This window comes from Pseudomonas sp. xss_4 (genome assembly GCF_043104125.1).
Lineage (GTDB): Bacteria > Pseudomonadota > Gammaproteobacteria > Pseudomonadales > Pseudomonadaceae > Aquipseudomonas > Aquipseudomonas parafulva_B.
This window is the reverse complement of sequence record NZ_JBICKJ010000089.1, coordinates 1-55,915: the sequence shown is the minus strand read 5'-3', so window position 1 is coordinate 55,915 and position 55,915 is coordinate 1. Positions and strand designations below refer to the sequence as shown.

Here is a 55,915-nt window from a genome sequence, read left to right as displayed (position 1 = left end):
CATTCGCCGAGGCGGTGGACATCACCGCGGCCACCCGTCACCTGCCTCTGGGCAAGGTCATGCAGGTCTACGAAGACCCGGACGGCAGCGCCAGCATCACGGAGGTCAGTGCGCCCGACTTCGCACAGCATTTTCTTTCCCACCCTGAAGACGTGCTCAATGCCGGGTTTTCCAAGTCGGTGTTCTGGCTCAAGCTCGAGCTGCACCCTGACGCGGAGCCGGGCATGCCCCGGCACTGGTTGCTGGAACTGGCCTACCCACCCCTCGACCACCTCGAGCTTTACCTGAAGGGCCCGGACGGGCGCTTTCACCTGGCCCAGCGCACCGGTGACGCACTGCCTTACTCAAGTCGGGAGGTTCGGCAGGACAATTACCTGTTCAACCTGCAATTGCCGCCTGGGCAGGTCACCACCGTCTTCCTGCGGCTGCATAGCCAGGGCTCGGTGCAGGCGCCGCTGGCCCTCTGGTCGCCCCAGGCCTACCTGGAAGCCCAGGCCACGCGCCTGTATGTGCTGGGGATGATCTACGGGGTGCTGTTGGTGATGCTGGTGTACAACCTGTTCCTGTACCTGAGCGTGCGGGACGTCAGCTACCTGTACTACATCCTCTACATCGCCTCCTTCGGCCTTTACCAGGTCTCGGTCAATGGCGCCGGCATCGCTTACCTGTGGCCCGACAGCCCATGGTGGGCCAACGCCTGCACACCGTTGTTCGTCGGCGCAGCTGCGCTGTTCGGCTCTCAGTTCGCCCGGCACTTTCTGCAGCTTCGCCATCAAAGCCGCGGCTTCGACCGGTTGCTGCAGGCGCTGATGCTGGGCGGTGCCGTGGTGATGGTGCTGGCCGTGAGCGTACCCTATGGCGTGGCCATGCGCCTTGCCACCGCCTTGGCGCTCGTGTTCAGCCTGGGCGTTTTGTGCGCAGGGCTCAACGCCTGGCAGCGCGGCCTGCGCGTGGCGCGCTGGTTCATCATCGCCTGGACCGCGTTCCTGCTCGGGGGGCTGGTCAACACGCTGATGGTGCTGGGCTACCTGCCGAACATGTTCCTGACCATGTATGCCAGTCAATTGGGTGCTGCGCTGGAAGTGGCGTTGCTATCGCTGGCCCTGGCCGACCGCATCAAGACGCTGCGCGATGAGCAGGCCCGTACCCTGCGTGAAACGGGGCAGCAACTGGAGCTACTCAACCAGCAACTGGCCAACAGCAACCGGCTCAAAGACGAGTTTCTGGCCTGCGCCACCCATGAACTGCGCACCCCAATGAATGGCGTGATCGGTTCCCTGGAGTTGATGCATACCCTGCCGATGGACGCGGAAATGGCCCGCTTTCATCAGACAGCGGTGGGTTCGGCCCAGGGCATGATGAACATGGTCGACGCCATCCTGACCTTGTCCGAACTCCAGGCAGGGCGGCTGCGTGCGCAGCCAGCACCTTTCGACCTGCGGGCACTGCTGCACGGCGTGCGCGCTGGCTATGCCGGCCAGGCACTGGGCAAGGGCCTGTATTTGAGTGTGGACATCCCGGCGGACCTGCCCGACCGACTGGTGGGCGATGGGCCGAAGCTGGCCCGCTGTCTGGGATGCCTGGTGGACAATGGCCTGAAATTCACCCATCAGGGTGGCGTGATGATCCAGGTTCGCGGACAGCACAGGGGGCCTAATCAACTGGTCTTGACGTTTACCGTGAGCGACACCGGTATCGGTTTTGAAGACCTTGACCAGTCGATTCTTTACCAGCGGTTTTTCCAGGTGGATGGGTCCATGACCCGGCGCTACGGCGGGTTGGGCATTGGCCTTGCCATCTGCCGGCAGATGAGCGAATTGCTGGGGGCACGGCTGTCACATCAATCGGCGCCTGGGGTGGGCAGTCGGTTCGAGATGAGTGTGGAGTTGGCAATTTCGCAGGGGCAGGTGGCTGTGCAGGGGAGTGAGGGGCGGCGTTGGCGGTAAGCATCGGTAGGTTAGGACGATTTGCTGTTAGCTAAATGGGCAGTGCGATAACGTGGGCGTGCGACTCGGGGTATCAAAGAAAGTAAGAACCTATGATTAACCAGCCGAAGGCGACTGTGTTCAGCCATGAGGCGGCCACAATCCGCTTTCTCACGGATGGTGGAAATTGCTCATAGTCTTGTGCGTCAAGCATGCCTTGTCGAATACTTGATTTTGGATACTTTATGACCCCGGCGACCATGAATGTCACAAACATTCTCGCACGCAAAGTCTTTTCACCACAAAGGGTGACAATAAAGGGTAGGCACGCACTGCGCTGCAGGGCCCCGATCATGACGTTGTATTCTTTGGAGCCTGCGATACGCAGATCCATGACGAGGCCAGTCAGTCCGAGGGCAAAGGGAGTGGCAAGAAAAAGTAATTGAAACGTAATGTCAAAATTCTTGATCATTCTCAAGGCCTCGAAAGTTTTCGCTTAATTGCATGCACGAAGGCTTCCCGTCAGAGGCGCTGTTGCAGGGGTCAAGATGTCATATGCAGCACCGTCAAGGCAGTTCTTCTGGAAGAAATAAGTATCACTTCATTAGCTGCTTTGGCCCCGACCATTTTGGGCAAGCCAAAATCGTCAGGCTCAGTAAATAGTGTTCTTCAACATGGCTTTGTATTCCCGTCCGCCGTGCGAGCTTCGAGTACCTGGCCTACTTGCCAGCTCGCCCAGATGCGTCGAATACCCAATCATCAGCGTGGATCCATGGTGCGTGTAATGAGTAAACAGTTTCACCTTGGTAGTAGGAAAAAGTAACCGACTGTTAGCCAAGTGAACGCTACTGTGTTCAGCCAGGATGCGGTGTTGATCTTCTTTTTAAGGGAGGCTGGAAAATTCTGATAATCGAGTGGATCAAGCGCACCTTTGCGAATGTGGTAGGTTGGAAATGCTATGAGCCCACCCACCATTGAGATCACCAATAATCGTGCGCGTATGCTTTGTTCTCCCCAGAGTGTTGTAATAAACTCTAAGCAAGCACTGCGCTGGAGCGCTGCGATCATGACGTCGTATTCTTTTGAACATGCAATGCGCAGGTCCATGGCCAGTGAGATAAAGCCTATAATGAAAGGGGAAGTGAGCAGAAACAACTTCAGTTTTATGTCAAGGTGGTCAATCATTCTGCAAAGCCTCGAAGATTACCTCTCCTACGTATTCGCCGAATTCCATTCCTTCTAGGCTTCCAGCCAATGCTCCAGCCCCTGTAACCACTATCCCACAGGCCCATGCCTTTGGGCCGGCCCACCAGCAAATCCCGGGGGCTAACCTGCTAGCTAGGTTCGCTCCCCCCCACCCACCACTCAAACCACCCGAAAAATTACCAGCCTCAGTAAAACGCATTCTTCTACACGCTTTCGTATTCCCCACCCGGCACGCATCGGCAATATTAATCGCTGATCCAATACCCCCGAGCGCAATACCCACTGCCCCTCCAGCCTTCAAATACTTGGCCATCCTTGTCAGCTTGTCCAAGTGAGTGGAATACCCCGGTATGTCCGTGGGCCCGCCTGCTTTGCTCCAGTGGTGCACCAGGCTTTTGGAAGAGATACCCAAGTCTCGGCGCAGTGTTGAGTAATCCCCAAGATTAAGCCGCTTATTGAGAAGGGTGGCCTTCAAACCGGCACTCAACTGATTGAACAGCTGCTGGCGCTGGGCGAAGAATTCCGGGTGGCGAAGGTGCCCGTGCTTGGCAAATTGCGCTTTGTGCAGGTCTTCGATTTTGCGCAAAAGGCTGGTGATCTCATCCAGTGACTTACCCGCCACTGTCTCGGCTACGCCCATGGCCAGACTGGTATCACCAAACAGCGCGGCTATCTCGGCCTGATGCTGCATCATGAAGCCGGCTTCCTCCTCTGTGAGGCCGGCCAATGCAGCGCGCGCCTGCTCCGCTGCACTCATAACCGACATCTCCTGCCGGGTACACATCGGGTACCTCGATTCTTCACCCACGACGAATATCTCGCCCGGTTTGAATCCGTTCCGGAAGGTTGGATTAAGCCGTTCCAATGCTGACCGAGACAGGTGCGCGTGGGGCGAACCGAGTTCTACCAGCACCTCTTCATACGACATGCTGCGCGGCACGATGTAGAAACCAGGTTCATTGCTGTGCTGAGCCGCTGAAGGCGCGGCGTCCCGGAACCGCTCCGGACTGATCGCCCTATTGCGTGCTTGAGGATGTCGCAGTGCGTCACTGACCGGTTCAGATGCAGGTGCCCTGAACGTTGCAGGTACTGCAGATCCGCCTGCAATTACGCGGTTGCTGCCTGTAGGGCACCCACACTCCACCAATGCGCCGTCAAGGACCGTAGGTATGCCGTCCTGCTTCCATCGGGGCTCGCCCTCCACCAGCGTGCCAGGTTGCCCGCAGCGGGGGCAGGGCGTGGTCTTGTCGCCTTCCAGCAGCCAGTTGCGGCCATGGACGCGACCTCTGGATTGCCCGGCAATGCAAATGGCGCCGGTGGTGGTTTCATCGCTGTCCAGGCCTTGGTACCGACCCAGGATGCTGATGCGCATACTCATGGCTTGCCTGCTGTTCATGAAAGAACCCGCAACCTAGCAGGCGGTATCCACTTATGTGCGCTTGATTCAGCTTCTAGGAAGACTCCCACGGACTATTGGGAACCGGATTACAAGTTCTTGACGGCCTCACCTGTTCGGGCGTCGCACGAACACGCCGCTGGCAGCCCCGACAATGCAGGTCTCAAAAGCGCCGCTCATCACGCACCCCTGCCTTTAGTCAGGAATGCCCCTTTGTCCACCGACCAGACAGTGCTTCACTGGGTATCTCACGCCTGCCCGGATTCAGGAGCGCCTCCATGAACCTGCACCAGTTCGCTGAAACCCACGAGGTCACCAACCAGCCGCCACCGCTGGACGGGGCCAACCTGTACCGCCTGGACCTGCCGCTACAGGAGTGGTCCAGGCGCTTTGGCGCCGACTGGGCGCAGTCGCGGATCGATGCGTACGGCGCGCTGGCCGGTGGGCCGTTGATGCAGGCAGGCTTTCTGGCCAATGCGCACAAGCCGGTGTTCAGCAGCCATGATCGATACGGCCATCGCATCGACCTGGTCGAATTTCACCCCGCTTATCACCAATTAATGCGCACCGCCGTCGAGCATGGGCTGCCGTCGCTGCCCTGGGCCGAGCCGCGCCCGGGCGCCCATGTGGCCCGCGCGGCGATGACCTACCTGCACAGCCAGGCCGAGGCCGGGACGGGCTGCCCATTGACCATGACCTTCGCTGCGGTGCCGGCCCTGCGCGTGCAACCGGAGATCGCCCACTACTGGCTGCCCAAGGCGCTGTCGCGTGAATATGACCCGCGCAACGTCGGCGACCGGCACAAGGCCGGCGTCACGTTGGGCATGGCGATGACAGAGAAGCAAGGCGGCACGGACGTGCGCGCCAATACCACCCGTGCTTACCCCGTGGGCGCGCCGGGGCCCGGCCAGGCCTACGAGCTGGTGGGTCACAAGTGGTTCTGCTCGGCGCCCATGTGCGATGCCTTCCTGGTCCTGGCCCAGACCGAGCGCGGCCTGAGCTGCTTCCTGCTGCCCCGCCACCGCCCGGACGACAGCCGCAACCAGTTCTACATCCAGCGCCTGAAGGACAAGTTGGGCAATGTCTCCAACGCTTCCAGCGAAGTGGAGTTTCGCGGTGCGCTGGCCTGGATGATCGGTGAGGAGGGCCGGGGCGTGCCGACCATCATCGAAATGGTGGCCATGACCCGTTTCGACTGCATGGTCGGCTCCAGTGCCCTGATGCGCCAGGCGCTGACCCAGGCCCTGCACCACTGTGCGCATCGGCAGGTGGCGGGCCGGCTGTTGTCCGAGCAGCCGCTGATGCAGAACGTGCTCGCCGATCTGGCGCTGGAAAGCGAAGCGGCATTGGCCCTGAGCCTGCGCATGGGCCACGCCCTCGAACAGCTCGACGACCCCCAGCAGGCGCATTTCGCGCGCTTGGTCACGGCGGTGGGCAAGTACTGGATCTGCAAGCGTGCCCCGGCCATGATCAACGAAGCGGCCGAGTGCCTGGGCGGGGCAGGGTATGTGGAGGACAGCATCCTGCCGCGGCTTTACCGCGAGGCGCCCGTCAACTCGACCTGGGAGGGTTCGGGCAATGTGCAGTGCCTGGATGTGCTGCGCGCCTTGTCCAAGGAGCCGGGTGTGCTGGAGGCGTTGTTCGCCGAACTGGGTGACGGGCACGGCGACAAGCGCCTGGCCACCTGCATCGTCAACCTGAAGGATGCGTTTCTCGACACGGGCGATATCCAGTACCGGGCGCGACAACTGACCGAGGCCATCGCCTTGGCCTTGCAGGCCAAGTTGCTGCTGGAGGCTGGTCATTCTGCGGTCAGCGATGCGTTCATCGCCAGTCGCCTCACAGGGACGGGGCGCACTTATGGCACGTTACCGCGCGGTGTGGACGTACAGGCCGTGATGGCGCGGGCCATGGCCATCTGACAGGCCGGCCCTGTACGCCCCAGCTGCGCCTCCCTGCATCATCAAGGGGATGAATTTACCCAAGAAGGCAGGCAAGATGGTTCGCATGCATGTCCAGACAGGAAGCACAGTGTGAGCCACGCGTTTGAAGTCGTTGATACTCCCGAACAGGCCGTCGATCGTCTGGCGGCCTTGCATGAGCAGGCCACCGGTGCCCTGAGCCAGGCCCTCAAGCGTTACCTCAAGGACCGCACCGAGCCCGACGCCCAGGAGCGTGACCTGTTCCGCTACCCGGCGCTGCGCCTGACCTACCACAGCAATGGCGAGGTCGCTGCCACCACGCGGGCCTATGCCAAGGTCCAGGTGGCTGGCACCTACAGCGTCACCATCACCCAGCCGGCTGCTTTTCGCGGCTACCTGCTGGAGCAACTGCGCCCGCTGATGCACGACTACACCGTCACGGTTGAAGTGGGGGTCAGCGAGCAGCCCATCCCGTATCCATACGTGGTGGACCAGGGCGACGAGCTGGCCGGCAGCGGCATCACCGCCGCGCAGCTGGCGCGGGTGTTCCCCAGCACCGACCTGTCCTCGGCCACCGACAACATCGCCGATGGGCTCTACGACTGGGACAGCACCGATACCTTGCCCCTGGCCCTGTTCGATGCCGCGCGTGTGGACTTCTCGCTGCGGCGCCTGGTGCACTACACCGGCAGCGACTGGCGCCACGTGCAGCCCTGGATCCTGCTGACCAACTATCACCGTTACGTGGACCAGTTCATCAGCCATGGCCTTGAGCAGTTGCGCGATGATCCGCGTTTCGTGCGCATGGTGCTGCCGGGCAACGTCGTGATCGAAAAGAGCATGGACCACGGCGAGGCCCAGGCGCTGGTCGCCGGTGTGGTCTGGCACCGCTACCAGATGCCGGCCTACCACCTGATTGCAGGGGACGGCGACGGCATCACGCTGGTCAACATCGGCGTCGGCCCGTCCAACGCCAAGAACATCACCGATCACCTTGCAGTGCTGCGCCCGCATTGCTGGCTGATGATCGGGCACTGCGGCGGGCTGCGCCAGTCGCAGACCATTGGCGACTACGTGCTGGCCCACGCCTACATGCGCCGCGACGGCATCCTCGACCGCGTGGTGCCGCCGAACATTCCAATCCCGGCGCTGGCGGAGGTGCAACTGGCCCTGCAGGAAGCCGCCGCCCAGGTGACCGGCGAGCGGGGCGAGCAGCTCAAGAAGCGCCTGCGCACCGGTACCGTGCTGACCTACGACGACCGCAACTGGGAGCTGCGCTGGGCTCAGGAACGGCCCTTGATCAACTTGTCCCGCGCCGTTGCCGTGGACATGGAAAGCGGCACCATCGCAGCCCAAGGCTATCGCCTGCGGGTGCCGTACGGCACCTTGCTGTGCGTGTCCGACAAACCGCTGCACAGCGAGATCAAGCTGCCGGGCTCGGCCAACGCGTTCTACAACCGCGCGGTCAGCCAGCACCTGAAGATCGGTATTGCGGCGCTGGATCTGTTGCGTACCGAGCTCAATTCGCTGCACTCGCGTAAACTGCGCAGCTTCGACGAGCCGCCGTTCCGCTGAGGATCCATGTCACTGCCACCCCGTTCCAAGCCGCGCCGCCCCCAGGGGCGGCCTGCGCCTGGCGCTCATCGCCAGCCCAAGGCGCCACCCGCCGAGCCGCGGTTGATCCTGTTCAACAAACCCTTTGACGTGCTGACGCAGTTCAGCGACGGCGAGGGGCGGGCCACGCTCAAGGATTTCATCGACATCCCGGGCGTCTACCCCGCCGGCCGGCTGGACCGGGACAGTGAAGGCCTGCTGCTGTTGACCAATGACGGCGCCCTGCAGGCGCGTATTGCCGACCCCAAACACAAACTACCCAAGACCTACTGGGTGCAGGTCGAGGGCGAGCCCACCGAGGAGCAGCTGCGCCAGCTGCGCGAAGGCGTGCAGCTCAATGACGGGCCAACGCTGCCCGCCGAGGCCCGCAGCCTGGAAGAGCCCACGCTGTGGCCGCGCAACCCGCCGGTACGCTTTCGTAAAAGCGTCCCGACCCGTTGGCTTGAATTGGTGATTCGCGAGGGCCGCAATCGCCAGGTACGGCGCATGACCGCCGCTGTGGGCCTGCCCACCTTGCGCCTGGTGCGCGTGCGCATTGGCGATTGGGCACTCGATGGGCTGGAGCAGGGCTGCTGGCGCGAGGTGGCGCCGACCCTGCGGCGCTAGGCGTCATGGCCGGCGCGGACGTGAAGACCGCGCCGGCTACACCCCCTCGATGAACCCCACCACCACGCTCTTGATGATGAACGCCAGCACACCCAGGCCGAGCACGAAGAACAGGATCAGGGTGCCGAAACGCCCCGCCTGGGATTTTTTCGCCAGGTCCCAGACGATGAAGCCCATGAAGCCGATCAAGGCGGTCACCAGGATGATCATCATCCACTCTTCGAATACGGCAGGATCCATTGCAGTGCTCCAGGCGGGTTGAGGGGGGCAAGTATACGCGTGAGGTGGCAACCGATCAGCGAAGGTGGGTCAATGGAAGCTCGGTGCTGGCCAATACCTGGTTGAGCACGAAGCTTGAACGCACGCTGGTGACGCCCTCGATGCGCGTGAGGCTACCGAGCAGCAGCTTCTGGTAATGGTCCATGTCGGGCACGACGACCTTGAGCTGATAGTCGGCGTCCATCCCGGTCACCAGACTGCACTCCAGCACCTGGGGCAGATTGCGAATGGTGGCCTCGAAGGTTTCGAAGCGCTCGGGGGTGTGCCGGTCCATGCCGATGAGCACGTAGGCGGTCAGGCTCAAACCCAGCTTCTTGCGATCGAGCAAGGCCACCTGGCGGGAAATGTAGCCGTCGTCTTCGAGTTGCTTGACGCGGCGCGAGCAGGGTGAGGGTGAAAGGCCGATGCGTTCGGCCAGCTCCTGGTTGGAGATGCGCGCGTCGCGCTGCAATTCAGCCAGAATGCTCAGGTCGTATCGGTCCAGCTTGCTCATGAATCATGCCTTTTCTGTTCGGATTGCGGCGAATTATCAATCCAGGGTTAAAAATTGCGCAAGTGCTATTTATCTGAGCAATCTTCGCAATCCCGTGCCGGTGCGCGCCCGGTATCTTTATCACCAGAATCACTGCCCGGACATCAGTCCACGGCGATGCGCCCCAGACGGGCGCTCGCGGCCAAGCCATCCAACAGGATGGGCCAGGCCCCCGGGCTACGCACCTTCCAGAAGACGGTGTGAGGTGAGCCGGGGCCACAAGCGCCGAGCACGGACGACAATTGCTGAAGGGAGGCCCACATGGCCTCCCTTTTTTCATGGCTGAAATTTAATGGGCGGCGCGGTGGGGCGCGGTAGACTGGCGCAGTCAGCCGTTTTCCCGTCGAGAGGACTACCATGAAGTCGCACATCTGGCAGTGGGCAGGTGTTGGTTTGCTGGGCATGGGCATCAGCGTGGCAGCCCTGGCGGCCGGGCCCAACGACGGCCCAGGCGCGCTGCCCCCCGCCGCTACAGGGCCAGGTATCGAGGCAGGGCCTGCGCCTGGGCGTGCGCTCAATTCACGGGACGAAGTCGGGCAGACGCAGCCCCCACGGCCAGGGTTCTACCAGGATATTCCCCGCCGCCCCGGTGATGGCCCGCGGTGGCAGGGCCGCCCTGGTGGCCACGGTGAAGGCTGGGGCCCCGGCCCGCACTACCGGCCTGGCCAGACCGTGGACCGGTTCCCTGACCGCTTCTGGAAGGTGCCCTACCAAGGGCAGGACTATTTCTACTCGGGCGGGTACTGGTATCGCCCCTGGGAACGGGGTTACCAGGTCGTGGTGCCGCCCCCAGGTGCGCGAGTCAGCTACCTGCCGCCCTATGCGCACAAGTTCCGCGTGGACGGTGCGATGATGTACCTGGTCGCCGACACCTACTATCGGTACCTGGAAAACAGTCGCGAGTACGTGGTGGTCAATCCCCCAGAACCTGCGCCAGCAGCGGCGCCGGGGTATGACGTGGTGGCTTATCCGCGTTATGGGCAAGGGCAGGAACAGCAGGATCAGGATCGCTACCAGTGCCACCGCTGGGCGGTCAGCCAGTCGGGGTTCGATCCTGCCATGGCTGCCTATGCGCCGGCGCCTGCGGTTGCAAGTACCTACCAACGGGCGCTTGGCGCGTGCTTGTCCGGGCGGGGCTACAGCATCAACTGAAGGGCTACACCGGGTCGGCGTGCACCATTACATCGGCTTTGGGGTACTGATCGCGGATCACCTCCGAGGCCTGCACGCACAGGCCATGGGCGTGATGCAGCGGCAGTTGCCCAGGCAGCTCGATGTGCAACTGCACGAACCACTGGTTGCCCGATACCCGGGTGCGCAGGTCGTGCACGCCCAGCACGCCATCGATAGCCAGCACGCGGTTGGCCATGTCTTCACTGACATCCACGGGCAGCTCCTTGTCCATGAGAATCGCCGTGCTTTCGCGTGCGATCTGCAGGGCGCTCCACAGGATGTACAACGCGATGCCCAACCCGAACAGCGCATCGAGTTGCGGCCAGCCGAAGCGCGCCAGCAGCAATGCCAGCAAGATGCTGCCGTTGAGCAACAGGTCGGAGCGGTAGTGCAGGGAATCGGCGCGTACCGCCGTGGAGCCTGTGGCGCGGATGACCTTGCGTTGCAGGGCCAGCAGCGCGACGGTCAGCACCAACGACAACAGCATTACCCCGATACCGATGGCGGTATCGCCCAACGGCTGCGGGTTGCGCAGACGCTCCAATGCCTGCAAGGCGATCAGCACGGCACTGCCGCCGATGAACAGCGCCTGGGCGATACCGGCCAGGGCTTCTGCCTTGCCGTGCCCGAAGCGGTGGTCGTCATCGGCCGGGCGCAGGGCGTAGTGCACGGCCAGCAGGTTGAGGAAGGACGCCACGGCGTCCAGTGCCGAATCGGTCAACCCGGCCAGCAGGCTCACCGAGCCGCTCAACCACCAGGCCAGCGCCTTGCTGACCACCAGGATGCTGGCCACCGCCAGGGAGGCGCGCGTGGCCAGGCGGAGCAACCGTTTGTGTTCGGCCGAGGTAGTCATGTCAGGCGGTTGTCCTTGGCATCAGGCGGCAGGCACCAGCCCTAGGCTGGCCAGTTGTTCAGCACTGCCGCGGTGCTGGATCAGGCGTGGGTCGTCCAGCGGCAGGCGTTGCCCCAGTTCGCTCTCCAGAATGGCCTGCAGCTTGAGGTTGTCCACGGTGCCATCGGCATTGACGGCGTCTTTCAGCTTGGCAGGGTCCACCTGCGCGGTTTGCCCTGGCGGGTAGTAGATGGCGCCGGTGGCGAAGTCGATGCCGAAGGCGATCAGCCCTGGGATGACGTAGAACAACAGGCCAACAGCGTCCAGCACGGCGATCGCCGGGTCGACCTTGCCGTCGATCTGGCCGCGACGGTCTGGATAGAAGATAGAGCCGCAAGCCGTCAGTTGCGTCAGCAAGGTGCCCACGAGGGCAGCACCGATCAGGCGGGAAGCAATGCGCATGTAAATCTCCGGGCGTGGCGTTCGGCAGGCCAGGCAAGGCGCCTGAGCCCGCAGTTAAGACCATGATAGGACAACGTCGGTTCGCCGTTATACTCGCCTGCTTGTTCGAGGGCCACCATGATTTCATTACCTATAGACCTTGTACTGGCAGATCTGCGACAGGCCCTGGCCCGTCGCAATGAAGTGATCCTCGAAGCGCCCCCGGGTGCTGGCAAGACCACTCGGGTGCCCCTGGCGTTGTTGCATGAACCCTGGCTGGCCGGGCAAAAGATCCTGATGCTCGAACCTCGCCGACTGGCTGCACGGGCGGCGGCAGAGCGTTTGGCCAGTGAGCTGGGTGAGCAGGTGGGTGAGACGGTCGGCTACCGCATTCGCCTTGAAAGCAAGGCAGGGCCGCGTACGCAGATCGAAGTGGTCACCGAAGGCATCCTGGCTCGCCGGCTTCAGGATGATCCGGCGCTGGAGGGTGTGGGGGTGGTCATCTTCGATGAGTACCACCTGCGCAACCTCGATTCTGACCTGGCGCTGGCGCTGTGCCTGAGCGCCCGTGAGCTGCTGCGCGATGAACCCCCGCTCAAGCTGCTGCTGATGTCTGCAACACTGGAGGGTGCTCGGCTCTCGAAGGTGCTGAACGATGCACCCGTGGTCACCAGTGAAGGGCGGATGTATCCCGTCTCGACGGTATGGGGCAGCCCCTATCAGCCGGGCGAGCGAATCGATGCGCGCATCACGGACACGTGCCTGGCTGCCATCGATGAACAACCTGGCAGCCTTCTGGTTTTCCTGCCGGGGCAGGCAGAGATTCGGCGGGTGGCAGAGGACCTCAAGGCGCTGCTCGGCAGCCGTCCAGAGGTGATCGTGTGCCCACTGTACGGTGACCTCGACCTGCAGGCGCAGCGTGCGGCGATAGACCCCGCACCCAAGGGGTCGCGCAAGATCGTATTGGCCACGAACATCGCCGAGACCAGCCTGACCATCGAAGGGGTGAGGGTGGTGGTGGACAGCGGCCTTGAACGAGTGCCCAGGTTCGACCCCCGCAGCGGCATGACCCGACTCGACACACAGCGCATTTCCAAAGCCAGCGCTACCCAGCGTGCGGGGCGGGCTGGGCGCCTGGAGCCCGGCATCTGCTATCGGCTGTGGTCGCAGTCCCAACACGAACAGATGGCCGGCTACAGCACCCCTGAAATCCTGCAGGCAGACTTGGCAGCCTTGGCGCTCCAGTTGGCCCGATGGGGTATGAAGCCGCAAGAGATGACCTGGCTCGACCAACCGCCAGCAGCGCCATTCGCTCAAGCCAGAGACTTGCTCAAGCGCCTGGGCGCCCTCGACGATGCTGGGCAGCTCACCCCACACGGTGCGGCCATGAGCGCGCTGCCAGCCCACCCCCGGATCGCCCACATGCTCATCAAGGGCAATGCGATGGGCCTGGATGACCTCGCGTGCAACATCGCGGCACTGCTGGGCGAAAAGGACATTCTGCGTGGGGCCGGTGCTGACCTTCACACCCGGCTGAGTGCCCTGTCAGGGGAGCAACATTCACGTCGTAGCGGCGGTTCTCTCCAGCGGGTGAAGCAGTCGGCTCGGCAGTACCGATCCCTACTGCGTGGGAAGGCCTTCAGCCCTGTCAGCGAGCCCGATCACCCACGGTGGGTAGGGTGCCTTCTGGCGTTTGCCTACCCTGACCGAATCGGCCAGCAGAGGCATGCAAGTGCATCCGAATACCGTCTCTCCAACGGTCGTGCTGCGGTGTTCTCAGAGCCCGATGCGCTAACCAAGCATGAGTGGCTGGTGGTTGCCGACCTGGGTAGCCGGCAAGGGCAGCGTGAGGAGCGGATCTACCTGGCGAGTGACCTCGAGCCTGCTCTGTTCGATGACGAGCTGGCTGACCTTGTGAAGTCTGTCGATGAGGTTGACTGGGACGAAAGGGAAGGGGTGCTGAAGGCTGAGCGGCAGTTGAAGGTGGGGCAGCTGATCTTGTCGACGAAAGCGCTGCCGAGTCTTGATGAGCACACCCGTTCGCTTGCCCTGGTCAACCTGGTAAGGCGCAAGGGCATCGAGCTTCTGCCCTGGAACCCTGAACTGCGGCAGTGGCAGGCCCGAGTGGGTCTGTTGCGCCAGCTGGATATCGAGGGTGGGCAGGCACACAGCAAGTGGCCTGACCTGAGCGATGCCAACCTGCTGGACACGCTGGACCAGTGGCTCACGCCCTACCTGGGTAAAGTCACGAGGCTCAGCCACTTCAGCCAGCTGGACCTGCCCTCGATCATCAGAAACCTTCTGCCCTGGCCACTTCCACAGGAGCTGGACACCCAGGCACCCCAGGCGATCCAGGTGCCGTCCGGCTCGAATATCCGTATCGACTACTCGCAGCATCCGCCCATCTTGGCCGTGCGGCTTCAGGAGCTGTTTGGCCTGGCAGAAACCCCTCGTATTGCTCAGGGCAGGCAGCCGCTGGTGCTGCACTTGCTGTCGCCGGCTCGCAGGCCTGTGCAGGTCACCCAGGATCTGGCGAACTTCTGGCGCAGCACTTACGTGGAGGTGAAGAAGGATCTGAAGGGGCGATACCCGAAGCACTACTGGCCTGAAGACCCATTGGTGGCCGAAGCCACGGCTCGTGCCAAGCCAAGAGGGACGTAGGGGCGTGGGCGATTCAACCACGCTCCCAGCCTTTTACGTTCACCTCTTTTGCAAGTCTGGCTTTGCGTCGGAATTAACCGGCCATATTTGAAGTGCGTAGGCTTTGCCCTCTGCGTTAGAGAGACGACTTCTAGCAGACAGCCTTTTGAGGTTAACTGCCCCACTCAAGCACGCCGAGGCCATCTCCCTATGTCAATTATTGACAACCTGATTGCGTTCACTTTCGCAGCAACACTGTTAACCCTGACCCCCGGCCTCGACACAACTCTGATATTGAGAACGGCTACTGTAGAAGGAAAGCAGCAGGCCTTTCGCGCCGCGCTAGGCATCAACACAGGTTGCTTGCTGTGGGGCGCCGCTGTGGCGTTTGGGCTAGGCGCACTGATTGCTGTATCAGCGTTGGCGTTCAACGTTTTGAAATACTGTGGCGCCGCCTATCTAGCCTGGCTTGGGCTGAATATGCTTCTACGTCCGCGTCAATCATTGTCGCCTGTCGAGGCGGCAGTAAAGCCAAGCCATAACTGGTTCTTGAAGGGAATGACGGGAAATATCCTGAATCCCAAGATTGGTATTTTCTACGTATCCTTCTTGCCCCAATTCATCCCCCAAGGTCAGCCATTGGTTGCTTGGACGTTCGGTTTGGTCAGCATTCACGTGGCCATTGGGCTGCTATGGTCGATTATTCTGATCGCCGCCACCCAGCCATTGGCCGGGCTACTGCGTCGTGTGAAGGTCGTTGCCTGGATGGATCGTGCAACAGGTATGATCTTCGTTCTTTTTGCGGCGCGTCTCGCCTTTAGCAAACGTTGATGCCCTTGAGTAAGGCGCGGTCTATTGCCCGCAGGCTTACCATAAGACCCTAGTCATCCAATCCCAACATACCCAAGCCCGCGGGGCATACCTCCAAGCCCCGCCAGCCACACTGCCCGCCCATCCTCAAGCTTCCTCGAAATGCATCTCTGGCGGCTGTTGGCGCAACCCACGAGTGATGACCAGCAGGTACAGACACCCCATGGCCAGCCAGGCCAAACCAAGGTAGATGGCCATGTGGTCCAGGCTTGCCATCAGCCATAGGTCAGCCACCAGCCCAATCAAGGGGAAGGCCAGGTACACCGTTGCAGCCTTGAGCCCGCGCTCGCCCTGGGCGATCCAGTAGTGAAAGACCACCGACAGGTTGACCAGGCTGAACGCCAGGAAAGCGCCGAAGTTGATGAACGAGGTGGAGGTCGTCACGTCCATGCGCAAGGCCAGCAGCGCGACTACGCCACACAGGACGATGCTGATGACCGGTGTGCCGAACCGTGCACTCAGTCGCCCGAACCAACGCTTGGGCAATACACCGTCGCGGCCCATGGCGAACAGCAGGCGCGAGGCGCTGGCTTGTGCCGAAAGCCCCGAGGTGAATTGCCCCACGATCAGGCCGATCAGGAAGAAACTCACGAAAATATCCCCGCCAATGGCCTTCGCGATTTCGTAGGCGGCCGAGTCCGGGTTGCTGAAGGTCGCACCAGGGTGGGCGAGTTGGACGAAGTAGCTGGCCACGATGAAGATGAAGCCGCCCAGCAGGGTGATCAGCAGGATGGCGCGAGGGATGGTCTTGCGCGGTTCATGGGTTTCTTCGGTCAAGGTGCTGACCGCATCGAAGCCCAGGAACGAATAACAGGCGATGGCGGCGCCACTCATGATCAAAGGCAGTTGGAAACCGTCCTGATGAAAGGGTGCCAGCGACCACAACGGCTGGTTCAGCTCGCCGGTGGCGTAGTGCACGGCCAGGCCCACGAAGGCTGCCAGTACCAGGAACTGAAGCAGCATCAGTACGCCATTGACGGTCTTGGCCAGTTGCAGGCCGACGATGTTGATGGCCGTGGTGACGGCAATGAAGGCCAGCACCCACACTGGGTGCGGCACCGCCGGGAAGGCCGAATGCAGGTAGGCCGCGCCGATCAGCCAGATCGCCATGGGCAGGAACAGGTAGTCCAGCAGCACCGCCCAACCGGCCAGAAAACCCAGCTTGGGGCTGATGGACTTGCGCACGTAGGTGTAGGCCGAGCCGGCGACGGGGAAAGCCCTGGCCATCTTGCCGTAGCTCAGGGCGGTGAACAGCATGGCGATGGAGGCGGCCAAGTAAGCCGAGGGCACAGCGCCTTGGGTGGTGTCGGCAAGGATGCCGAAGGTGCCTAGCACAATGATGGGGGTCATGTAGGCGATGCCGAACAGCGTCACCGCACCCAGCGACAGGGTACGTTTCAAGTGGGCCATGGTGTTACTCCGGATTGTGTTTTTTATGGAGTTCAGTTTCAGGGCCCGGCCTGGGCCCTGGGCGCCAGCCGTGGCGCAAGGGTTCAGACGGTGGTCAGGATCAGTTCTCGCAAGCCGCCTGGGTGCTCGACCTGCTGGCCTGGCAGCTCGAAGCGGCGCTCGGCCAGGTAGCTGTAGTCATGGCGCGCTTGCCCGATCAGCGCCATGTCGAGGTTCAACTGCAGCCGGCAGGCGCTGCGCCCTGCCTCGCACAACAGTTGGCCGTAAGGGTCGACCACCGCGCTGCCGCCTGCAAACACCAGGTTGCCATCGCCCTGGCCGACGCGATTGACCATCACCGCATAGGCCTGGTTTTCCATGGCGCGAGCGCTGATAGCGGTGCGGTGCGTGGGGCCGTACGGGTCCATGTTGCCGTTGGTCACCAGGATCAGCTCGGCCCCCAGCTGGCCCAGGGCGCGGGCGCTTTCGGGGAATTCGATGTCGAAGCAGATCAACAGCCCTACGCGCACCCCTTTGTACAGCGCCGTGGCGTAGCGATCGCCCGCCGTGAAGATGCCCTTGTCGGAGGCCCACAGGTGGGTCTTGCGGTACTTCAACGCGACACCGTCCGGGGTGATCAGCACGGTGGTGTTGTAGAAGTGCCCGTCTTCGCCCGCTTCGGCAAGGCCGACCACGGCTGCCACGCCCTTGTCGGTCACCGCTTGGGCGACGGCGGCCAGCGTCGGGCCGGTCAGGGGCTCGGCGATAGCCGCGATGTTGTCCTGCGTCGGAAAGCCCATCAGTTGGGTTTCCGGGAACACGATCAGGTCCACATCCGCTGCGGCGCGGTGGATCGCCTCGAGGGTGCGTTCCAGGTTGTAGGCGGTGTCGCCGTCGCGACCGGCCAGCTGGACGAGTTCTACTTTCATTGCAACTCCTGACTGCGCAGCCAAACGGCTGCCAGGTGATCGACGCGGCGTAAAACCAGCGCACTGCACCGGCTGAGATAACGTGCCTGCCACTTGCTGTGGCGGACGGTGATTGCCCGAGTATGCCGCTGCCATTGGCGGCGGGGTAATTACGCCCTTGAGGTAACCCATAGGGGTTAGCCCCGTACACATTCCTTCGGTACTGGCCAGCGCTGCGCCGAAAACAGCGCCGCAATGCCCATGCACTCCAGTACACTTTGCCTGCTCGGTTGTATTCACCCTGACCTGCATCTCACCTTTTGGTACAGAGCCCGGACATGAACCTTACACTTCAGGACATTGCCTGGCATCGGTCGGTCGGCCAGGTGATCGATGCGCTGGACCACCCCGGTTTCTGGCTGCGCCTGGTGCGGTTGCTGGAGCAATACGTGGCGTTCGACAGTTGGGTCGCGTTTCTTTTCAGCGAGCATCGCCCGCTGGTGTATGCCGAATCCCCCGGCAGTGATGGTGGGCTGGACCCGTTATTTCAGGATTACCTCAAGGGCCTTTACCTGCTGGACCCCTTCTACATCGCCAGCCGGGAGACGCCGGCAAGCGGCCTGGTGCAGCTGGCCGACGTGGCCCCTGAATGCTTCGAGCGCACCGACTATTACCAGCGTTATTTCCGCCTTAACGTTGTGGCCGATGAGGTGCAGTACAACGTGGCCCTGGATGCAGGGCGCACACTTTGCTTGTCGCTCGGTAGCCGCTCTCGCTTTGCGGGCGAGCAGATTGCGCTGCTGCACCTTCTGCAACCCTGGGTGCTGGCCACCATGCGCCAGCGCTTTCGGTTCGAGCACGATGTCGACGAAGTCACCCCGGCGCCTGCGTGGCAGAACCACCTGGCCGAGGGCTTTGGCCACCTTGAAACGCCGCTCACCGCCCGCGAACTGGAGGTGGGCCGCATGCTGCTCAGCGGCTGTTCCAGCAAGGAGATTGGCCGCAAACTCGCCATCTCCTCGGAAACTGTGCGGGTCCATCGCAAGCACATCTACCGCAAGCTGGGCATCAAGTCCCAGTCAGAGCTGTTCGCCTTGTTCCTCAAGGCCCAGCGCTAGCAGCCGGTAGCTGGGTTCACGTGCGCTGCTCAACCTCTAGCAGCATGAACAGCCGATACATGACCACCGTGCCGAACAATTGCAGGAAGCCTGCCAGGCTGTCCACGAGCAGTTGCACGCCAGGGGAAGGGTCGGGGATGGCCATCAGGATCAGGCCTTCGATCAGCCAGATCGACGCCAGCACGGCCAGCAGGCACACCAGAATGCGCAGGAAATGGCCAGTGGTCATGCGGGCGCTTTCGCGCATCGCCTGCACCACGGGCAAGCCGCGCAGCACCAGCAGGTATTCGCCGAACACCAGGTTGACCATGATCCACACCCCAGGGAACACGAACAAAGCCATGCCGGCCATGATCAGCAACGAGCTGATCAGCACCAGCAGCGTCAGCGCCGGCCAGAGCTGCACCGCACGGGCAAACAGGTCGCGCTTGGCGATCGCCTGGCCATTGCTGCGGGTATCGAGGTACAGGATCAGTGCTGCGCTGTACAGCGGGTAGCACAGCACGTAGATCAGCATGCCGTAGGCCGGGGAGGCCTGCTCGCCCAGCTGGCGATACAGCACCTGGGTCAGCACGGCTTCGAGCACCACCAGCGGCAGGCACAGTTGGGCAATACCGGCCAGGTGGCGGGTGAAGAAGTGGAGGGAGTCGCGCAAAACGCTCAGCGGATTCATGGGGTCAACATCGCATGGCAGTTGAAACAGGGGGTCTAACTCTAGCCCAAAGCGACCCTTGATCCGTTACTTGCTGAAAAAAGTTTCACCCCGCCGGTGATTGAATCAGCCGCGTCGACGCCCCATCTTTGAGCCTGTCCGTAGTCCCGCTACCCACGAGGTCGCCCCATGAATACCGAAGAACAATCCCTGATCGATGGCCTGTTCAGCCGCATCAAGCAGGCCGAAGACCCAAGCCAGCCCCGTGATGCGCAGGCCCAGGCCTGCATCGAGGCGCATGTGCGCCAGCAGCCGGCGGCCCCTTACTACATGGCCCAGGCGATCCTGGTGCAGGAAGCGGCCATCAAGCGCCTGGACGAACAAAACAAACAGCTCGAAGCGGAACTCAAGCAGGCACGCGCCCAGGCCGAAGCTGCGCAGGCCGGCGCCTCGCAGAACACAGGCGGCGGCGGTTTTCTGTCCAGCCTCTTCGGCGCTGGCGGGCGTAGCTCGGCGCCGGCACCTGCCTCTCAGCCCCAGCGTTCGGTCGCACCGTCCGCACCCGCCGGTGGCGGCTGGCGCGAACCCGCGGCACCTGGCTTCTCGCAGCCGCCGGCCCAGCAGTCGGGCTTTGGCGCAGCGCCCGCGCGCGGCGGCGCCAGCAGCTTCCTGGGCGGCGCCATGCAGACGGCTGCCGGTGTAGCCGGTGGTGTCTTGCTGGCCCAGGGCATCAGCAGCCTGTTCAACCACAACTCCCAGCCCGAAGAGGTGGTCGAGGTGATCAAGGAAGCGCCTGCGCAGGCCAGTGACAGCGGCGGCTGGAACGACCAGAGCGAGCAGCAGCACGTGGCCGACAACAGCGGCTGGGGCAGCGACCAGGGCGGTTACAGTGACGCCGATTACGGCGGTGATGACGGGGGATTATTCTCCGACGACGATTCCTACGTCTGACGGCTCTGGCATACTGCTGGCCTTCGCGGGGCGCTGAACCCGCCCCCGATCCGGCCAGACGAGGTGCCAAGGTGAAAAAGATCGCGCTGTTCGCCGACGTGCAGAACCTCTATTACACCGTGCGCCAAGCCCACGGTTGCCATTTCAACTACACCGCCTTGTGGAACCAGGTCAGCCGCGAAGGCCAGATCGTCGAGGCGGTGGCCTATGCCATCGATCGGGGCGACAGCAAGCAGCAACAGTTTCAGCAGATACTGCGCAACCTGGGTTTCGATGTGCGCCTCAAGCCCTTCATCCAGCGCAGCGATGGCTCGGCCAAGGGCGATTGGGATGTCGGCATCACCCTGGATGTGATCGATGCGGCCAGCCGCGTGGACCAGGTGGTATTGGCATCGGGTGATGGGGATTTCGACCTGCTGCTAGACCGCGTGATCCAGCGTCACGGCACCGAAGCGGTGGTCTATGGCGTGCCTGGGCTGACGGCGATGTCGCTGATCCGCGCCGCCACCCGCTATGTGCCCATCGAGGGCCCGTTGTTGCTCAAACACTAAGGTTTTTATGGAACGTATCGCTGTCATCGACTTTGAAACCACCGGCATTTCCCCAGGCACCGGTTGCCGCGCCACCGAGGTGGCCGTGGTGATGCTCGAGCGCGGGCAAATCGTCGAGCGCTATCAGAGCCTGATGAACGCGGGTGTGTCGGTGCCTGCTTTCGTGTCGGGCTTGACCGGCATCACCACCGCCATGGTGCGCAAGGCACCCCCGGTGGAGCAGGTGATGAACGAGGTGGCCGAGTTCGTGGGGGCAACGCCGCTGCTGGCCCACAATGCCGCCTTCGACCAGAAGTTCTGGGACTTCGAGCTGGGCCGCATCGGCCGCAGCCGCAGCCAGCCCTTCGCCTGCTCGCTGTTGCTGTCCCGGCGCCTGCTGCCGGCAGCCCCCAACCACAAGCTGGGCACACTGACCCACTGGGCCGGGCTGCCCAACACTGGCACGGCCCACCGGGCCATGGCCGACGCGGAAATGGCCGCCAACCTGGTCCAGCACCTGGCCGGCGTACTGCGCCAGGACCATGGGGTGCAGCAGCCTTCCCACGAATTGTTCTGCCGTCTGCAGAAGACCCCCGCCGCCAAAGTCCGCGACGCACTGGCAACCTACCGCTGACGCTGGCAGCGCCTGTCATCGCACGCCCGCGGCTGCAAGTGTGCTGCTTATCCAGCGCCCCACTGTAGGGTTGCCGCTGCGCTTCACGCCGTTAGACTGCGTCACCCGCAAAAGGATTTTCGACTCGACCATGTCCAGCACCCGCCGCTTCCCGCTTCTGCTAATCGGGGCCTTCGTGGCCCTGTATTTCGTATGGGGTTCAACCTACCTGTTCATCCGCATCGGTGTGGAAAGCTGGCCGCCCATGCTCATGGCCGGGGTGCGCTTTCTGATTGCCGGGGGGCTGTTGTACGGCTTCATGCGCTGGCGAGGGGCGCCATCGCCGTCCTGGCCGCAGTGGCGGGCAGCGGGGCTGGTGGGCTTTTTGCTGCTCAGCTGTGGCAACGGGGGCGTGACCATCGCCGAACATGCGGGCGTGGCGTCCGGCGTGGCAGCGCTGGCGGTGGCGACCGTGCCCTTGTTCACCCTGGTGTTTGGGCTGATGTTCGGTTACCGCAACTCGGCGCTCGAATGGGCGGGCATCGTCTTGGGCCTGACTGGCATCGGTCTGCTCAACCTGGGCTCCAACCTGCAGGCGAGCCCGCTTGGCGCGGCGCTGCTGATCTTCGCCGCCGCCTCGTGGGCGTTCGGGTCGGTGTGGAGCAAGCGCCTGCCCATGCCACCGGGCCCCATGGCCAGCGCTGCACAGATGCTGGTCGGCGGCACGGCATTGCTGCTGGGCAGCCTGCTGTCGGGCGAACGCATGACGCAGATGCCCACCGTTGCCGGCTGGGGCGCGCTGGCCTACCTCGTGTTCTTCGGCTCGATCCTGGCGTTCAGCGCCTACATGTACCTGCTCAAGCACGTTCGCCCGGCGGCCGCCACCAGCTATGCCTACGTCAACCCGGCCGTGGCGGTGCTGTTGGGCATCGTGTTCGCCGGCGAGCAGATCGGTGCCGAGGAGTGCGTTGCCATGGCCGTGATCATCGGCGCGGTGGTCCTGATCGGCCTGCCGCAGTGGCGCAAGGCGCGACCCGTCGCGTAGCCGCTCGACCGGGAAACCTGCAAGTGCACAGGGGGGATGCGGTAGACTTGCCGGCTTCGCTGAACCCCTGATGGTATTGCCATGAATTTCGCCAAACTCGGCCTGATCGAACCCTTGCTGCGCACCCTTGAGCAGCGCGATTACACCACCCCGACCCCGGTACAGGCCCAGGCCATCCCCGCCGTGCTGGCCGGCCGCGACCTGATGGCCGCCGCCCAGACCGGCACCGGCAAGACCGCAGGTTTTGCCCTGCCCGTGTTGCAACGCCTGGCGCTCGAAGGCGAGAAGGTCGCGGCCAACTCGATTCGTGCCCTGGTCCTGGTGCCCACCCGTGAACTGGCCGAGCAGGTACATACCAACGTGCGCGAATACGCCGAGCACCTGCCGCTGAGTACCTATGCAGTGTATGGCGGGGTGAGCATCAACCCGCAGATGATGCGCCTGCGCCGCGGTGTGGACCTGCTGGTGGCGACCCCGGGCCGGCTGCTGGACCTGTATCGCCAGAACGCGATCAAGTTCAACCAGGTGCAGATTCTGGTGCTCGATGAAGCCGACCGCATGCTCGACCTGGGGTTTGCCGAGGAGCTGCAATCGGTCTATGCCGCGCTGCCCCGCAAACGCCAGACGCTGTTGTTCTCGGCGACGTTCTCGGACCAGATCCGCATGCTCGCAGGGCTCGCGCTCAACGACCCGCTCAGCATCGAAGTCAGCCCGCGCAATGCCACGGCCGCGAGCGTCAAGCAATGGCTGGTGACGGTGGACAAGAAGCGCAAGGTCGACCTGTTCTGCCACCTGTTGCGCAAGCAGCGCTGGAAACAGGTGCTGGTCTTCGCCAAGACCCGCAACGGTGTCGATCAGCTGGTCGAGCGTTTGCTGGCCGAAGGGGTCAAGGCCGACGGCATCCATGGCGACCGCCCGCAAGCGACCCGGCAACGGGCGCTGGACAGCTTCAAGGCACGCGAAGTGCAGGTGCTGGTGGCCACCGACGTGGCTGCGCGCGGGCTGGATATTGACGACCTGCCGCTGGTGGTCAACCTGGACCTGCCGATCGTGGCCGAAGACTACGTGCACCGTATCGGTCGCACCGGCCGTGCGGGCAACACGGGCGAGGCGATTTCGCTGGTGTGCGCCGACGAGGTGCAATTGTTGGCGGCCATCGAGGTACTGACCCGCCAGACGCTGGCGCGTCATGAAGAGCCTGATTTCATTCCTGATCACCGGGTACCGCTGACCGATGCCAGTGGTCAAGTGATGAAAAAGCCCAAGAAACCGAAGAAGCCCAAGGAAAACAGTGCCAAGCGCGGGCTGGGGCGGTGGATGGACAGTGACGAGGCAGGTACCGCGCCACCTGCGGTGAAGGCGGTGCGCAAGGTGCCTAGCTTCAATGGGGGGCCGCGCAAGCGCAAGCCTTGAGCGAGTTTGGACAGGTCTAGGGCAGGGCCCTGGTTGTTTGCGGGTGTCGTGCAGGGTTGCACAGCCGGCCCGGCGATTTGTCATACGGGGCTGAAACTCTGGGGCCACGCAGCGGCCCCCAACGGGCTTGAATACAGAACAGAAGACCTTCAGACCACAACGCAACCCCTCACCCCACCCAACCCCGCGATCAGCCCGGCGTCTTCCCCCGCCGCCCCACCCAAGCCGCCGCCGCCCGCCCGGCGCGCAGCCCGCTGGCGAAGCAGGCAGTCAGCAGGTACCCGCCTGTTGGCGCTTCCCAGTCCAGCATTTCGCCTGCACAGAACACCCCTGGCATGTGCTTTATCATCAGCCCCTCATCCAGGCTTTCGAAGCGGACCCCGCCGGCACTGCTGATCGCTTCGTCCAGGGGGCGAGTGCGCACCAGCGTGATCGGCAGGGCCTTGATCGCCCGAGCAAGGGAGGACGGGTCGGCGAAGGTTGCCGGGTCGGTCAGTTCACGCAGCAGCGCTGCCTTGACTCCGTCCAGGCCCAATTGCCCTTGCAAGTGCTTGGCCATGGACCGCGAGCCCCTCGGCCGTGCCAGCGCCTGGGCAATTTTGTCCACAGGCTTGTCCGGTAGCAGGTCCAGTACCAGCACACCGCTGCCACGCTGCTCGATGGCCGTGCGCACCTGCGCCGACCAGGCGTAGACCAGGCTGCCTTCCACACCCTGGGCGGTCAGGATGAATTCGCCTTTGCGCGGTGTGCTGCCGGGTACGCTCAACGCAATGTTCTTGACCGGCGCCCCTGCGAACTTGTCGGTGAGCACTGCGCTCCAGCCCGCCACCTCGAACCCGCAATTGCTCGGTCGTAGGGGTGAGATATCCACAGCCCGGTCAGCCAGGGTTGCTTGCCAGCGCCCATCAGACCCCAACCGCGCCCAACTGCCGCCACCCAGCGCCAGTACTACCACCGCAGGCCGGACCAGCCGCTCGCCCTGTGGATAAGCAATCCGCAGCGCGCCGTCCTCGCTCCAGCCCAGCCAGCGATGACGGTTGTGGATAACCACGCCGCTTTCACGCAGGCGCTTGAGCCACGCGCGTAAAAGCGGGGCGGCTTTCATGTCGGTGGGGAACACGCGGCCCGAGCTGCCTACGAACGTGGCAATGCCCAGCGCGTGAATCCACTGGCGCAAGGCGTTGGCATCAAAATCGCGCAGCAGCCCGTCAACCTCGCCCTGGCGCTCGGCATACCGCCCCGCAAAGGCAGGGTAGGGCTCGGAATGGGTGATGTTCATGCCACCCACGCCCGCCAGCAGAAACTTGCGACCTACTGAAGGCATGGCGTCGAACACTTCCACCGCAAGCCCGGCCTGTGCCAGGGCTTCAGCCGCCATCAGGCCGGCAGGGCCGCCCCCGATGACAGCGGCGACAGGAAGGGCGGGGTGACTTACTTCGGACATGATCGGCTGCAGGCTGTGGAAAAGACGCGCATTCTAACGCAGCACGCCTCCCACAAGCACTGATCAAAAAATGATCAAGATCGCGCAAACAGCGCCATCAAAGGGCTACAGCCTGTTTCGCTCAGGTTATCCACAAGCGGTTCCACAGTCATTGTGCACAACGCAAGACTTTGGCTGCCGTGTGATGAAGCACACCGTGACGCTTGGCCAGTGCTTTGCGGTCCTTGCTGTAGCCGCCCCCGATCACACCCATGACCGGAATATCGCGCCCCAGGCACTGGCCGAGCACGCGCTCGTCACGTGCGGCCAGCCCTGCATCGGTGATTTGCAGATAACCCAGGGCATCGTCCTTGTGAACATCGACTCCGGCGTCGTACAGCACCAGGTCAGGCTGATAGAGCGGCAGCAGGTAATTGAGCGCCTCATCCACCACTTGCAGGTAAGCGTCGTCCCCCATGCCGCGTGGCAGGGGAATGTCCCAATCGCTTTGTGCCTTGCGGGCCGGGAAGTTCTGCTCGCAATGCAGGGAGACGGTAATAGCGTCGGGTGTGTCCTCAAGCATGCGCGCAGTCCCGTCCCCTTGATGGACATCGCAATCGAAAATCAGCACCCGATGCACGCGACCGGCTTCAAGCAGGTACCGGCTGATCACGGCCAGGTCATTGAAGATGCAGAAGCCGGCCGGGTGGTCGTAGTGGGCATGGTGAGTGCCCCCGGCCAGGTGGCAGGCCACCCCGTGTTGCAGGGCCATCTCGGCCGTCAACAGCGACCCCCCGACCGCGCGCACGGTGCGCCGCGCCAGCGCTTCGCTCCACGGCAGGCCCAGGCGCCGCTGGTCCTCGCGCGACAGCTCGCCGTGCATGTAGCGCTCGATGTAATGGCGATCGTGGGCCAGCGCGAGAATGTCATTGGGGCAGATGTCGGGCCGCAGCAACGCCTGGTCAGTGGTCAACCCGCTGTCGATCAGGTGATCGTGCAGCAGACGAAACTTGTCCATCGGAAAACGATGGTCCGGCGGAAACTCAGGGCTGTAGTCTTCGTGGTAGATCAGCGGCAGCGACATGGGTTATCCACAGCAGGGAACAGCCTCGATCTTGCCATGAGTGGCCTACGGCTGTGGAAAACTTTGCTGGCGCCAACTCGAAGCCGGTGGCGGCCCATGCAGTGGGCACTTTCAACGTGCGGCACTGGCCAGCACGCGCTGCCATGCAGGCTCGTTCAAGCGCCCCAGAATGCGTGCCTTGCCGCTGTCGTCCACGGAAACGAACAGGGCGCTGGCATAACCGCTGTCCCGTTCGCCGCCGGCAACGTTCTGCTGACGAGCGAACTGATCGACGCAGCCGCTATGGGTTACCAGCACCAAGTTGTGTTCGGGGCGTTTGGCGGCCTGCGCCTGGGCCGGGAAGCTGCCGTCGCACTGCCCGATCCATTCCCGCGTGGCGACCGGCTGCCCCAGAATGAAATGCGCCGTCTGCTGGGTGCGTACCTTCGGGCTGCTCAACAGGTCGGCATCGGCCAGCCCCAGATGCTTGAGACCTTCGCCCACGCGCCCGGCAGCCTGGCTGCCGGCCACCGTGATGCCCGCTGGGTCGTCCAGGCAAGGGCCTGGTGCGCTGTCGCAGCGCTCGGCATGGCGGATCATGACGATCACCGCACCGTTGGCCCAGGCCTGGAGCAGGCCGCTTTTGCTGAGTTGTTGCTCGCTACCAAGGTCCACGATGGAGGTTCTCGTCATAAACCAGGAGGTCGATGCCGCCACGGCCAGGCTCAGGCTCAAGGCGACGGTCACGGCGCGGCGCGGCAGCCATCGCTTGCGCGGTGAATGCAAGGCGTAGGGCGGCAGGGTGTTGCTCGACAGCATGGGTGGCTCCGACAAGAAAACCGCGCGCTGGGCGCGGCAGGGATGGCGGCATTTTGCTAACCGACGTGTTGCCAGCCGGTGAAGCGCATGTGAAAAATGCATTCGGCTACCCGTCACCCGGTGCCCTGCCGTGGCTGCGCCTACGCTGTACACTGCATCACGCCAAAACGGAGCGAACCCCATGACCCCCATTCTGGAACTGGAAAGCGCGCGGCTGATCCTGCGCCAATGGCAGGACGAGGATCTGCGCGAGTTCGCTGCCCTGTGCGCCGACCCCCAGGTCATGCGGTATTTCCCCGCGCCGCTCACACGTCTGGAAGCGGCTGCCTTGATCGGCCGCATCCGCGGGCATTTTCATGAGTACGGGTTTGGCCTGTGGGCGCTTGAGCGCAAGGACAGTGGCGCGTTCATCGGCATGACGGGCCTGCTCAACGTCAATTTCGACGCGCCCTTCGCCCCGGCGGTCGAGATCGGCTGGCGCCTGGCACGCCGGCACTGGGGCCTGGGGTTTGCCAGCGAGGCGGCCTGGACGTGCTTGCGCTGTGCGTTCGCCCAGTTGCAGGTCGAAGAGGTGGTGTCCTTCACCAGTACCCTCAACCTGCCCTCGCAGAAGGTCATGCAAGCTATCGGCATGGAGCAGGACCTGGCAGGCAGCTTCGACCACCCGCGTGTCGCCCTCGGCCATCCACTGCGCCCGCATGTGCTGTACCGGATCGATCGCTCGCGGTGGGAGCAGACCTTGCGGGCCGAGTGAACCGCCAGGGGGGCCAGCGGTGTCAAACCCTGTATCATTTGCGCTATTGGACGGTGGGGCTCATGCAGGGGCCGCGCCGGTTGAATCGAGCGCCGGCCCACGGCGCCTTGTGAGCACGCCTTGCGTCTACGGAGAACCCCGATGAGTCATGTGTTGGACGACCTGGTCGACCTGTTGAGCCTCGAAGCCATTGAAGAAAACCTGTTCCGCGGCCGCAGCCAGGACCTGGGTTTTCGCCAGCTGTATGGCGGCCAGGTGCTGGGCCAGTCCTTGTCGGCCGCCAGCCAGACGGTAGAGGATGCCCGCCATGTGCACTCGCTGCACGGCTACTTCCTGCGCCCGGGCGATGCCAGCCTGCCGGTGGTGTATTCGGTGGACCGCGTGCGCGACGGTGGCAGTTTCAGTACCCGCCGTGTCACGGCGATTCAGAAGGGCAAGACGATCTTTACCTGCAGCGCGTCGTTCCAATACGACGAGGAAGGGTTCACCCACCAGGCGCAGATGCCCGATGTAGTCGGCCCTGAAAACCTGCCCACCGAAGTGGAACTGGCCAGCGCCATGGCCGATCAGCTGCCTGAGCGCATCCGCGACAAGGTGCTGTGCGCCAAGCCCATCGAGATTCGCCCGGTGACCGAACGCGACCCGTTCAACCCCAAGCCCGGCGACCCGGTGAAATACGCCTGGTTCCGCGCCGATGGCAACCTGCCGGCCGTCCCTGCGCTGCACAAGTACATCCTGGCCTACGCCTCTGATTTCGGGCTGTTGACCACCTCGATGCTGCCCCATGGCAAGTCGGTCTGGCAGCGCGACATGCAGATCGCAAGCCTGGACCACTCCTTGTGGTTCCACGGCAACCTGCGCGCCGATCAATGGCTGCTGTATGCCACCGACAGCCCTTGGGCAGGCAATGCCCGTGGCTTCTGCCGGGGCAGTATCTTCAACCAGGCCGGCCAGCTGGTGGCCTCGTCCAGCCAGGAAGGCCTGATTCGTCATCGCAAGGACTGGGTATGAACCTCGGCCAGGTGCGCCACTGGGTGTTCGACATGGACGGCACCCTGACCGTGGCCGCGCACGATTTTGCCGCTATCCGCGTGAAGCTGGGCATCCCGCCCAAGGACGACATCCTGGCGCACCTGGCGGCCTTGCCCGCCGACGAAGCCGCCGCCAAGCATGCCTGGCTGCTGGAGCACGAGCGTCATCTGGCGTTTGCCTCCAGAGCCGCCCAAGGGGCGGTGGAGTTGGTCCGTGAGCTGGCCAGCCGTGGTTGCCAGCTGGGCATCCTTACCCGCAATGCCCGCGAGCTGGCGCACATCACGCTCGAGGCCATTGGCCTTGCCGACTGTTTTCCGGTGGCGCACATTCTTGGGCGTGATGAAGCGCAGCCCAAGCCCAGCCCCGATGGGCTGCTCAAGATCGCCGGTGCCTGGGGCGTCGCGCCGCAGGCGATGGTGATGGTGGGCGACCACCGCTTCGACCTGGACTGCGGGCGAGCCGCCGGTGCGGGCACGGTACTCGTGAACCAGCCGCACGACGCCTGGCCGGGCCTTGCCGATCGACATGCGCCCGACTGCCATGCCTTGAAGCGTATGCTGGGCTGAACCTACGCTCGCCGGCCACTTTCCTTTTTACAGATGGAGCACCCGACCATGAGCAGCAAGGCGATTTACGTTCAACCCGGCGGCGGCTACGACAAGGTCGAGGTCGGCACCTGTGAAGCCACTGCCCCAGGCGTGGGTGAAATTACCGTGCGCTTGCATGCCAGCTCCCTCAATTACCATGACTTTGCCGTGGTCAGCGGCATGTGGGGCCCGGCCGAACGGCGCATCCCGATGGCCGACGGTGCTGGCGAGGTGGTAGCCGTGGGCAGCGGTGTCAGCGACTTTAAGGTCGGTGACAGCGTGGTCAGCACCTTCTTCCCTGACTGGCTGGATGGGCAGGCCAATGTCGAGGGCTTTGCCCGGGTGCCGGGCGATGGCCTGGACGGTTATGCCCGTGGCCATGTGACCGCGCTGGCCACGGCGTTCACTCTCGCGCCCAAGGGCTTCAGCCACGCCGAGGCGGCGACCTTGACCACTGCCGGGCTGACGGCCTGGCGCGCGCTGATGAGCGACGATCACCTCAAGCCCGGTGATACGGTGCTGGTGCAGGGCACCGGCGGGGTTTCGATCTTCGCCCTGCAGTTCGCCAAGCTGGCCGGCGCGTCGGTGATCGCCACTTCTTCCAGCGATGCCAAGCTCGAGCGGCTCAAAGCCTTGGGCGCCGACCACGTGATCAACTACACGCGCACGCCGGCCTGGGGCGAAAAGGTGCGTGAACTGACCGACAACCGTGGGGTGGACCATGTGATCGAAGTGGGCGGGCCTGCCACTTTGGAGCAGTCGATGATTGCCGCGCGCATCGGGGGCCATGTGTCGCTGATCGGTATTCTGACCGGTGTGGCGGGGCAACTGCCGCTGGTGCAGGCACTGGTGCGGCAGATCCGCTTGCAGGGTGTCCTGGTGGGCAGCCGTGCTCAGCAGCAAGCCATGGTCCGGGCCATCGAGGCTAACGGCCTGCGCCCGGTGGTGGACAAGCACTTCGAACTCGAACAGATCGTCGAGGCGTTTCGCTATCAGGAAAGCAACCGCCATTTCGGCAAGATCTGCCTGACCTGGTAACGCCTTGGGGTAACGGGATGTAATGGCTGGCGAGCAGGCCAATACATTCGCGCACATCGTGCGCACAGGTGGCTGGCTAGAATGCCCGGCTCCGTTGCGACTGATTCTCTCTTCAAGAGGACGCCCCGATGTGCCTGTTCCCCCGTTTGCGGCAGCGCCTGCTGCCTGCCTTGTTGCTGTTGGCGTCCTGCCTCGGCTTTACCCATACCGCCCACGCCCTGCAAGTCACCGATGTGCTGGGGCGTACCGTCGAGCTTGACCACGCCCCGCAGAGGATCGTGCTGGGCGAGGGGCGTTTGTTCTTCGCCCTGGCGCTGCTCGACCGGGACAACCCGTTCCAGCGCGTGGTGGGCTGGCAGAACGACATGCGCTTGCTGGACCCGCACACCTACGAGGTCTACGCCCAGCACTACCCGCAGATCGCCAAGCTGCCCTTGATCGGGCAGGCCTCCGAGCAGAGCGTGAGCGCCGAGCAGATCCTGTCGCTCAAGCCGGACCTGGCCATTTTCAGCATCGCCGGTGAAGGCCCGACCCAGCACAGCCCGGTGGCCGACTTGCTGGCCAAGGCCGGCGTGCCGGTGTTGTTCATCGATTTTCGCGTGCACCCCATGCGCAACACCCACGTCAGCATGCAGGCGCTGGGCACGCTGCTGGGGCGTGAACCGCAGGCGCAGCAGTACCTTGACCTGTACGACCGTCACCTGGAGCGGGTGAAAGCGGGCGTGGCCGGCATCAAGGACAGCGAGCGGCCCAAGGTGTTTCTGGAACTGCTGGCCGGGGTATGGCAAGCGCCCGGCCATACCACTGGCAAAAGCGGTTTGGGCAGTGTGGTCCAGGCGGTGGGTGGCCATAACATTGGCGCCGACGTGGTGCCCGGTGCGCTGGGCGATGTCAGCGTCGAGTACGTGCTGCAAGCCGACCCCGACGTCTACATCGCCACCGGCAACCGCGCCCCTGGGGTGCTGCTGGGTGCCGGGGTGTCCGAAGAAACGGCCCGGGACAGTTTGGCGAAGATCACGGCCCGCCCGGAATTCGCCCCCTTGCGCCCCATCCAGGCCGGCCAGGCCCATGGCTTGTGGCATGACTTCTACAACTCGCCGTTCAACATCCTGGCAATTGAAGCGATGGCGCGCTGGGTGCATCCAGAGCGGTTCAAGGCCATTGACCCGCAAGCGACCATGGCCGAGATCAACCGCATGCTCAAGGTAGGGCTGGACGGTCAGTACTGGGTCGACGCCCAGTGACCGCACAGGCGCTGCCAGGCGTGCAGCAGGCCGCCTGGCATTACCGTCGGCTGCTGTGGCGGCGTACCGGGCTGGTGGCCGGGCTGGCCGTGCTGTTGCTGGTTTCGGTCTTGAGCGACCTGGCCAGCGGTGCATCGGGCATGAGCTTGGGGCGACTGGTGCAAGGCCTGTTCGACCCGACCACCCTCAGCGCCACGGAGCGGGTGATTATCTGGAACGTTCGCCTGCCGTACGCGCTGATGGCCGTGCTGGTGGGCACGGCACTGTCGCTGGCAGGGGCCGAGATGCAGGCGATCCTCGACAACCCGCTGGCCAGCCCCTTCACTTTGGGAGTGTCCTCGTCAGCGGCACTGGGGGCTTCGCTTGCCATCGCCTACCCGCTCAGCGTCGCCTGGATGACGGCGGGTGTGCAGGTGACGGTGATGGCCTTCGTCTTCGCCTGCCTGTCGGTGGTGCTGTTGCAGGCCATGTCGCGGCTTCGCGGGGCGGGCGTGGAGAGCCTGGTGCTGTTCGGCATCGCCCTAGTGTTCAGCTGCAATGCCCTGGTGTCGCTGTTGCAACTGCTGGCCACCGAGGACGTGCTGCAGCAACTGGTGTTCTGGACCATGGGCAGCCTGGCCCGGGCCGATTGGAACAAGCTCGGCATGCTGGCGCTGGTCGTGGCGCTGGTGTTGCCGTTTTCGCTGCGCGCAGCACCTGCGATGACGCTGCTGCGCATGGGCGAGGACCGGGCGCGCAGCTTCGGCGTGGACACCCGGCGGCTGCGCTTTGCCTCGCTGCTGCGCATCAGCCTGTTGTCGGCAACCGCCGTGGCATTCGTCGGCACCATCGGCTTCGTCGGCCTGGTCGGGCCGCACATTGCGCGCCTGCTGGTCGGTGAAGACCAGCGGTTCCTGCTGCCGGCCAGCGCGCTGGTGGGCGCACTGATGCTGTCGCTGTCCTCCATTGCCAGCAAGCTGATCATGCCAGGCGTGATTGTGCCGGTCGGCATCGTCACCGCCCTGGTGGGGGTGCCGATTTTCGTGACGCTGGTGTTCCGGCGGGGGAGAAAGCTGTGAGCCTGGTGATCGACAAGGTTTCGGTCGCCTACGGTGCGCGGCAGATCCTGCACGAGGTCAGCCTGCCGGCCTTGCCCGAAGGCAGCCTGGTGGCGCTGGTGGGGCCCAATGGAGCAGGCAAGTCCACGCTGCTCAGGGCCCTGGCAGGGCTCGAGCGCATGCGCGGCGGCCTGCGCCTGGATGGCCAGGACGTGACCCGGCTGGCCTTTGCCGACCGTTCGCGACGACTGGCCTACATGCCCCAGCAGTTGCCCCCCGGCATTGCCCTCAGTGTGCTGGAAAGCATCATGGCGGCACTTCGCGTAGGCAGTGCGGACGATCTGCTGGGCCAGGCCTTTGCGGCCCTGCGCCAGCTGGGTATCGAGCATCTGGCCCAGTGCTCGCTGGACAGCTTGTCCGGCGGGCAGCGGCAATTGGTGGCGCTGGCCCAGTTGCTGGCGCGCAACCCGCAAGTGCTGCTGCTCGACGAGCCCACCAGCGCGCTGGACCTGCATTATCAATTGCGGGTCATGGACGCCGTGCGTGAGCGGGTGCAGGTGCATCGCCTGTTGGCGGTGGCGGTGCTGCACGACATCAACCTGGCCGCCAGCCATGCCGACTGGCTGGTGGTGCTGCGCGAGGGCAGGGTGGTGGCCAGTGGTACGCCGCAGGATGTATTGGTGCCTGACCTGCTAGCGCAGGTGTATGGCGTCCAGGCGCGGGTCGAGCGCTGCTCCCAGGGGCGGCTGCAGGTGCTGGTCGACCACGCACTGGCCTGATGCCCGCGCTGCCTGCTGGACAGGCAGCGGGTGCAACACACTCGAATGAAAAACCCAAGCGCCATTGGCGTGCATGGCGCGTTCGGATATGCCAATCGCGACATTTGTCGCTTGCACAAAAGCGCTGTCGTGATCGAACAGTTCCGGGGCGTTCTCGTGTAATTTCCCTCCCCCCTGCGGGGCTTAAATGAAGCCCGACCCCCACCGGCACGTTGCCTTGTGATGCGCTGCAAAGATCAACAACAGAGCGCAAGCAACCTGTCGACCTGAACCCTTCAAGGAGCTATTTTCGCCTACGCCTGCCCGTCCATCCTTGTGTCAGCAAAAAGAGAACAACATCCATGAACACCGTGGGATCTGATGGCAACCTTGCACAAGGTTTCAAGCCACGTCATGTAACGATGCTGTCCATCGCCGGCATCATCGGCGCCGGACTTTTCGTCGGCTCGGGCCACGCCATTGCGGCAGCCGGCCCGGCTACCATAATCTCCTATTTCGTGGCCGGGACCTTGGTCGTCCTGGTCATGCGCATGCTCGGCGAAATGGCCGTCGCGCACCCCGATACCGGTTCCTTCTCCACCTACGCCGACCAGGCCATCGGTCGCTGGGCCGGCTACACCATCGGCTGGTTGTACTGGTGGTTCTGGGTGCTGGTCATCCCCATCGAAGCCCTCGCGGCAGGGCATGTGCTCAATGCCTGGTTCCCGCAGATAGACAGCTGGATATTCGCCCTGGCGTCGGTGTTGCTGCTGGCAGGTACCAACCTGTTCAGCGTGGCCAAGTACGGTGAGTTCGAGTTCTGGTTCGCCATCCTCAAAGTGACCGCGATCCTTGCCTTCATCAGCCTCGGGTTCGCGGCGCTAATGGGGTGGCTGCCCAACCGCGAAGTCAGCGGCCTGAGTGGGTTGATGGCCGACCACGGTGGTTTCGCGCCCAAGGGCTGGGCCGCGGTGGTGGGGGCGTTCATCACTGTGATGTTCAGCTTCATCGGCACTGAGGCGGTGACCATCGCAGCGTCGGAGTCCAGCGACCCGTCGCGCAACATCGCCAAGGCCACCCGCTCGGTGATCTGGCGCATCAGCACCTTCTACATCCTCTCCATCTTCGTGATCATTTCCGTGGTGCCGTGGAATGACCCGCAGCTGGCTGTGGTGGGCTCGTACCAGCGTGCACTGGAAATCATGAACATCCCCAACGCGGCCTTGCTGGTCGACCTGGTGGTGCTGGTGGCGGTCACCAGCTGCATGAACTCCTCGATCTACATCGCCTCGCGCATGATGTACTCGCTGGCCAAGCGCGGCGATGCGCCGGCAATGCTCAAGCACACGTCCAAAGTCGGCGTACCACGCGCTGCGGTGTTCGGCAGCACCCTGATCGGTGCGTTCATCGCCGTGCTCAACTACTTTGCACCCAAGGGCGTGTTCGAGTTCCTGCTGGCAAGCTCAGGCGCCATCGCGCTGCTGGTGTACATGGTCATCGCCATCTCCCAGCTGCGCATGCGCCGCCGTCTTGAGCGGGAGAATACCGAGCTCAAGTTCCGCATGTGGCTGTTCCCCTGGTTGACCTGGGCGGTGATCATCTTCATTGCCCTGGCCTTGGCGGTGATGATGTACACGCCCGAGCACCGGGCGGAGGTGAGCGCCACGCTGGGGCTTGCGATCATGATTTCCTTCCTGGGCATTGTGACGACACGCGGTCATGCGCAGCCGATGGGGGCGCGGTCGTTGGGTTGAGATGAGCTTTGCTGGAACCTTCGGGCTGCGAAGCGGCTCTAGGGTTTCAGCTTCGCAACTCATGGTGCTGGGGCCGCTTTGCGGCCCATCGCGGCACGAGGGCCGCTCCCACAAATACCGTGCAACCTTTCGCTACGCAGCAACCGGCTCGCGCCAGCCCGAAGGCAGACACCCATCCAAGTAGGAGCGGTCCTTGTGCCGCGATGGGCTGCAAAGCAGCCCCGGCAATATGCGCCGCGACGCCAATATCCTCGGCCGAGCGTGTGCACTCACCGAGCGTATACCTGGCCAGTGGAGTCTTGTTGCTGGCGGTGGGTCGTAGCGCACCCACCCCCGCGCATTCAATGGCCCGGCCAAGCTGGCCGAGCACACACCCGCTGGCCTACCCCTCCACCGAATGATGGAAATTCCCCAGGTCATCCTTGCCGATGCCGCCCACTTGCCCTTGATCCAACCTGTCAAATTTCTTTGCGCAATGGGCTACCATCCGATGGCCTAATGCAATTAAATGCGCCACCCGGACAACTATTCCGGCCAGTAACTGTCACTCAAAAAAAACCGGTCATAGTGTGAAAGTGCCCGCTTTCACCACAGGAGCTCAGATACATGGCAGCACTGCAGAGCAGTACGTTGGACGCGGTCGAAAACAACCAGGAACAGCTGTTGACCCAATGGATAGCAGGCCTGGAAGCCAACGGTGCCACGCGCAATGTCAAGGAGCAGGTGCTGGCCCAGGAAACCCGCGAGTTTCTGCAACTGCTGGTGCAAGGCTTCAAGGGCCCAGGCGGCGCCAACCTGGCAGCCGCCGATTGGGAGGCCGTGCGCCGGTTCCTCGAAAAGCTGTCGTTATCGCGCGCGCAGATGGGCCATGACTCCCACCAGACCGTGTACTTCATCTACGCCCTGAAGCGTCCGCTGTTCGCTTTGCTGCAATCGCACTACGGCGACGACCCGGCCACGCTTGCCGAGGAACTCTGGCGCGTGTCCGAGCTGCTCGACAGCATGGGCATGCACACCATGCGCACGTACCAGGCGAGCCGTGAAAACGTCATCCGCCGCCAGCAGGAAGAACTGCTGGAGCTGTCCACGCCCGTGGTCAAGCTGTGGGACGGTGTGCTGGCATTGCCACTGATCGGCACCCTGGACTCCCAGCGCAGCCAGACTGTCATGGAGTCGCTGCTGCAGCGCATCGTCGACACTGGTTCGGAAATCGCCATCATCGACATTACGGGCGTGCCCACCGTGGACACCCTGGTGGCGCAGCACCTGCTCAAGACCGTGACGGCCATTCGCCTGATGGGCGCCGATTGCATCATCAGCGGCATTCGTCCGCAGATCGCTCAGACCATCGTGCACCTGGGCCTGGACCTTGGCACCCTGACCACCAAGGCCAACCTGGCCGACGCCCTGAAGCTGGCCCTGACCCGTGTGGGCAGCGACCTCGGCCAGCGAGCCTGAGCCATGGAGCGTATCCCGATCCTGCAGATGGGGGAATTTCTGCTGGTGACCATCCAGGTGGACATGCATGACCAACTGGCCCTCACCCTGCAGGAAGACCTGACCGACCGCATCAGCAGCACCTCCGCCCGTGGCGTACTCATCGACATCTCGGCGCTGGACATGGTCGACTCGTTCATCGGACGGATGATCGCCAGCATCTCGGGCCTGTCGCGCATCATGGACGCCGAAACCATGGTGGTCGGCATGCAGCCGGCCGTGGCCATCACCCTGGTGGAGCTGGGGTTGACGTTGCCTGGCGTGAGTACGGCCTTGAATGTGGAGCGCGGTATGCACGTGCTGCGTCAGCGTGTGGCCCGCAAATGAACGTGCGCGACAGCGGTAGCCTGCCGGTGCGCATCGAGCAGGATGTGGTGCTTGCCCGCCAACTGGCCCGCAAGCTGGCGGGCGAGTGCGGTATGCGCCTGGTTGACCTGACCAAGCTGGTCACCGCCGTCAGCGAGCTGGCCCGCAACACCGTGGTCTATGGCCGTGGCGGCGATATGGACTGGCAGGTTCTGGAGGACTTCGGTCGGGTGGGCCTGCGCCTGCATTTCCGTGACGAAGGCCCTGGCATTCCCGATATCGGCCTGGCGTTGACCGACGGCTGGACCTCGGGCGGTGGCATGGGCCTGGGCTTGACCGGGGCACGGCGCCTGGTGGATGAGTTCGAGTTGGACACCGCGCCTGGCCAGGGTACTCGCGTGACGATCACTCGATGGGCGTGAGCATCGCCGCGAGCCAGACCTGCGTCGTACCGTTGGCTGATGCCAGTGACGTTGGCCACGCTCGACGGATCGCGCAAAAGCTCGCACAGGCCCACGGGCATGACGAAACGGACGCCGGACGTGTCGCGCTGGTGGTGACCGAACTGTGCACCAACGTGCTCAAGCATGCCGGGCACGGCGAGCTGCATCTGCGTGCGCTGCCGCGCGGTGACGGCAGGTTTGGCATCGAGGTGCTCACCCTCGATCGCGCCCATGGGTTCGATGCCCAAGCCTGCCTGGCCGACGGCTATTCGTCAGCAGGCACCCAAGGCATTGGCATGGGCGCCATCGCCCGCCAGGCTCAAGTCTTCGACGTTTATGCCGATACTCGGGGAGCTGTGGTCCTGGCGCGGTTGTATGCCCAGGGTGACCCAGGCACTGACCTGCGCTTCGGCGTCAGCCAGCATGCCCTCAATGGCGACCCGGCCTGCGGCGACACCTGGCACCTGGCCTTCGACGGGCAGCACGTGAGCGCCCTGGTGATCGACGGGCTGGGGCATGGCAGCGAAGCCGAAGCGGCAGCCCAGGCGGGTGCGGCCGTGTTTGCACAGGCACCGTTCGCCCACCCGCAACAACAACTTTTGGCCATGCACCAGGCGATGGCGGGCACGCGCGGTGGCGCCGTGGCCCTGGCGTACTACGATGGCTGCAATGCACGGCTGAGCTTCACCGGCATTGGTAACATCGGCGCGAGCCTGGTCAATGGCAGCCAATCGCGAGGCCTGGCGTCGATGCCCGGCATTGTTGGCGGGCAATTCAGAAAAACCCAAGTGTTCGACTACGCTGATCTGAACGGAAATGTGTTGATCATGTACAGCGATGGCCTGCAGTCCCGGTGGAACCTCAAGGATTACCCTGGCCTGGTGCACCGCCATCCGGCCGTGATCGCTGCCGTGCTGCATCGCGACTTTTGCCGCGGCCGTGACGATGTCACCGTACTTGTCATCGACCTGGAGTTGCTCAATGTCTGATGCTGCCATGATTGCCCGCCTGCAAGCCGAGAACGACGCCTTGCGCGCCGAGCTGGATGAAACCAACCAGGGCGTGCTGGCGCTGTATGCCGAGCTCGATACCCAGGCCGAGCACCTGCGCCAGGCCTCGGACCTCAAGAGCCGCTTCCTGTCCTACATGAGCCATGAATTTCGCACGCCGCTGGGCTCGATCTTGAGCATCACCGGCCTGCTGACCGACGAGCTCGACGGGCCGTTGTCGGCCGAACAGCACCGTCAGGTCACGTTCATCAGCACCGCTACCCGCGAGCTGTCCGACATGGTCGACGACCTGCTGGACCTTGCCAAGATCGAAGCCGGCCGCATCACCATTTCGCCGGCCTGGTTCGACATGTTCGACCTGTTCGCCGCCCTGCGAGGCATGTTCAGGCCCATTGTCGATGCCTCGGCCGTGGACCTCATCTTCGAAGAGCATGCCGGCCTGCCGCGGCTGTACACCGATGACAAGAAGCTGGCGCAGATCCTGCGCAACTTCATTTCCAATGCCCTGAAGTTCACCTCCCAGGGCGAAGTGCGTATTTCCGCCTGCCTGGAAGGCGATGACAGTATCCGTTTTGCCGTGAGCGATACGGGTATCGGCATCGCACCGGAACTGCTGGGCACCCTGTTCGAAGACTTTGCCCAGGTGGACTCGCCGCTGCAAAAGCGCCTGCGCGGTACGGGCCTGGGCCTGTCGCTGTGCAAACGCTTTGCCGAGCTGTTGGGTGGTCATGTGGGCGTTGAGAGCGAGCCGGGCGTCGGCTCCTGCTTCTTCGTGGTGATCCCCCTTGCCCTCGCTCCGGAGAGCGCTGAATGAATGCCGATGTGCGCTTGCTGATCGTCGATGACAACGTTGCCACCCGCTATGCCATGCGCAGGCGGTTGGCGGTGCACGGGTACCAGGTACTGGAGGCCGGCACGGGCGGCGAGGGCCTGGCGCTGATCCGCGACAGCCAGATCGACGCCTTGATCCTGGACGTGAACCTGCCGGACATGAGTGGCTTCGACATTGTCCGGCTGCTGCGTCAGGACCCACGCACGGCCCTGCTGCCGGTGATTCATGTGTCGGCCGCTTCGATCCAGAGTGGCGACATCATTACCGGGCTGAACGCCGGTGCCGACGCCTACCTGATTCACCCCGTCGACCCGGACGTGCTGCTGGCCACCCTGCGCACCTTGCTGCGCGTGCGCGACACCGAGCGCGCACTGCGCCAGAGCGAGGCAAGCTTTCGCGAGATATTCACCAGCGTGTCGGCGCCGATTGCCGTGATGGACGCCCAGCTGAAGGTGCACGAATGCAACCAGGCATTCAGCTACCTGATCCAGGACAACCTCCACCCCGAGCAGCTGCACGAATGCTTTGCCGATGGGCAGGAAGCGGCACTGGCCAGCCTGCGCGAGCACCTGATGGCCGGCGAGCGCTGGCAGGGCACCTTGAGCATGCAGGTGCATGGCCATGTACGCGAGACCGAGTGGCAGCTTTCGCCGTATCAGGCGCCAGGTTTGTGCCTGGTGTTCGTCGAGGACATCACCGAGCACCGTCACCGCGAACGCTCGCACCTAGCCCGGCTGGACGACGCCACCAGCCAGCTGGCCCACGAAGTGGCCGTGCGCGAACGCACCGAGGCGCAGCTGGTGCAACTGCAAAAAATGGAGGCACTGGGCAGCTTGACCGGCGGCATCGCCCACGACTTCAACAACCTGCTGACTGGCATCATCACCAGCCTCGAACTGATCTGCAAACGGGTGGCCGAGCACCGCATCGACAAAGTGCCGCGCTATGCCGAAGCTGCGCTCAGCTCGGCCAATAGCGCGGCATCGCTAACCCATCGGTTGCTGGCCTTCGCTCGCCAGCAACCCCTGGATACCCGGCCGGTGGATGTCAACCGCCACGTGCGCTCGCTCGAAGAACTGCTGACCCGCACCATTGGCGAGCGCATCACGCTGACTCTGAACCTCTCCACCCAACCGGTCATCGCCCTTGTCGACCCGGTGCAGCTGGAAAGCGCGGTGCTCAACCTGGTGATCAACGCCCGTGACGCGCTGCCCAAGGGCGGGCGGATCTGGCTGGACACGGCTGCCATCTGGTCCCAGGAAAACCCCAACCTGGCCGACGGCCCCTATGTGATGGTCAGCGTGCGCGACAACGGCACCGGCATCGAACCTGAGTTGCTGGACAAGGTATTCGACCCGTTCTTCACCACCAAACCCGTCGGCCAGGGCACCGGCCTTGGGCTGTCGACCATCTACGGCTTCGCCCGCCAGTCCAGCGGCCACGTGATGCTCAGCAGCGTGATGGGGCAGGGCACTGAAGTGGCGCTGATGCTGCCGGCCAGCGCACAGGCAGCCGTGCCCGTGGTGCGCGAGCGTGGGCTCGACCTGCAAGGAAACGGCGAGCATGTGCTGATCGTCGAGGACATGGCGTCGGTGCGGCTGTCGGTGGCCGAAGCGCTGGCCGATGCCGGCTACCACTGCACACTGGCCTCGACCACCGACCAGGCGCTGGAATACCTGCGCGACGACCCGAGCCTGGACCTGATGCTGACCGACGTTGGTCTACCCACGCTCAGCGGCCGGGAGCTGGCTGACCTTGCCCGTGGTTACAGGCCCGACCTGCCCGTGCTGTTCATGACCGGGTATGCCGATGCCGCGCTGGACCGGCAGGCGTTTCTCGGCGATGGCATGGACATGCTGATCAAGCCCTTCCGCATGGGTGAGCTGCTGCGCAAAGTGAAGCAGGCTATCCGTAAGGCGTAGGAAGCAACCTACAATCGAAGTTAATTAATCTGAAAATAAATGAGGTGTTTTCTCATTCTCGTTCGGCAGGTAGGGAAGGCCGGAATACAGGCCGCCCGCCGACACGCTACGGAGCGAGAGAATGAGTTCTACCCCGGTTTCACCGCGCCACCCCCTGAACCGAGCCCTGCGTGGCGCCCTGTTCGGGCTGGTGGTCGGCAGCCATGTTCTGCCAGCCCTGGCCCAGCCTGCGGCCACTGACAGCAGCAGCCCGCTCAAGCAGTGGAACATTCCGGCAGGCCCGCTGGCGCCAGCGCTCGATCGTTTTGCCCGGGAAGCCGGCATCAGCCTGTCGTACGACGCGCAAAGCGTGGCCAACCGGACAACGCCGGGCGTCCAGGGCTCGCTGGGTACCACCGCGGCCTTGTCTGCGCTGTTGCAGGGCAGTGACCTGCAATCGGAACAGCAAGGCCCCAACGCCTACTTGCTGCTGCCCCAGCCCAAGTCCACCGGCCCCCTGGAGCTGGGCGCCACCGAGGACTACCGCCTGGCCCCGGTGATCGTCAATGCCAAGGTCAAGGCCAGCGCCGACGACGACATCAACTCGGTTGTGGCCAAGGAGCTATGGGTAGGGGGCAAGGTCGCCACCAGCATCCTCAATACCCCGGCTTCGGTGTCGGTGGTGACTCGCAAGGAGATGGAACAGCGCAGCGTCAGCACCACCGAAGAGGCGCTGCAGTACACTCCTGGGGTGATCAGCGACTTCTATGGGTCGGACGACCGTAACGACTACTTCCAGATTCGCGGCTTCCAGGCCACCACCTACCGTGACGGCCTGACGCTCAGCTCCATGCGTGGCGTGCGCGAAGACCCGTACGCCTACGAGCGTATCGAGATCATTCGCGGCGCCAACTCCACCCTGTTCGGCCCCGCCGACCCGGGTGGCTCGGTCAACTTCGTGACCAAGCAGCCGCGGTTCGAACGTTTCGGCCAGGGCTATGTGACCTACGGTTCGTACGACCATGCCGAGACCGGCATCGACGTGGGCGATGTGCTCAACGAAGGCGGTACAGTGGCAGGGCGCTTCACGGCCAAGCTGCAGGACAGCGACCGTGAGTACGACCACTCCCGCGACGACAGCCGCCTGGTGATGGGCGGGCTGACCTGGGCACCGAGCGACTTCACCTCGGCCACCGTGGTGCTGGACTACCTGAAGACCAACAGCTCGCCCAACAGCGGTGGCTACCCGCTGGACAAGGAATACGACCGCAGCAAGTTCTTCGGCGAGCCTGGCTACAACTTCCACGATGTGGAGCGCACAAGCTTGTCCGGCAACCTCACCCACGACTTCGACAACGGCTTCGTATTGCGCGGCAACCTGCGCTACAGCGAACTGACCGACGATTTCGGCTATGCCTACTTGAGCGACAGCCCTTCGCGCGTTGGCACGACCATCCCGCGCTATGTGTTCGGCACCGACAGCGACGCCGACCAGCTCAACGGTAACCTGATGCTGCAATACGATGCGCAGTTCGAGCACATCGACAGCAGCACCCTGGTGGGGGTGGAGTACCTCGACTCCTCGACCAAGCAGCGCTCGGTCTACAGCCTGGCCACCCCGATCGACATCGCCAACCCGGTGTTCACCGGCGTGCCGCGTGGCATCGAGCCCTACAGCCGCAAGAAGCAGGACGTGACCACCAAGGCCGTGTTCATGCAGCAGAACCTGTCGTTCTACGACCGCGTCATCGCCACCGCTGGCGTGCGCAACGACTCCATGGACTTGTCCAGCACCGAGTACGTGGGCGGGGCGGCCAAGCAGAGCGACGACTTGTCGGAGACCTCGTATCGCGCTGCGCTCACCTACATCGTCAATGACGAAGTGTCGACGTACGTGAGCATGGTGGAGTCGGTGTCCCCACCCCAGGTGGGCGTGACTCCGCAAACCGGCAAGCAGTACGAAGTGGGCGTGAAGTACTCGCCCATCGGCATGGACGCGATGTTCTCCGCTGCGGTATATGACCTGACCCAGGAAAACGTCACCATTGCTGTGGTACTGCCCAGCGGCATCATCGAGCAGCAAACCGTCGGTGAGTCTCACGCACGCGGCCTGGACCTGGAGGCCAAAGCCCAGGTGACGGCTGATATCAGCGTGATTGGCGCTTATTCGTACATGGACACCGACGTGAAGCGCGGGTCGCTGTATGACGGCTCTTCGCTCAAGGGCAACGCCTTCGCCACCGCGCCCAAGCATTCGGCTTCGCTGTGGACGTACTACGATATTCCGGCGACCGCCGTGAGTGTCGGGCTGGGTGCCCGGTACGTGGGGGCTTACTACATGGATGCGGCCAACACCAAGAAGAGCGATGGGACCACGTTGTTCGACGCGGCCTTCAAGTACCAGATCGCCAAGGGCACTGACCTTGCGGTGAACGTGAGCAACCTGTTCGATGAACAGCACGTGGTGGGCTCGGGGACGGCCGATTATTACAACCCTGGGCGTGAGGTGACGGCGCGGGTGAGTTATAGCTGGTAAGCGATTATTGGGGGATTGCGGTGGCTTTGGGGGCTGCAATGGATAGCCTGTGCGCGTTAGGCGTTATGGGCAGCGCGGTAGGCCTTGGGATCTGATGCCCGGCTGCAATCCTAGGGCCGCTGTGCGGCCCATCGCGGCACAAGGCCGCTCCCACACTGCGCTATCTTGAGCTGCGCGCTGAACCTGCAGAGTAACCAGCTTGTGCCGCCTCTGAAGGCTTGAATGATCCCCTGTTGGAGCGGCCTTGCCGGGGCGCCGGACCGGCCGCGATGGGCCGCGCAGAGGCCCCAGGATTGCAGCCAGCATCACAAATCACCGGGGCCGCGTTGCGGCCCATCGCGGCACAAGGCCGCTCCAACAGGGGGCGACACTGTGCGGGATGGTTTGCCTACTTCCCAGGCATCAACGTCTTGATCAATGCGCGCACCGTTCCCGGCAGGGCCTCCAGTTCCCGGACAAGGATGCTGCGTTCGCGCTCGGCCCAGGGTTCATCAAGGGCGATGGTCACCAGGTTCATGGTGTGGCTGTGACGCGATGCGGACGACTCGGGAATGATGCCGATGCCCACACCGGCCTCGACCATGCGGCAGATGGCTTCGAAGCCCGATAGCTGGATACGCAGGGCCAGGGTTTCACCCATGCGCTCGACCTGGTCGCGCAGAAAGGTCAGCAGGGTGCTGCCGTCGTGCAGCCCGATGTGCTGGTAGGCCAGGGTCTGTTTCAACGTCACCTGGCGGCGGCTGGCCAGCTCGTGGCCGGTGGGCACGATCAGCACCAGCCGGTCGGTGCTGAAGTGCATCACCTGCAGGCCGCTGGCCTCCACAGGGCCGGCGATGATGCCCATGTCGGTGCTGCCATCGAGCACGCCTCGCACAATGTCGCGGGACAGGCGTTCCTGCAGGTCGACCGTGACCCCCGGCCGTTGCGCCAGAAAGCCTGCCAGTACCTCGGGCAGGAACTCGGTCACCGCCGTGGTGTTGGCAAAGATGCGGATATGCCCCGCCGAATCGCCGCCGAACTGGGTGAACTCCGCCTTCAGGTAATCGACCTGGCGCATCACCAGACGTGCGTGGGTCAGCAGCGTGTGCCCGGCCGGGGTCAGTTCGACGCCGCGGCTGTCGCGGTACAGCAGGCGGGTGTCGAGCTGCGCTTCGAGTGCCTTGATGCGTGCACTGGCGGCGGCCGGGGACAGGTGCGCGCGGCGGGCGCCCTGGGTCAGGCTGGGGGATTCGCCGATGTGGATGAACAGGCGCAAATCAGCCAGATCGAAGTGCATGGGCAAGTCCTGGAGTCGGGAAGGCGTTCGGTATTTATGAACGCCGGGTTATGGAAATGCAAATTCACAGAATGCGCGACAGGGTCGCATGATCGTCCCTGTCGCCTGCGCAGCGTCGATGACGCGCCCGCAGGTGGCCTGCCATAACAACAATTCCAGAGGCCCACCCATGCCCACTCCGCCCTTTGATTACAGCCCGTGGCTCGGCCGCACCGAGCAAGCCTGGGATGTGCTCAGCCGCAATCTGGTGCAGCGCATCGCGGCGACGTTCGGCGAGACCGCCCCGGCCCACGGCGAGGCATTGCCGCCGCTGTGGACCTGGTGCTTCTTTCAAGACCCTGTGCCCGAAGCGCAACTGGGCACCGACGGGCACCCGGCACGCGGGGGCTTTTTGCCGCCGGCCGATGGCCGCAACCGCATGTGGGCCGGTGGCCGGGTCGAGTTCATCACCCCGCTGGTGGTCGGCGGCGAGGCGCAGCGTACCTCGACCATCCTGCACATCGAGGAGAAACACGGCCGCAGCGGCGCCTTGCTGTTTGTGACCGTGCGCCATGACTACACCCAGCACGACCAGCTGTGCATCCGTGAAGAGCAGGACATCGTCTACCGCGAGCCGACCCCGCCCAAGGCGAGCACGGGCGAGCCTTGTGAAACCGGCACCTGGGGCGAAACCGTCACGCCCACCGCGACCCTGCTGTTTCGCTATTCGGCGGTCACCTTCAACGGCCACCGCATCCATTACGACTACCCCTATGTCACCGCCACCGAAGGCTACCCGGACCTGGTGGTGCACGGCCCGCTGATCGCCACGCTCAACCTGCGGGCTTTTCTGCGCGCCAACCCCGGTGCCCGCCTGCGCCGCTACAGCTACCGCAGCCTGCGCCCGCTGACCCTGCCCACGCCCTTCGAACTCAGCGGCTGCCTCGACGGCCCAGGCCAGGCGCGCCTGTGGGCTGGCAATGCCGCCGGCGTGGCGCAAAGCGCCGACGTCACCTTCGACTGACCCCTTTTCAGCACCGTAGAGAAGCCTGCCATGCACAGCTACGACAGCGATGACCTCAACGCCATCCGCGAAGGCGTGCGCGCCTTGTGCGCCGAATTTCCGGCCGAATACTGGCGCACCCTGGACGAGCAGAAGGCCTTCCCGGAAGCCTTCGTCAAAGCCATGACCGACGCCGGCTGGCTGTCGGCCATGATTCCCGAGGCCTATGGCGGTTCAGGGCTGGGCCTGGCCGAGGCGTCGGTGATACTCGAGGAAGTGAACCACTGCGGTGGCAACTCCGGCACCATCCACGGGCAGATGTACAACATGTTCACCTTGCTGCGCCACGGCAGTGAGGAACAGAAAAGTCATTACCTGCCCAAGCTGGCCAGCGGCGAGCTGCGCCTGCAATCGATGGGCGTGACCGAGCCGACCACCGGCACCGACACCACGCAGCTCAAGACCACGGCCGTGCGCGAGGGCGACGATTACGTGATCAACGGGCAGAAAGTGTGGATCTCGCGCATCCAGCATTCGGACCTGATGATCCTGCTGGCACGTACCACGCCGCTGGCGCAGGTCACGCGCAAGTCCGAAGGCATGTCCATCTTCCTGGTGGACCTGCGCACGGCCATTGGCAACGGCCTGACCGTGCAGCCGATCGCTAACATGGTCAACCACGAAACCAACGAGCTGTTCTTCGACAACCTGCGCATTCCGGCCAGCAGCCTGATCGGCGAGGAGGGCAAGGGGTTTCGCTACATCCTCGACGGCTTGAACGCCGAGCGTACGCTGATCGCTGCCGAGTGCATCGGTGACGGGCGCTGGTTCGTCGGAAAGGCCAGCCAGTACGCCCGCGACCGCGTGGTGTTCGGCCGCCCGATCGGCCAGAACCAGGGTGTGCAATTTCCCATCGCCGAAGCCCACATCGAGCTGGAGGCGGCCGACCTGATGCGCTGGCGGGCCTGCGCCGAGTACGACAGCGGCGCCAACGCCGGTGCGGCCGCGAACATGGCCAAGTACCTGGCGGCCAAGGCCTCGTGGGAGGCGGCCAACGCCTGTCTGCAAACCCACGGCGGCTTCGGCTTCGCCAACGAGTACGACGTGGAGCGCAAATTCCGCGAGACCCGCCTGTACCAGGTGGCGCCGATTTCCACCAACCTGATCCTGTCGTACGTGGCCGAGCACCTGCTCGAGCTGCCGCGCAGCTTCTGAAGGAGGCCATGCCCATGCGTGATACCCAAGCACTGGCCACCTTCCTGGCCGACCTGCGCTACCAGGACATCCCGCCCGCCGTGCTGGCGCGTACCGAAGACCTGTTCCTCGACTGGCTCGGCTCGGCCCTGGCCAGCCAGGGCGCGCACCCGGTGCCGCTGTTCGAGCGTTACGCCGAGCGCATGGGGCCCCCTGCCGGTAAAGCCCGATTGATGAGCACCGGCCGTGGCACCTCGCCGTACTTCGCCGCGCTGGTCAATGGCGCAGCGTCCCACCTGGTGGAGCAGGACGATTTGCACAACAGCTCGGTGCTGCACCCGGCCACGGTAGTGTTCTCCGCTGCCCTGGCCGCCGCGCAGGACCTGGACAAGTCAGGGCCGGACCTGCTGCTGGCCGCCGTGGCCGGCTATGAGGCCGGCATTCGCATCGGCGAATTCATGGGCCGCTCGCACTACCGCATCTTCCACACCACCGCCACCGTCGGCACCCTGGCGGCCGCCGTGGCGGTGGGCAAGCTGATGGACTTCGACCAGGCCCAGTTCATCCATGTGCTGGGCAGTGCCGGCACGCAGGCGGCCGGGCTGTGGGAGTTCTTGCGCGATGCGGCCGATTCGAAACAGCTGCACACCGCCAAGGCCGCTGCCGACGGGCTGCTGGCGGCCTACCTGACCGCCGATGGCCTGAGCGGGGCGCGCAATATTCTGGAAGGCGACCAGGGCCTGGCTGCCGGCATGTCCAGCGACGCCGACCCGGCGCGCCTGTCGGACCGCCTGGGCAGCCGCTGGGCATTGGCCGAAACCTCGTTCAAGTTCCACGCCTCGTGCCGCCACACCCACCCGGCGGCCGATGCCTTGCTCGAACTGATGCAGCGCGAAGGGCTGCGCCACGGCGACATCGCCGACGTGATCGCCCACGTGCACCAAGGCGCTATCGATGTGCTGGGCCGGGTGAAAGTACCCACCAGCGTGCACCAGGCCAAGTTCTCCATGGGCACGGTGCTCGGCCTGATTGCCGTGCATGGCAGCGCGCAGTTGCTGACATTCCGGGACCTGGCCCTGAGCGATCCGGATGTGGCCGCGTTCCGCGACAAGGTGCGCATGCAACTGGACCCGGAAGTGGATGCGGCCTACCCGGCGCGCTGGCTGGGCCGGGTGGAGGTGCGCTGCACGGACGGGCGCCACTTCACCGCCGCCATCGACGAACCCAAGGGCGACCCCGGCAACACCTTGTCCCGCGCGGAACTGGAGGACAAGTTCCAGCGCCTGCTGGCCTACGCCGGGCAGCGCAGTGCGGCCGACGGCCGTGCCTTGATTCAACGTGTCTGGCAGCTGCGCGATACCCGCTCGCTGGCCGACCTGCCATAACTTGCGCACAGGACCTTGCCATGAGTGTATCTGCCCCCCGCCCCCTGGACGGCATCACTGTCGTCAGCCTGGAACACGCCATTGCCGCGCCGTTCTGCACCCGCCAACTGGCCGACCTGGGCGCCCGCGTGATCAAGGTCGAACGCCCCGGCAGCGGTGATTTCGCCCGTGGCTACGACCAGCGCGTCGATGGCCTGGCGTCCCATTTCGTGTGGACCAACCGCTCGAAGGAAAGCCTGACCCTGGACCTGAAACAACCCCAGGCCGACGCCATTCTCGAAGCACTGTTGGCCAAGGCCGACGTGCTGGTACAGAACCTCGCACCCGGCGCCGCCGCGCGCATGGGCCTGGGGTTCGACGCACTGCACGCGCGCTTTCCACGGCTGATCGTGTGCGACATTTCCGGCTACGGCGAAGGTGGCCCGTACGAGAAGAAGAAAGCCTACGACCTGCTGATTCAGAGCGAGGGCGGCTTCTTGTCGGTCACTGGCAGCCCAGGGGAGGAGGGGATGGCCAAGGCCGGGTGTTCGGTGGCCGACATCGCCGCTGGCATGTACGCCTACACCGGCGTGCTCTCGGCCCTGTTGCTGCGCGACCGCACCGGGGTGGGCAGTCGCATCGACGTGTCCATGCTCGAAAGCCTGGTGGAATGGATGGGCTACCCCATGTACTACGCCTACAACGGCGCACCGCCGCCACCGCGGGCCGGTGCCTCCCACTCCACCATCTACCCCTACGGCCCCTTCCCCACGGGCGACGGCGGCACGGTCATGCTGGGCCTGCAGAACGAGCGTGAATGGCAGGTGTTCTGCGAGAAGGTCTTGCTCGACCCGGCATTGGCCACCGACGAGCGCTTCTGCGCCAACTACCGGCGCTCGGAGAACCGCGATGCGCTGCGTCAGATCATCGTCGAGGGCTTTGCCGCGCTGAGCCTTGAAGACGTGGTGTCACGCCTGGAAAGCGCGCAGATCGCCAACGCCCGGGTCAACGACATGCAAGGGGTGTGGCAGCACCCTCAGTTGCAGGCCCGTGACCGTTGGCGCGAGGTGGACAGCCCGGCGGGCAAGCTGCCGTCGCTGCTGCCGCCTGGGCGCAACGCGGCCTTCAGCCCGCGCATGGACCCGGTGCCTGCACTGGGCCAACACACTGCCGCGATCCTGGCCGAGCTGGGGTATGGCGACGATCAGCAGGCGCAATTGAACAGCGCAGGCGTGGTTTAGCAGAGGAGCAAAAGCATGCCGTACCCCATCGTTCGCTCCGCCCTGTTCGTGCCCGGTAGCCGCCCGGAGCGCTTCGCCAAGGCCTTGGCTGCCGGTGCCGATGCCGTGATCGTGGACTTCGAAGACGCGGTCGAAGAGCCGCTCAAGGCCCAGGCCCGCGAGCACCTGGCGCGCTTTCTGGCCGAACACTTGGATGCCCGGGTGTGGGTGAGGGTCAATGCCCCCAGCCACGCAAACCACGCCGAGGACCTGCAGTTTTGCGCGCAGCACCTGGGCGTGACCACGGTGCTGCTGCCCAAGGTCGAAAGCGCCGCACAGGTGGCGGTCGCCGCCCGCACGGGCAAGGCCGTGGTGCCGATCATCGAGTCCGCCAAGGGGCTGTTGGCCCTTGAGCGTATCGCGGGCGCCGAGGGTGTCGAACGCCTTTCGTTCGGCAGCCTGGACCTGGCGCTGGACCTTTGCCTTAACACCGACAGCCCGGCAGGCCAACGCTTCATCGACCAGGCCCGCATGGCCGTGCAGTTGCAATCCCGAGGGGCTGATCTGGCGCCACCGCTGGACGGCGTGTTTCCAGCGATCCGCGACCCGCAGGGGCAGCGCGAGGCCATGCGCCATGCCTACGACATGGGCTACGGCGGGGCGTTGTGCATTCACCCAAGCCAGGTGTCGGTGATTCATGAGGCCTTGCAACCCAGTGAGCACGAACTGGCCTGGGCGCACCGCGTGATCGAGGGCAGCGCAGCGGCAGGCGGAGCAGGGGCTTTCCAGCTGGATGGGCAGATGGTCGATGCGCCGGTGGTGTTGCGTGCGCAGCGTCTGCTGGCATTGGCCCATGATAGCTAGTGGCTATAGTTACGGCCGTCTCGCGATGGCTTGCGTTCGGGTTTGCCGAACGCAGGCTTACACAAAAGCAGATTCCCCAAACACCTATACTGGGCCACCGTACCCTTGGCTACGCTTCCCTGCTGACCTTACCAACAACAATAACAGGTGAAACCCATGTTGAAGCTGACCCAGGCGCTGTTCTGCGCCGCCGCCGTCTCCCTGACCTCGTTCGCCTACGCCGCGGACCCGGTCATCATCAAGTTTGCCCATGTGGTGGCCGACAGCACGCCCAAAGGCCAGGGCGCGCTCATGTTCCAGAAACTCGTGGAGGCCGATGACAAGCTCAAGGGCAAGGTCAAGGTCGAGGTCTACCCCAACTCGTCGCTGTTCGGCGACGGCAAGGAAATGGAAGCGCTGCTGCTGGGCGACGTGCAGATGCTGGCGCCCTCGCTGGCCAAGTTCGAGCACTACAACAAGCAGGTGCAAATCTTCGACCTGCCGTTTCTGTTCGACAACCTGGCGGCGGTCGACCGCTTCCAGCAAGGCCCTAAAGGCAAGGCACTGCTCACCTCCATGGAGGACAAGGGCATTCGCGGCCTGGCCTACTGGCACAACGGCCTGAAGCAACTGTCGGCCAACAAGAAGATCTTGCTGCCCAAGGACGCCCGCGGCCTGAAGTTTCGGGTGCAGGCCTCCAGCGTGCTGGAAGAGCAGTTCAAGGCCGTGCGCGCCAACCCGCGCAAGATGAGCTTTGCCGAGGTGTACCAAGGCTTGCAGACCGGTACCGTCAACGGCACCGAGAACACCTGGTCGAACTACGAAAGCCAGAAGGTCAACGAAGTGCAGCCGTTCTTCACCGAGACCGACCATGGCCTGATCGACTACATGGTGATCACCAACGCCAAGTTCTGGAACGGCCTGCCTGAAGACGTGCGCACCGAACTGCAGGGCATCATGGACAAGGTCACCGTCGAGGTGAACAAGCAGGCCGAGGCGCTGAACCAGGCTTCGCGGCAGAAGATCATCGACGCCAAGACCAGCGAGGTCGATGCGCTCACCCCTGAGCAGCGTGATGAATGGCGCAAAGCCATGCGTCCGGTGTGGGACAAGTTCGAAGGCCAGATCGGCGCTGACCTGATCAAGGCCGCCCAGGACGCCAACACCGCTTCCTGATCCGTTCTGCTTGCAGCCGCCCCTGCGTGGGCGGCTCAGCCTCATTGTGCGCGGAGAATGCCCATGCAAACGTTACGGCGCGTCTGGGAGCGCTTCGAGGAAGGCATGATCGCCTTTCTCCTGGCGGCCATGACCCTCATCACCTTCATCTACGTGGCACTGAACAACCTCTACACGATGTTCTACAACTTGAGCGACCGCTGGACCTTCGCCAGCGAGCCGCTGTTGAACATTGGCGACCACCTGATGGGCTACGCCCAGGAAATGACCTGGAGCATCGCCCTGACCAAGGCCTTGTTCGGCTGGCTGATCTTCTTCGGCATCGCCTATGGCGTGCGCACCGCCGGGCACCTTGGGGTCGATGTGCTGGTCAGGCGCACCCGCAAGCCGGTGCAGCGCGTGCTGGCCATGCTCGCCTGCGCCTGCTGCCTGGCCTATGCCGGGCTGTTCCTGGTCGCCAGCATCAAGTGGGTCAGCGCCGTGCTGGCCGCCGGCATCGGCGCCGAAGACCTGGACCGCTACGGCATCAAGATCGGTCACATCGCGATGATCGTGCCCTTTGGCTTTGCACTGATCATCGTGCGCTACCTGGAAATCCTCTACCGCATCTACACCCACCGCCAGACCAACCTGGGCCTGGCCGACGAAGCGGCCGAGGCGAGCAAGCTGGCCAACCCCGGTGAGGAGTCGCCGCGATGACCGTTATCTGCCTGTTCCTGCTGCTGTTCATCTTCATGTTCCTGGGCGTGCCCATCGCCATTTCCCTGGGCCTGTCGGGGGCGGTGTCGATCCTGCTGTTTAGCCAGGATTCGCTCAGTTCGCTGGCGATCAAGCTGTTCGAGACCTCCGACAGCTACACCTTTTTGGCCATTCCGTTCTTCCTGCTGTCCGGCGCCTTCATGACCACCGGCGGCGTGGCGCAGCGGCTGATCGACTTCGCCAACGCCTGCGTGGGGCACATTCGCGGTGGCCTGGCCATTGCCGCCGTGCTGGCGTGCATGCTGTTCGCCGCGCTGTCCGGCTCCTCGCCGGCCACGGTGGCGGCGGTGGGCTCGATTGCCGTGGCCGGCATGGTGCGCTCGGGCTACCCGAAGGAATTCGGCGCCGGGATCATCTGCAACGCCGGTACCCTGGGCATCCTGATCCCGCCGTCGATCGTGATGGTGGTGTATTCGGCCGCAACCGAGACCTCCGTGGGCAAGCTGTTCATGGCCGGCGTGATCCCTGGGATTTTGCTGGGCGTGTTCCTGATGATCGCCATCTACATCGTGGCGCGGGTCAAGAAACTGCCTGCCCAGCCACGTGCCAGCTTTCGCGAGTGGCTGACGGCTGCGCGGCGGGCCTTCTGGGGCCTGTTGCTGCTGGTGATCATTCTGGGCGGCATCTACAGCGGCATGTTCACCCCCACCGAAGCAGCAGCGGTGGCGGCGGTGTACTCGGCGTTCATCGCCCTGTTCGTGTACAAGGACATGACCTGGCGCGAGTGCCCCAAGGTGCTGCTGGAGTCTGGGCGGCTGACCATCATGCTGCTGTTCATCATCGCCAACGCCATGCTGTTCGCCCATGTGCTGACCACCGAGCAGATCCCGCAGCAGATCACCCAGTGGGTGCTCTCCGAAGGCCTGACGCCCATCGGCTTCCTGATCATGGTCAACGTGGTGCTGCTGATTGCCGGCAGCTTCATGGAGCCGTCGGCGATCATCCTGATTCTGGCGCCGATCTTCTTCCCCATCGCCATGGAACTGGGCATCGACCCGATCCACCTGGGCATCGTGATGGTGGTGAACATGGAGATCGGACTGGTTCACCCGCCGGTGGGGCTGAACCTGTTCGTGACCAGTGCCGTGACAGGCCTGACACTGGGCCAGACCATTCGCGCAGCGCTGCCGTGGCTGTCGATTCTGTTGCTGTTCCTGATTCTGGTCACCTATGTGCCGTACATCTCCCTGGCGCTGCCGGAGTTTCTCGGCATGCCCTGACCGGCGGCTCGATCAACCCGCCAGTGCACCGACGCCACCGCCTACCCGGCGGTGGTTTCACTTTCGGCCAGGGGGGCAGGGGTGTAGGTTGACCCTCCAGGGTGCCACCAGCCCGCCAGCCCTCCACAAGCCCCGAGCGGACCCACCATGACAACAACAAGATCACTGCTTTGCCTTGCCATCGCCTGCGCCTGGCTCACCAGCCCCGCAGCCCACGCCGCCAACACTGCCGACAACCCGTGCAAGACCACCGCCGAGTGCGCCGAACAGGCCCGCAAGATCGGCGCCTTCGTGGAAAAGACCCCCGATGGCCAGCGCCACGGCGAAACCCAGTTCGACTACCTCAACCGCATCAACAAAGCCTCGCTGGTGATGCTCAAGGAAGCCGGCATCGTCACCGCCGAACAGGCTGCCACCATCGCAGGCGGCGTACGCCACGCCATCGACCAGGCCACCCAGTCAGACGGCAAGCGCCCCAGCGATGTGCTGCAACTGGAGCAGATCATCACCGACAAAGTCGGCCCCGAGGCCTCGCTGATTCACTCGGGCCGCAGCCGCCAGGACATGTACGCCACCTACCGCCTGGCCTCGCTGCGCAACCACGTGCTGGCCTATGGCGACGCCCTGGACGCCACCCGCCAGCGCCTGCTCACGCTGGCTGCCCAGCACGTCGACACCCTAGTGCCGGCCTACACCAACGGCGTACAAGCCATGCCCATCAGCTATGCCCATTACCTGCTGGCCTACGAGGCCTCGTTCGAGCGCGACGCCCAGCGCCTGCACGAGCTGTACGCCCGCCTGAACCTCAGCCCCATGGGCACCGCCGTGCTGGCCAACTCCGGCTACCCCATCAACCGCGAGCGCCTGGCCCAGCTGCTGGGCTTTGACGGCGTGCGCGAGAACTCGCTGGACGCAAGCCAAGTCTCGACCTACGACATCCCGCTGGAGGCCGCCGGCCTGGTCTCGTCCTCGGCCATCCGCATTGGCGCCTTCATCGGCGACATCCACACCCAGTACCACCAGACCCGCCCCTGGCTGCTGCTCGACGAAGGCGCCACCTACACCAGCAGCGCCATGCCGCAAAAGCGCAACCCCGGCCTCTTGATGCGCACCCGCGAAGCCGCCTCCGACGTGGTCGGCCTGGCCAACGCCACCACCTTGCGCGCCCACAACGTCACCACCGGCATGACCGACTACAAGGCCGCCTTCGACGACCTGGGCCTGTTCCGCTCTACCGGCGACATGTTCAAGCGCCTGGACCAGGTGCTCGACGCCCTGAAGATCAACGCCGCCCGCGCCGAAGAAGAACTGGACGCCGACTGGACCACCTCCATGGAGCTGGCCGACACCCTGGAGCGCAAGCACCACGTCCCCTTCCGCATTGGTCACAGCTTCGCCTCGCTAATCGTCGAAAAAGCCCGCGCCGACGGCACTTTGCCCAAAGACTTCGCCTACGCCGATGCGCAGGCGTTGTTCACCCAGGCAGCGGACAAATACAAATGGAAGGACAACACCCTGCCCCTGAGCGAAGCAGATTTCCGCGCCAGCCTGTCCCCCCGCGCCATGGTGCAAAGCCGCAAGGGCACTGGCGGGCCACAGCCTGAAGAAGTGCGGCGCATGTTGGCTGAGGCGCAGACGCGGTTGAAGGAGGATCAGACGTGGATGCAGCAGCGGCGGCAGAAGCTGGTGGATGCGGATGTGGGGTTGGATAAGGCGTTTGATGGGTTGATGGGGCGGTGATCTGGCAGGGGCGCGCTTGCCGATAACTCGGTGATTTGGCGGGAGCACGCGA

51 protein-coding genes (1 of these 51 cut by a window edge) are annotated in these 55,915 nt (G+C 64.0%); 37 read left to right on the top strand and 14 right to left on the bottom strand.

Annotated features, from left to right (window positions below; translation table 11 throughout):
• Nucleotides 1-1,946, top strand: partial view of a hybrid sensor histidine kinase/response regulator gene (locus ACF8GB_RS18650; protein WP_196185784.1) — the 3' portion only. The gene continues 40 nt to the left of window position 1, outside the view; only the last 1,946 of its 1,986 coding nucleotides appear in the window; the start codon falls outside the window, past its left edge; the stop codon is at nt 1,944-1,946.
• Between the two features lie 73 nt (nt 1,947-2,019).
• Here ACF8GB_RS18650 and ACF8GB_RS18645 read toward each other — a convergent pair whose 3' ends face one another.
• The 3 genes from ACF8GB_RS18645 to ACF8GB_RS18635 form a co-directional block, all read right to left on the bottom strand.
• A complete protein-coding gene (locus tag ACF8GB_RS18645; protein ID WP_196185783.1) occupies nt 2,020-2,397 on the bottom strand; it encodes a hypothetical protein in 378 nt (125 codons plus the stop codon).
• A 326-nt stretch (nt 2,398-2,723) separates the two neighbouring features.
• Nucleotides 2,724-3,110, bottom strand: a complete 387-nt coding sequence (locus ACF8GB_RS18640; protein ID WP_027915238.1) for a hypothetical protein — start codon at nt 3,108-3,110, stop codon at nt 2,724-2,726.
• A complete protein-coding gene (locus tag ACF8GB_RS18635) occupies nt 3,103-4,509 on the bottom strand; it encodes a PAAR domain-containing protein (RefSeq protein WP_392527438.1) in 1,407 nt (468 codons plus the stop codon). Before ACF8GB_RS18635 ends, ACF8GB_RS18640 begins: the two co-directional genes overlap by 8 nt.
• Nucleotides 4,510-4,805: 296 nt before the next feature.
• Between ACF8GB_RS18635 and ACF8GB_RS18630 the strand changes: the two genes are divergently transcribed.
• The 3 genes from ACF8GB_RS18630 to ACF8GB_RS18620 all read left to right on the top strand — a co-directional run bounded on the left by ACF8GB_RS18630 (nt 4,806) and on the right by ACF8GB_RS18620 (nt 8,669).
• Complete coding sequence (locus tag ACF8GB_RS18630; protein ID WP_392475450.1) at nt 4,806-6,449, top strand: acyl-CoA dehydrogenase family protein; 1,644 nt, start codon at nt 4,806-4,808, stop codon at nt 6,447-6,449.
• A 111-nt stretch (nt 6,450-6,560) separates the two neighbouring features.
• Nucleotides 6,561-8,024, top strand: coding sequence for an AMP nucleosidase (amn, locus tag ACF8GB_RS18625; RefSeq protein ID WP_023534634.1), 1,464 nt, complete (start codon nt 6,561-6,563; stop codon nt 8,022-8,024).
• Nucleotides 8,025-8,030: 6 nt separating this feature from the next.
• A complete protein-coding gene (locus ACF8GB_RS18620; RefSeq protein ID WP_078477943.1) occupies nt 8,031-8,669 on the top strand; it encodes a pseudouridine synthase in 639 nt (212 codons plus the stop codon).
• 36 nt (nt 8,670-8,705) lie between these two features.
• Here ACF8GB_RS18620 and ACF8GB_RS18615 read toward each other — a convergent pair whose 3' ends face one another.
• Together ACF8GB_RS18615 and ACF8GB_RS18610 are read right to left on the bottom strand one after the other, a co-directional pair.
• Nucleotides 8,706-8,909: a DUF2788 domain-containing protein gene (locus ACF8GB_RS18615; protein WP_023534618.1), complete on the bottom strand. Its 204-nt coding sequence runs from the start codon at nt 8,907-8,909 to the stop codon at nt 8,706-8,708.
• Between the two features lie 55 nt (nt 8,910-8,964).
• A complete protein-coding gene (locus tag ACF8GB_RS18610) occupies nt 8,965-9,441 on the bottom strand; it encodes an Lrp/AsnC family transcriptional regulator (RefSeq protein WP_023534579.1) in 477 nt (158 codons plus the stop codon).
• A 396-nt stretch (nt 9,442-9,837) separates the two neighbouring features.
• On the opposite strand from ACF8GB_RS18610, the gene ACF8GB_RS18605 reads away from it, so the two are divergent.
• The gene (locus ACF8GB_RS18605; protein WP_100850743.1) at nt 9,838-10,632 is read left to right on the top strand and encodes a DUF6515 family protein; all 795 of its coding nucleotides are present in this window, start codon (nt 9,838-9,840) and stop codon (nt 10,630-10,632) included.
• Nucleotides 10,633-10,636: 4 nt separating this feature from the next.
• On the opposite strand, the gene ACF8GB_RS18600 is transcribed toward ACF8GB_RS18605, so the two are convergent.
• Nucleotides 10,637-11,506: a cation diffusion facilitator family transporter gene (locus ACF8GB_RS18600; protein WP_058603559.1), complete on the bottom strand. Its 870-nt coding sequence runs from the start codon at nt 11,504-11,506 to the stop codon at nt 10,637-10,639.
• 21 nt (nt 11,507-11,527) lie between these two features.
• Nucleotides 11,528-11,947 (bottom strand): hypothetical protein, encoded by a 420-nt coding sequence (locus ACF8GB_RS18595; protein WP_058638971.1) that lies wholly within the window; start codon nt 11,945-11,947, stop codon nt 11,528-11,530.
• Between the two features lie 117 nt (nt 11,948-12,064).
• Here ACF8GB_RS18595 and hrpB point away from each other — a divergent pair, with 117 nt between their 5' ends.
• Nucleotides 12,065-14,587, top strand: coding sequence for an ATP-dependent helicase HrpB (hrpB, locus tag ACF8GB_RS18590; protein ID WP_392475448.1), 2,523 nt, complete (start codon nt 12,065-12,067; stop codon nt 14,585-14,587).
• A 189-nt stretch (nt 14,588-14,776) separates the two neighbouring features.
• Nucleotides 14,777-15,397, top strand: coding sequence for a LysE family translocator (locus tag ACF8GB_RS18585; protein WP_392475447.1), 621 nt, complete (start codon nt 14,777-14,779; stop codon nt 15,395-15,397).
• 126 nt (nt 15,398-15,523) lie between these two features.
• Here the strand turns inward: ACF8GB_RS18585 and ACF8GB_RS18580 are convergent, their stop codons facing one another.
• Together ACF8GB_RS18580 and ACF8GB_RS18575 are read right to left on the bottom strand one after the other, a co-directional pair.
• Nucleotides 15,524-16,846 (bottom strand): APC family permease, encoded by a 1,323-nt coding sequence (locus ACF8GB_RS18580; protein ID WP_392475446.1) that lies wholly within the window; start codon nt 16,844-16,846, stop codon nt 15,524-15,526.
• Nucleotides 16,847-16,929: 83 nt separating this feature from the next.
• A complete protein-coding gene (locus ACF8GB_RS18575) occupies nt 16,930-17,754 on the bottom strand; it encodes a carbon-nitrogen hydrolase family protein (protein ID WP_392527437.1) in 825 nt (274 codons plus the stop codon).
• Nucleotides 17,755-18,071: 317 nt separating this feature from the next.
• Here ACF8GB_RS18575 and ACF8GB_RS18570 point away from each other — a divergent pair, with 317 nt between their 5' ends.
• Nucleotides 18,072-18,851, top strand: a complete 780-nt coding sequence (locus ACF8GB_RS18570; protein WP_145253583.1) for a helix-turn-helix transcriptional regulator — start codon at nt 18,072-18,074, stop codon at nt 18,849-18,851.
• Nucleotides 18,852-18,867: 16 nt separating this feature from the next.
• Here the strand turns inward: ACF8GB_RS18570 and ACF8GB_RS18565 are convergent, their stop codons facing one another.
• Nucleotides 18,868-19,524, bottom strand: a complete 657-nt coding sequence (locus ACF8GB_RS18565; protein ID WP_058603606.1) for a hypothetical protein — start codon at nt 19,522-19,524, stop codon at nt 18,868-18,870.
• A 168-nt stretch (nt 19,525-19,692) separates the two neighbouring features.
• Here ACF8GB_RS18565 and ACF8GB_RS18560 point away from each other — a divergent pair, with 168 nt between their 5' ends.
• From ACF8GB_RS18560 to ACF8GB_RS18540, 5 genes are all read left to right on the top strand, one after another.
• Entirely contained in the window at nt 19,693-20,454 is a 762-nt protein-coding gene (locus ACF8GB_RS18560; protein ID WP_058638977.1) for a DUF2076 domain-containing protein, read from the top strand.
• A gap of 71 nt (nt 20,455-20,525) precedes the next feature.
• Entirely contained in the window at nt 20,526-21,005 is a 480-nt protein-coding gene (locus ACF8GB_RS18555; RefSeq protein ID WP_023534583.1) for an NYN domain-containing protein, read from the top strand.
• Between the two features lie 7 nt (nt 21,006-21,012).
• On the top strand, nt 21,013-21,618 hold the full coding sequence (locus ACF8GB_RS18550) for a PolC-type DNA polymerase III (protein ID WP_392527436.1): 606 nt from the start codon (nt 21,013-21,015) through the stop codon (nt 21,616-21,618).
• 130 nt (nt 21,619-21,748) lie between these two features.
• Nucleotides 21,749-22,642: a drug/metabolite exporter YedA gene (gene yedA, locus ACF8GB_RS18545; protein ID WP_078479384.1), complete on the top strand. Its 894-nt coding sequence runs from the start codon at nt 21,749-21,751 to the stop codon at nt 22,640-22,642.
• An 81-nt stretch (nt 22,643-22,723) separates the two neighbouring features.
• A complete protein-coding gene (locus tag ACF8GB_RS18540) occupies nt 22,724-24,055 on the top strand; it encodes a DEAD/DEAH box helicase (RefSeq protein WP_144967808.1) in 1,332 nt (443 codons plus the stop codon).
• Between the two features lie 190 nt (nt 24,056-24,245).
• On the opposite strand, the gene ACF8GB_RS18535 is transcribed toward ACF8GB_RS18540, so the two are convergent.
• The 3 genes from ACF8GB_RS18535 to ACF8GB_RS18525 form a co-directional block, all read right to left on the bottom strand.
• Entirely contained in the window at nt 24,246-25,499 is a 1,254-nt protein-coding gene (locus ACF8GB_RS18535; protein WP_196185771.1) for a TIGR03862 family flavoprotein, read from the bottom strand.
• Nucleotides 25,500-25,647: 148 nt separating this feature from the next.
• On the bottom strand, nt 25,648-26,562 hold the full coding sequence (locus ACF8GB_RS18530) for a histone deacetylase (RefSeq protein WP_058638431.1): 915 nt from the start codon (nt 26,560-26,562) through the stop codon (nt 25,648-25,650).
• Nucleotides 26,563-26,673: 111 nt separating this feature from the next.
• Nucleotides 26,674-27,360 carry a histidine phosphatase family protein gene (locus ACF8GB_RS18525; protein ID WP_392527435.1) on the bottom strand — a complete coding sequence of 229 codons (687 nt, stop codon included), beginning with the start codon at nt 27,358-27,360 and terminating at the stop codon, nt 26,674-26,676.
• Nucleotides 27,361-27,541: 181 nt separating this feature from the next.
• Between ACF8GB_RS18525 and ACF8GB_RS18520 the strand changes: the two genes are divergently transcribed.
• From ACF8GB_RS18520 to ACF8GB_RS18450, 15 genes are all read left to right on the top strand, one after another.
• Nucleotides 27,542-28,114, top strand: coding sequence for a GNAT family N-acetyltransferase (locus tag ACF8GB_RS18520; protein ID WP_167338682.1), 573 nt, complete (start codon nt 27,542-27,544; stop codon nt 28,112-28,114).
• 141 nt (nt 28,115-28,255) lie between these two features.
• Nucleotides 28,256-29,125: an acyl-CoA thioesterase II gene (tesB, locus tag ACF8GB_RS18515; RefSeq protein WP_058638428.1), complete on the top strand. Its 870-nt coding sequence runs from the start codon at nt 28,256-28,258 to the stop codon at nt 29,123-29,125.
• A complete protein-coding gene (locus tag ACF8GB_RS18510) occupies nt 29,122-29,712 on the top strand; it encodes an HAD family hydrolase (protein ID WP_058638427.1) in 591 nt (196 codons plus the stop codon). Before tesB ends, ACF8GB_RS18510 begins: the two co-directional genes overlap by 4 nt.
• 48 nt (nt 29,713-29,760) lie before the next feature.
• On the top strand, nt 29,761-30,771 hold the full coding sequence (locus tag ACF8GB_RS18505; protein ID WP_145128902.1) for an NAD(P)-dependent alcohol dehydrogenase: 1,011 nt from the start codon (nt 29,761-29,763) through the stop codon (nt 30,769-30,771).
• A 128-nt stretch (nt 30,772-30,899) separates the two neighbouring features.
• Entirely contained in the window at nt 30,900-32,015 is a 1,116-nt protein-coding gene (locus ACF8GB_RS18500; protein ID WP_392527434.1) for an ABC transporter substrate-binding protein, read from the top strand.
• Nucleotides 32,012-33,073 (top strand): iron ABC transporter permease, encoded by a 1,062-nt coding sequence (locus tag ACF8GB_RS18495; protein WP_058638424.1) that lies wholly within the window; start codon nt 32,012-32,014, stop codon nt 33,071-33,073. The genes ACF8GB_RS18500 and ACF8GB_RS18495 overlap by 4 nt, the downstream gene beginning before the upstream one ends.
• Nucleotides 33,070-33,831, top strand: a complete 762-nt coding sequence (locus tag ACF8GB_RS18490) for an ABC transporter ATP-binding protein (RefSeq protein WP_058638423.1) — start codon at nt 33,070-33,072, stop codon at nt 33,829-33,831. The genes ACF8GB_RS18495 and ACF8GB_RS18490 overlap by 4 nt, the downstream gene beginning before the upstream one ends.
• Before the next feature lie 341 nt (nt 33,832-34,172).
• Nucleotides 34,173-35,564 carry a GABA permease gene (gene gabP, locus ACF8GB_RS18485; protein WP_058638422.1) on the top strand — a complete coding sequence of 464 codons (1,392 nt, stop codon included), beginning with the start codon at nt 34,173-34,175 and terminating at the stop codon, nt 35,562-35,564.
• A gap of 606 nt (nt 35,565-36,170) precedes the next feature.
• Entirely contained in the window at nt 36,171-37,022 is an 852-nt protein-coding gene (locus ACF8GB_RS18480) for an STAS domain-containing protein (RefSeq protein ID WP_392475441.1), read from the top strand.
• A 3-nt stretch (nt 37,023-37,025) separates the two neighbouring features.
• Complete coding sequence (locus ACF8GB_RS18475) at nt 37,026-37,388, top strand: STAS domain-containing protein (protein WP_058638419.1); 363 nt, start codon at nt 37,026-37,028, stop codon at nt 37,386-37,388.
• Nucleotides 37,385-37,789 (top strand): anti-sigma regulatory factor, encoded by a 405-nt coding sequence (locus ACF8GB_RS18470; protein ID WP_058603627.1) that lies wholly within the window; start codon nt 37,385-37,387, stop codon nt 37,787-37,789. The genes ACF8GB_RS18475 and ACF8GB_RS18470 overlap by 4 nt, the downstream gene beginning before the upstream one ends.
• Nucleotides 37,786-38,799 carry an ATP-binding protein gene (locus ACF8GB_RS18465; RefSeq protein ID WP_392527454.1) on the top strand — a complete coding sequence of 338 codons (1,014 nt, stop codon included), beginning with the start codon at nt 37,786-37,788 and terminating at the stop codon, nt 38,797-38,799. The genes ACF8GB_RS18470 and ACF8GB_RS18465 overlap by 4 nt, the downstream gene beginning before the upstream one ends.
• On the top strand, nt 38,792-39,634 hold the full coding sequence (locus tag ACF8GB_RS18460) for a sensor histidine kinase KdpD (protein ID WP_078477957.1): 843 nt from the start codon (nt 38,792-38,794) through the stop codon (nt 39,632-39,634). The genes ACF8GB_RS18465 and ACF8GB_RS18460 overlap by 8 nt, the downstream gene beginning before the upstream one ends.
• Complete coding sequence (locus ACF8GB_RS18455) at nt 39,631-41,574, top strand: response regulator (RefSeq protein WP_392527432.1); 1,944 nt, start codon at nt 39,631-39,633, stop codon at nt 41,572-41,574. The genes ACF8GB_RS18460 and ACF8GB_RS18455 overlap by 4 nt, the downstream gene beginning before the upstream one ends.
• A 121-nt stretch (nt 41,575-41,695) precedes the next feature.
• Nucleotides 41,696-44,089, top strand: coding sequence for a TonB-dependent siderophore receptor (locus ACF8GB_RS18450; RefSeq protein WP_392527431.1), 2,394 nt, complete (start codon nt 41,696-41,698; stop codon nt 44,087-44,089).
• 388 nt (nt 44,090-44,477) lie between these two features.
• Here the strand turns inward: ACF8GB_RS18450 and ACF8GB_RS18445 are convergent, their stop codons facing one another.
• The gene (locus tag ACF8GB_RS18445) at nt 44,478-45,365 is read right to left on the bottom strand and encodes a LysR substrate-binding domain-containing protein (protein ID WP_058605883.1); all 888 of its coding nucleotides are present in this window, start codon (nt 45,363-45,365) and stop codon (nt 44,478-44,480) included.
• Between the two features lie 169 nt (nt 45,366-45,534).
• Between ACF8GB_RS18445 and ACF8GB_RS18440 the strand changes: the two genes are divergently transcribed.
• From ACF8GB_RS18440 to ACF8GB_RS18400, 9 genes are all read left to right on the top strand, one after another.
• Nucleotides 45,535-46,368, top strand: coding sequence for a MaoC family dehydratase N-terminal domain-containing protein (locus tag ACF8GB_RS18440; protein WP_392527429.1), 834 nt, complete (start codon nt 45,535-45,537; stop codon nt 46,366-46,368).
• Between the two features lie 30 nt (nt 46,369-46,398).
• The gene (locus ACF8GB_RS18435) at nt 46,399-47,562 is read left to right on the top strand and encodes an acyl-CoA dehydrogenase family protein (RefSeq protein ID WP_392527428.1); all 1,164 of its coding nucleotides are present in this window, start codon (nt 46,399-46,401) and stop codon (nt 47,560-47,562) included.
• A gap of 14 nt (nt 47,563-47,576) precedes the next feature.
• On the top strand, nt 47,577-48,926 hold the full coding sequence (locus ACF8GB_RS18430) for an MmgE/PrpD family protein (protein ID WP_100850770.1): 1,350 nt from the start codon (nt 47,577-47,579) through the stop codon (nt 48,924-48,926).
• A gap of 20 nt (nt 48,927-48,946) precedes the next feature.
• Nucleotides 48,947-50,146 (top strand): CaiB/BaiF CoA-transferase family protein, encoded by a 1,200-nt coding sequence (locus ACF8GB_RS18425; RefSeq protein ID WP_197844419.1) that lies wholly within the window; start codon nt 48,947-48,949, stop codon nt 50,144-50,146.
• Nucleotides 50,147-50,161: 15 nt separating this feature from the next.
• A complete protein-coding gene (locus ACF8GB_RS18420; protein WP_197844418.1) occupies nt 50,162-50,989 on the top strand; it encodes a CoA ester lyase in 828 nt (275 codons plus the stop codon).
• A 156-nt stretch (nt 50,990-51,145) separates the two neighbouring features.
• The gene (locus ACF8GB_RS18415) at nt 51,146-52,144 is read left to right on the top strand and encodes a TRAP transporter substrate-binding protein (RefSeq protein WP_058638410.1); all 999 of its coding nucleotides are present in this window, start codon (nt 51,146-51,148) and stop codon (nt 52,142-52,144) included.
• 63 nt (nt 52,145-52,207) lie between these two features.
• The gene (locus ACF8GB_RS18410) at nt 52,208-52,843 is read left to right on the top strand and encodes a TRAP transporter small permease (RefSeq protein ID WP_145253550.1); all 636 of its coding nucleotides are present in this window, start codon (nt 52,208-52,210) and stop codon (nt 52,841-52,843) included.
• A complete protein-coding gene (gene dctM / locus ACF8GB_RS18405; protein WP_196124365.1) occupies nt 52,840-54,123 on the top strand; it encodes a C4-dicarboxylate TRAP transporter large permease protein DctM in 1,284 nt (427 codons plus the stop codon). Before ACF8GB_RS18410 ends, dctM begins: the two co-directional genes overlap by 4 nt.
• A gap of 147 nt (nt 54,124-54,270) precedes the next feature.
• The gene (locus tag ACF8GB_RS18400; protein WP_392527425.1) at nt 54,271-55,863 is read left to right on the top strand and encodes an argininosuccinate lyase; all 1,593 of its coding nucleotides are present in this window, start codon (nt 54,271-54,273) and stop codon (nt 55,861-55,863) included.
• The last annotated feature ends 52 nt before the right edge of the window (nt 55,864-55,915 follow it).

What these genes read in the sequence shown, in the direction of transcription:
- ACF8GB_RS18595 (WP_058638971.1), bottom strand. Translation starts at nt 11,947, where the DNA reads ATGCGCATTGCTTCCCGCCTGATCGGTGCTGCCCTCGTGGGCACCTTG.
- yedA (WP_078479384.1), top strand. Translation starts at nt 21,749, where the DNA reads ATGTCCAGCACCCGCCGCTTCCCGCTTCTGCTAATCGGGGCCTTCGTG.
- ACF8GB_RS18605 (WP_100850743.1), top strand. Translation starts at nt 9,838, where the DNA reads ATGAAGTCGCACATCTGGCAGTGGGCAGGTGTTGGTTTGCTGGGCATG.
- ACF8GB_RS18455 (WP_392527432.1), top strand. Translation starts at nt 39,631, where the DNA reads ATGAATGCCGATGTGCGCTTGCTGATCGTCGATGACAACGTTGCCACC.
- ACF8GB_RS18420 (WP_197844418.1), top strand. Translation starts at nt 50,162, where the DNA reads ATGCCGTACCCCATCGTTCGCTCCGCCCTGTTCGTGCCCGGTAGCCGC.
- ACF8GB_RS18550 (WP_392527436.1), top strand. Translation starts at nt 21,013, where the DNA reads ATGGAACGTATCGCTGTCATCGACTTTGAAACCACCGGCATTTCCCCA.
- hrpB (WP_392475448.1), top strand. Translation starts at nt 12,065, where the DNA reads ATGATTTCATTACCTATAGACCTTGTACTGGCAGATCTGCGACAGGCC.
- ACF8GB_RS18475 (WP_058638419.1), top strand. Translation starts at nt 37,026, where the DNA reads ATGGAGCGTATCCCGATCCTGCAGATGGGGGAATTTCTGCTGGTGACC.
- ACF8GB_RS18565 (WP_058603606.1), bottom strand. Translation starts at nt 19,524, where the DNA reads ATGAATCCGCTGAGCGTTTTGCGCGACTCCCTCCACTTCTTCACCCGC.
- ACF8GB_RS18435 (WP_392527428.1), top strand. Translation starts at nt 46,399, where the DNA reads ATGCACAGCTACGACAGCGATGACCTCAACGCCATCCGCGAAGGCGTG.
- ACF8GB_RS18415 (WP_058638410.1), top strand. Translation starts at nt 51,146, where the DNA reads ATGTTGAAGCTGACCCAGGCGCTGTTCTGCGCCGCCGCCGTCTCCCTG.
- ACF8GB_RS18510 (WP_058638427.1), top strand. Translation starts at nt 29,122, where the DNA reads ATGAACCTCGGCCAGGTGCGCCACTGGGTGTTCGACATGGACGGCACC.
- ACF8GB_RS18470 (WP_058603627.1), top strand. Translation starts at nt 37,385, where the DNA reads ATGAACGTGCGCGACAGCGGTAGCCTGCCGGTGCGCATCGAGCAGGAT.
- ACF8GB_RS18540 (WP_144967808.1), top strand. Translation starts at nt 22,724, where the DNA reads ATGAATTTCGCCAAACTCGGCCTGATCGAACCCTTGCTGCGCACCCTT.
- ACF8GB_RS18520 (WP_167338682.1), top strand. Translation starts at nt 27,542, where the DNA reads ATGACCCCCATTCTGGAACTGGAAAGCGCGCGGCTGATCCTGCGCCAA.
- ACF8GB_RS18560 (WP_058638977.1), top strand. Translation starts at nt 19,693, where the DNA reads ATGAATACCGAAGAACAATCCCTGATCGATGGCCTGTTCAGCCGCATC.
- ACF8GB_RS18505 (WP_145128902.1), top strand. Translation starts at nt 29,761, where the DNA reads ATGAGCAGCAAGGCGATTTACGTTCAACCCGGCGGCGGCTACGACAAG.
- ACF8GB_RS18635 (WP_392527438.1), bottom strand. Translation starts at nt 4,509, where the DNA reads ATGAGTATGCGCATCAGCATCCTGGGTCGGTACCAAGGCCTGGACAGC.
- ACF8GB_RS18480 (WP_392475441.1), top strand. Translation starts at nt 36,171, where the DNA reads ATGGCAGCACTGCAGAGCAGTACGTTGGACGCGGTCGAAAACAACCAG.
- ACF8GB_RS18585 (WP_392475447.1), top strand. Translation starts at nt 14,777, where the DNA reads ATGTCAATTATTGACAACCTGATTGCGTTCACTTTCGCAGCAACACTG.
- ACF8GB_RS18600 (WP_058603559.1), bottom strand. Translation starts at nt 11,506, where the DNA reads ATGACTACCTCGGCCGAACACAAACGGTTGCTCCGCCTGGCCACGCGC.
- ACF8GB_RS18460 (WP_078477957.1), top strand. Translation starts at nt 38,792, where the DNA reads ATGTCTGATGCTGCCATGATTGCCCGCCTGCAAGCCGAGAACGACGCC.
- ACF8GB_RS18450 (WP_392527431.1), top strand. Translation starts at nt 41,696, where the DNA reads ATGAGTTCTACCCCGGTTTCACCGCGCCACCCCCTGAACCGAGCCCTG.
- ACF8GB_RS18570 (WP_145253583.1), top strand. Translation starts at nt 18,072, where the DNA reads ATGAACCTTACACTTCAGGACATTGCCTGGCATCGGTCGGTCGGCCAG.
- ACF8GB_RS18500 (WP_392527434.1), top strand. Translation starts at nt 30,900, where the DNA reads ATGTGCCTGTTCCCCCGTTTGCGGCAGCGCCTGCTGCCTGCCTTGTTG.
- ACF8GB_RS18640 (WP_027915238.1), bottom strand. Translation starts at nt 3,110, where the DNA reads ATGATTGACCACCTTGACATAAAACTGAAGTTGTTTCTGCTCACTTCC.
- ACF8GB_RS18610 (WP_023534579.1), bottom strand. Translation starts at nt 9,441, where the DNA reads ATGAGCAAGCTGGACCGATACGACCTGAGCATTCTGGCTGAATTGCAG.
- ACF8GB_RS18425 (WP_197844419.1), top strand. Translation starts at nt 48,947, where the DNA reads ATGAGTGTATCTGCCCCCCGCCCCCTGGACGGCATCACTGTCGTCAGC.
- ACF8GB_RS18445 (WP_058605883.1), bottom strand. Translation starts at nt 45,365, where the DNA reads ATGCACTTCGATCTGGCTGATTTGCGCCTGTTCATCCACATCGGCGAA.
- ACF8GB_RS18430 (WP_100850770.1), top strand. Translation starts at nt 47,577, where the DNA reads ATGCGTGATACCCAAGCACTGGCCACCTTCCTGGCCGACCTGCGCTAC.
- gabP (WP_058638422.1), top strand. Translation starts at nt 34,173, where the DNA reads ATGAACACCGTGGGATCTGATGGCAACCTTGCACAAGGTTTCAAGCCA.
- dctM (WP_196124365.1), top strand. Translation starts at nt 52,840, where the DNA reads ATGACCGTTATCTGCCTGTTCCTGCTGCTGTTCATCTTCATGTTCCTG.
- ACF8GB_RS18580 (WP_392475446.1), bottom strand. Translation starts at nt 16,846, where the DNA reads ATGGCCCACTTGAAACGTACCCTGTCGCTGGGTGCGGTGACGCTGTTC.
- ACF8GB_RS18410 (WP_145253550.1), top strand. Translation starts at nt 52,208, where the DNA reads ATGCAAACGTTACGGCGCGTCTGGGAGCGCTTCGAGGAAGGCATGATC.
- ACF8GB_RS18525 (WP_392527435.1), bottom strand. Translation starts at nt 27,360, where the DNA reads ATGCTGTCGAGCAACACCCTGCCGCCCTACGCCTTGCATTCACCGCGC.
- ACF8GB_RS18630 (WP_392475450.1), top strand. Translation starts at nt 4,806, where the DNA reads ATGAACCTGCACCAGTTCGCTGAAACCCACGAGGTCACCAACCAGCCG.
- ACF8GB_RS18645 (WP_196185783.1), bottom strand. Translation starts at nt 2,397, where the DNA reads ATGATCAAGAATTTTGACATTACGTTTCAATTACTTTTTCTTGCCACT.
- ACF8GB_RS18400 (WP_392527425.1), top strand. Translation starts at nt 54,271, where the DNA reads ATGACAACAACAAGATCACTGCTTTGCCTTGCCATCGCCTGCGCCTGG.
- ACF8GB_RS18535 (WP_196185771.1), bottom strand. Translation starts at nt 25,499, where the DNA reads ATGTCCGAAGTAAGTCACCCCGCCCTTCCTGTCGCCGCTGTCATCGGG.
- ACF8GB_RS18620 (WP_078477943.1), top strand. Translation starts at nt 8,031, where the DNA reads ATGTCACTGCCACCCCGTTCCAAGCCGCGCCGCCCCCAGGGGCGGCCT.
- tesB (WP_058638428.1), top strand. Translation starts at nt 28,256, where the DNA reads ATGAGTCATGTGTTGGACGACCTGGTCGACCTGTTGAGCCTCGAAGCC.
- ACF8GB_RS18575 (WP_392527437.1), bottom strand. Translation starts at nt 17,754, where the DNA reads ATGAAAGTAGAACTCGTCCAGCTGGCCGGTCGCGACGGCGACACCGCC.
- ACF8GB_RS18440 (WP_392527429.1), top strand. Translation starts at nt 45,535, where the DNA reads ATGCCCACTCCGCCCTTTGATTACAGCCCGTGGCTCGGCCGCACCGAG.
- ACF8GB_RS18530 (WP_058638431.1), bottom strand. Translation starts at nt 26,562, where the DNA reads ATGTCGCTGCCGCTGATCTACCACGAAGACTACAGCCCTGAGTTTCCG.
- ACF8GB_RS18615 (WP_023534618.1), bottom strand. Translation starts at nt 8,909, where the DNA reads ATGGATCCTGCCGTATTCGAAGAGTGGATGATGATCATCCTGGTGACC.